The sequence below is a fragment of the Streptococcus sp. SS-4456 genome (genome assembly GCF_036680365.1).
Taxonomy (GTDB): Bacteria; Bacillota; Bacilli; order Lactobacillales; family Streptococcaceae; genus Streptococcus.
In genome coordinates this window covers 1-45,876 of the sequence record NZ_JAVIHI010000013.1, presented here as the reverse complement: position 1 = coordinate 45,876, position 45,876 = coordinate 1, and the positions used below count along the sequence as shown (strand labels likewise).

The window sequence follows — 45,876 nt, the reverse complement described above, 5'->3', positions numbered from 1 at the left end:
TTAAAGAAAAACTAAAAGGACTTAGTCCTGTTCAGTACAGAACTAAATCCTTTCAATAATATTTTTTGTCTAACTTTTTGGGGTCAGTACAAAGGTGTCTGGAGATAGCTGATTATCTTAGTAAGCCAAAAACTCTTCCAAGTCTTTGAGGGAACGCTCTGCTATTGCCTCATAACGCTCCTTCTTATCGCGGATCCGCGGTCCGTCCAGCTCCTTGATGATGCCAAAGTTGACATTCATAGGCTGGAAGTGCTTGCTTTCGGTGTGGGTGATGTAGAATGGCAGAGCACCGATGGCTGTGGTCTGTGGGAAGATGACCGGCTCTTCGCCACGGAAACGGCGAACAGCGTTGATACCGGCCACTAAGCCAGAGGCGGCAGACTCGACATAGCCTTCGACTCCTGTCATTTGACCTGCAAAGAAAAGATTTGGATTTTTCTTGGTCGCAAAGGTCTGTTCCAATAAGTTTGGCGAATCCATGTAGGAATTGCGGTGCATAACGCCGTAGCGGACAAACTCCGCATTTTCAAGCCCTGGAATCATCTGGAAAACCCGCTTCTGCTCACCCCACTTAAGGTGAGTCTGGAAGCCAACAATATTGTAAAGGCTACCTGCTGCGTTGTCCTGACGGAGTTGGACAACGGCGTAAGGTGTCTTGTATTCGCCGTCACGAGGTCCCTTGTAATCTTCTGGATATTCCAGACCAACTGGCTTCATCGGGCCATATAACATGGTTTTGATCCCACGTTTGGCCATGACCTCAATCGGCATACAGCCTTCAAAGTATTTTTCTTTTTCAAAGGAGTTGAGCGGTGCTTCCTCGGCTGAAATCAAGGCCTCATAGAAAGCGGTAAACTGTTCCTTGTTCATCGGAGCATTGAGATAGGCAGCCTCTCCCTTGTCATAACGGGACTTGAGATAGACCAAATCCATGTTAATGGTCGAGCTATCGACAATCGGTGCTGCCGCATCGTAGAAGTAAAAACCGTCGCCACCATTCAGTGCGTGAATCTTCTCCGCCAAGGCGTCTGACGTCAAAGGCCCTGTCGCAATAACTGTGATAGCATCTTCAGGGATTTCTGTAATCTCACCGCGAATGACCTCAATCAGTGGATGATTGTGAATCTCATCTGTGACCGCTTGGGAGAAATTCTCACGGTCCATAGCCATTGCACCGCCAGCAGGCACCCGGTGAGCCTCTCCGGCACGCATGATAATGGAATCCAAGCGACGCATTTCTTCCTTGAGCAGACCGACAGCGTTGGTCAAACTATCGCCACGGAAAGAGTTGGAACAAACCAACTCCGCAAACTTGTCGGTCTTGTGCTGTGGCGTCGGCTTGACACCACGCATCTCGTAGAGTTTGACAGGAATGCCACGCTTGGCAATTTGATAAGCAGCTTCTGAGCCAGCCAAGCCAGCTCCGATAACGTTAATGTGGGTTTGAGACATGAAACTAATACCTCTAGCCAGACTATCTGACTACTGTTTGGGAATGACCCAAAACAGAACCTTTCTAAATTTTTTAACCTATCTAGTATATCAAAAAATGACCGGAAAAGACAAAAACGACTCTCATAGTATGAAAGTAGTTCTATCATTTTACACAATATAATTTACGTAAATTATCAATGACTGATTTTTAATGGATGACTAGCATGCTGGTGCTTGATTTTCCAGCCTTGGTCGTAAATAAGCCCCAGCGTGAAACGGTCTGTGACAGACTGCTCAAAGCCGATTTTTGAAAATCGAGCATCAAAATAGGCAAAGGCACAGGTTGGGGATTCATGGATTGCTAGGTTTGAAAACTCCACTGCTACCCTATCCGTCGCAATTTCTTGAAACCCAAAAGTCACCATATCTGCCAAGTCCTTCTTACCAGACAAAGACCACTGCCCAGCCACATCGTAAATCAAAACATCGTCACAATACAGGGACAACATGAGATCCAAATCCTTTTCCAAGACAGCTTGCTTATATAATTCTAATACTTTCTCAATCCTATTTGCCATTTCTCTCCAATCTTACACATCCAGGAAGTCTACATATTCTCTTAGCTTAGCTGCTAATTCTTTTCTATCTACAAGCAGATTATAGACACCATCTTCACTCAAGACACCACAGGGAAGATTTTTAAATTCCCCTCTATCAGCTATATCCACATCTTCTAAGAAGGTCGAACTTTGGTAATAGTCCAGCAATTCCAGATAAGCTGGTTGGCTTGTTTCGACCTGTTCTAGAAGGGATTGCAATGCTGAAACGAGCTGGATTTGGGAATTAAATATTTTTTCCATCTGTTCAACCCGCTGTCTGCTCTGCCATTTTCCATTCATCAATGCGTTGCCCCTCCAACAGTTTTGATGTCTTCCTTGTCCGCATAGGCTACAAGGGCTGAAATGGCCGCTTCGATCCCTTTGACTATCACCTCAAGGGACATGGACGGAAGACCTGGCTTGTCCAAGACCTGCTCAGGAAGATAGGGAATATGGAGGAAGCCTGCCTTGGTTTTTGGAAATTGTTTCTCCGCCAAGTATAGTGCCTGATACATGAGATGGTTGCAGACAAAGGTGCCAGCAGTGTTTGAAACAGAAGCTGGAATGCCAGCAGAATGAATGGCTTCTACCATGGCCTTGATAGGTAGGGTTGAAAAATATGCTGCTGGGCCATCTGGACGGATGGTTCTGTCAATGGGTTGTTGCCCCTCATTATCTGGAATGCGAGCGTCATCCTGGTTGATGGCCACGCGCTCAGGTGTCAAATCTACACGTCCCCCTGCTTGTCCAATGCAAAGCACTGCATCAGGTTGAAATTCTGCCATTTTTTCTTCTAAAACACGAGCAGCCTTGTCAAAAACAGTCGGAACTTCGACAATCATAATCTCTGCACCTGCTATGGTAGGGGGTAAGGACTTGATGGTTTCTAAAGCTGGATTGATAGCCTCACCGCCAAAGGGATCAAAACCTGTTACTAAAATTTTCATCGTTTTCCTCCAAAATGATTTCTCCATAATGAAATTTTTGATTGGGTCTGATATGGCGTCTAAAACCAAATTTTTCAAATGCCTGATCTCTAAAATGAGCCTTTAAAATCAATTTCTTCCGAGCCACGCGCCTGCATTCTTTCAAAAAATCTTCAGACAGGGCCGTATAGTTGGCAAAGGGTTTCAGACCATCAAGATTATCAGATTCCTTTATCTCCTGTGTAAACATGGGATCAACATAAATCACATCTACTGACTGGTCTGCTTGTGACTGTAAGTAAGTCAAACTGTCCGTCCAAATCGTCTGAATAGACCGCATGGCCTGATTAACCGCGTCATTGCCACTATCAAACTCTTTCAGACCTCGGCTCACCATAAAATGAATAAGCTGAGAACTCTCCAAGGCAGTCACCTGATGACCCGCACTAGCTAAGACAATACTATCAGACGCCAGTCCCATGGTACAGTCCAGGACGGTTTGTTTATCAGGTCCTAGTAATTCCAAGAGTGGATCTCTTCCAGATTTGATACGTAAGATAGCTGTGTCAGGGTGGAAAAAGAAGCGTTGTCCATTTTTTTCTTCCAAAACTAGCTGACCCTGATAAACCACAAGCACCGCGTCAGCTTCTGTTTCTGCTAGAATGGACTGGACTGACCTCTTACGACGGTCTTGATAGTCTAGATTGAGCTGCACTGCTATTTCCCTAGCCTGTAAGATTAGATTTTGGTTCATTCTAAGACTTGTTGTGACTATTATTTTCATAAGTCTATTGTACCAGAAATACTGAAAATGCAGTCTTCATTTTGTAGAAATGACTCTACTCTGGCACAATAAGCTTCAAGCGAATATCTGTCGACTGTAATGCTTTTTGAACTTGCACTAAGAAAGCAAGGCCATTGTCTGATGGGGCATACTGAAAAGTCAGGTTGATAACTTTTTCTGTAAAGTCATCACCGTAACCTTCCACATACTGTTTGCTTTCGATAAAGTGAATGTAGTTGTTCAGCTTTTCTTGGAGTTTGAGAAGGTGTTGTTTTTCTAGCGGTTTTCGCCATTTGTTGCTATCTAGCAATAACATTTCCAAATGATTTTCTATAACTCCTATAGAATCAATTTTGGTTGGATCAAGTTCAATCGGAAAAATTTCCTCAAGTGATGGAACTTCTTGAGGTCTGTTGGCTAATTCCTTAAGCTTATTCATAATCCTATCAATTGTTGTTTTGTCATACTCAAGAAATTCTGGTGTTTCACTCATCCAAGCACAAACCGCTCCATATCGAACTGATTCTGTTTCCAAAGGTATCTTGACAACTTTTTCAAAAAAAATCGGAACAAATTGTTCAAGTTCAATAATAAAAGGAAGGTTATTGTAGCTACTTAATAACCATTTCTGAATTTTAAAATACTGAGAGACCTAATACAATTTATTTATCTCACCACTTGCTACAAAATCTTTTAGAATATTTTCTGTGCGACGAACGATATCTCTATCTCCCTCTTCATACAAAGGAAACAAACAGTATCTTATCAAAACCTCCATATCTGTAATACCTTCAAAGAAAGATTCTCGATGACGAATCATAAATTCGCCATCACCAAGAAACAATTCATCCTCTTTACCTTCTTTTATGGCTTGCTTATATTTCTCAAGTTCCCAACCTGTTTTAACTGGCTGATAGTCTTTCATCAGTTATTTCCTCCTACCCATTGGTTTATTCTGACAATCCCCTCTGTTGGATAAGTCTGATTCGTTGTAACATTAGGAATAAAAACATTAGGATTTTTTATTTCATAATATCCCTTTTCTGCAATTGAAGCTTGGAAGTCTTCATACTGAATGCCCTCGCATATCAATAGTAGGCATAAGTAGCTCACTCTCAGAATTTGTCATATCAGCCCCTGACCAAGTTTTAGCCCCTGGAATATTAAGTGGATTCGAACCTGGCGTATCACCATTGACAAATGATACCGAGTCATTATCTATAACATTTTGAACCCATTCGTGTGTATACTCAACTTGTTTCAAAATGGATGCGAGAGATAACAACTCCAACCTCATTCCCACTCCTAGGCTCCGCTTTAGACCAAGTCTAGCCAAACCGTTTATGCACAATGAAGAATATTTCTACCCTCCCATTATACCAAAAAATCCAGACAAGTTGACCCTGTCTGGATTTACAAGTTAATAACTTAGAACCTCAAAAAAATGTAACTTGGAATTTGGGAATCCATTGCTTAGCCATAAACCAAAAGTAAATTAAGACGATCTAAACAAAACCTACTTTCCCAAACTTTCCTTATATCGCTTGGACTTTTTACCATACCAGTCTTCTACGGAATAACCAGATAGTTGACGGTAATCTTCGGAATATTTCTCCAAGTAATATCCCTCTATACAACTAGTAGCAATAGCTACAGAGAAATAAAACGGGAGGATAGAAAAAAAACACTAAATGTCATCGCCAGGGAGCGTAAAAAATCATTATGGTAAATGTCTTCTCCACTTGCACTTTGAAAGCTATTTTTAAATACAAAACGACTAACAATGAGAAGAACAACTAAACCACCACCATATCTTTTTGAAAAAGCAACAAATTTTTCCAGGAATTTGTACAAGATGTTATTTGATGGTTGTCCTTGATACAATACTCCTTCTGTTTTCTTTACAAACGAAATAAGACGTTCTGATACCACTATACTAAAAATACCGACATTGACGATAATTGACAGAACTGAACCCCATAGAATCGCAAATCCTACAGCACATATCAGCCAAAATTGTAAAATAAAACAACTCATCACCAAAAACATATACCTATTAAAAATATAGTAGAATAGAACTCTATACTCCTTGACTTTTCTCAATTCCATCAGATAACAGAATAAAAACAGCAAACTTAGTACTAATGGGATTCGAAATAATAGTTCAGCTTTTAAAAATAACAATACTCCAGATTCCTTATCAATATAGCTTCCAATTAAACTGAGTAGCCCGATGAAAAGAACCATCGTAAAAAAACCTAAAATTTTCTTCTTATATCCATGTTGATTAACATCATCCATAGAAGTTTTGATGTATTTATCTGTTACAAGATTCATACTCTCTTCTACAGAGGCATTCCATATTGTTTTTTTCATGTTTTCTCCTTAACCAAACCAAGATAATTCAGGGATTTGGCCTAAATTCACCGTTCTCAGAATCTACTTTAATGGTGACGATGTCGTCTATTATTGACTGCTCTAAATTAGGATCCGGAAAACTCTGACGTAGCTTTTCCCACTCTGGTGAGAAACTATCTCCCCCAATCATCACATTCCCAGTCTTCTGCGACACGACATCAATCCGTGTGCCCTTAGGTATCTCAACACCGCCGAAAAAGTCGCCCTTGCCTGCCTCGTCAAAACCAATCGCATCCACTCGGATTTTCTGCTCCACGCCATCAACCGTCATCTTGATCGTGATGTTATTCTCGACCTTCTGGCGATTTTACCAAACTCGACCGTTTGCAAGTCCACAAAGTCCTGATCCTAACGAGCGTTGAGCTGAATTTGGCTTGGGCTTGAGACTTCAATGTGAGAAAGTTGGCTTTGAAGTCCCTAAACAGAGGCCCCTATAATTTCGATAGAGTCGATAGATTCCGTATTAGTATAAATAGATGGAGCAGTTAAATTAAAACGAAAAACTATTTTTTGATATAGTCTATCTATTGCTTCAGATTCCGTATTAAATTCAGCCCTTATTTTAAAATCTTGACGCTCACTTACTTCATAAAATTTATACTTTTGTGACTCCTCATCAAAATAGTAGCCGAGAGTAAATTGCCCACCAAATTTTCTTCCTGGCATAATAGTAAATGCCCCTATTTCAGATTGGTGAGCTTCCACAAAATTCAGTAATTCTTGCTTTGTCATTGATCTTCCTCAAGCTCTAATTCAATAATAGATTTCTGTTCCAGACTTGGTAAGGTATCATCGGGAAGGATGGTCTCAACCCGAGTTGCGTAGGCAGAAGCAAAACCGAATACAACCACAATAATCGCAACCGAATAAACTAGAAAAACCCTTTTTAGAAAGGCACTAGAAACTGAGTAGCCCTCTGTCGAATACTGTTTCAGCTCAGGTTGTTTTTTCTCTAAGATATTTTTGGAAAAAACATAGGGTCTGACTGCACTCATCAATACAGATAGAAACACCATCGTCACAAGTGAATTGTACATTTGTGTTCTCGCACCAATCACTGTGATATAAAACATGCTGGAAAACAAGACAAGTCCAAAAATAATCAGTAAAATCAAGGAAACCTGAGCATCCTTCTTCAATTGTACAAACTCTTCTACTGTCATTTTTTCTATTTTCATTTTATTCCCTTATTTACCTTGCCGATCCTACTAGTTATAATTACAACTCTATTATATCAAAAAGACGACCTCTTGCGAAGTCGTCTATGCTGCAAATTTGCATTATCTTCTATATAGCCTGTGTCATAAAGCTACGGCTTTCCAACACCTTAATCATAGCTTCTGCTGTATCAAGGGCTGTAAAGAGTGGAATTCCTCCTTCAATAGCAGAGCTTCGAATGACCTGACCGTCGTCATCGGCTACACGTTTTTTACCAACCGTATTGATAATAGCCTGGACCTTACCTGCTCGAACAAGACTTGGAATATCTTGATAAGCTGCATCGCCCAATTTGCCAACAGTTGTTACAGCAAGTCCATTTTCTGTTAGAAAGGCGGCTGTTCCTGCCGTAGCCAGTAGGCCATAACCTAGTTCATGGAAGCGTTGAGCAAGACCTAGTGCTTCCTCCTTGTCTTCATCCGCAATGGTAAAGACTACATTACCAAATTCAGACAGGTGTTGATAGCTTGCTTCAAAAGCCTTATACAGTGCTTTTTCAAGTGTCAAGTCTGAGCCCATAATTTCACCAGTAGATTTCATCTCAGGTCCCAGCAAACTATCTACTTTGGCGAGTTTTGTAAAGGAGAATACAGGTGCCTTGACGTGCACTTGGTTGCTCTCAGGATAAAGACCGTCTTGGTACCCCAGTTCCGCAAGGCTTTGTCCCAAAATCAATTTGGTTGCAACCTGAGCCATTGGAATGTCTGTGACTTTGGACAAGAATGGCACCGTACGACTGGCACGAGGATTGACCTCAATGACATAGACCGTTTCATCCTTGATGACAAACTGGATATTCATCATACCGATACAGTTGAGACCGATTGCCAAGCGTTTGGTGTAATCTGAAATGGTCGCCTGCACTTCTTTAGACAAGGTTTGTGGCGGATAAACGGCCATTGAGTCCCCTGAGTGAACCCCTGCACGTTCGATATGCTCCATAATCCCTGGAATCAAGACATCCTTACCATCTGAAATCGCATCGACTTCGCACTCACGACCGACGATGTAAGAATCCACCAAAATAGGATGTTCTGGCGAAGCCTTGACCGCCGTTCTCATATAAGAACGCAAATCCGCTTCATTTTCGACAATCTCCATAGCACGACCGCCCAAGACATAAGAGGGACGAACAAGTACCGGGAAACCAATTTTGCGGGCCGTTTCTAGGGCTTCCTCTTCATTGGTTGCGGTTTGGCCTGGTGGCTGTGGAATCCCAAGGTCTTTCAGGGCTTTTTCAAATAAATCCCTGTCTTCAGCTCTATCCAAATCCGCTACTTGCGTACCCAAGATTGGAATACCTGCTTTGGCCAATGGCTCTGCCAAATTGATAGCCGTCTGGCCACCGAACTGAACGATAACCCCTTTTGGCTGTTCCAAATCAATGACATTCAAGACATCTTCCAAGGTCAATGGCTCAAAATAAAGCTTGTCCGAAACCGAAAAGTCAGTTGACACAGTTTCAGGGTTTGAATTCATAATGATGGCTTCGTAGCCCGCTGCCTGAATGGCCTTGACAGAATGCACTGTCGCATAGTCAAACTCCACACCCTGACCGATACGAATTGGTCCAGACCCCAGCACCAAAACGGATTCTTTTTCCGAACGGATGGACTCATTTTCCCACTCATAAGTTGAATAGAAATACGGCGTTGAACTTTCGAATTCAGCCGCACAAGTATCCACCATCTTGTAGACTGGGATAATCTTGTGTTCTGTTCTCAGTTGATGGATGTAGGATTCTGTCCGTCCCCAGAGTTCCGCAATCTTGCGGTCTGCAAAACCGTATTTCTTGGCTTTTTTCAATAGGTCAATGTTATCAAAATTCGTTGCCAATTCCTGTTCGATTTCCAAGATATGCAATAGCTTGTCAAGGAAGAAGACATCAATCTTGGTCAACTGAGCCAATTCTTCTACTGTATAGCCACGTCGAAGGGCTTCTGAAAGATAGAATAAACGATCATCCTGTGCCTTGACAATCTTTTCAACCAATTGGTCATCTGTCACTTGGCTGAGTTCAGGCATTTCATTGTGATAGACTCCGATTTCCAAAGAACGACAGGCCTTGAGTAGGCTTTCTTCGATGTTACGACCAATAGCCATGACCTCACCAGTTGCCTTCATCTGCGTTCCAAGGCGACGTTCCCCTTTCTCAAACTTATCAAATGGGAAACGTGGAATCTTAGCCACAACGTAGTCAAGAGCAGGCTCGAACATGGCATAGGTTGTTCCCGTAACAGGGTTGACCATTTCATCCAAGGTCAAACCAACCGCAATTTTTGCGGCCAATTTGGCGATAGGATAGCCCGTTGCTTTTGATGCCAAGGCAGACGAACGGGACACACGTGGGTTTACTTCAATGACATAATATTTGAAACTATGTGGATCTAGTGCCAACTGCACATTACAGCCACCTTCGATTTTGAGGGCACGAATAATACTCAGACTGGCATCACGCAACATCTGGTTTTCAATATCCGAAAGCGTCTGCGTTGGGGCAAATACGATAGAATCCCCTGTATGAATTCCCACAGGGTCAAAGTTTTCCATGTTACATACGACCAAGGCATTGTCAGCCGCATCGCGCATCACTTCGTATTCAATTTCTTTGAAACCAGCAATGGAACGTTCAATCAAACACTGGGTTACTGGCGACAGTTTCAGACCATTTTCTGCAATTTCACACAGTTCTTCTTCATTGGCACACATACCACCGCCAGTTCCACCCAGCGTGAAGGCTGGGCGAACAATGACAGGATAGCCAATTTCAGCAGCAAATTCCAAAGCCTCATCAACTGTTGTCACAATCGTTGACTCAGGAATAGGCTGATTGAGGTCTTCCATGAGTTGTTTGAAGAGGTCGCGGTCCTCTGCCTGATCGATTGCAGACAATTTTGTCCCTAACAACTCAACTCCAAGCTCATCTAAAATACCAGCCTTAGACAATTCCATGGCCATGTTGAGACCAGTCTGACCACCCAGGGTTGGCAAGAGAGCATCTGGACGCTCCTTCCGTAAAATCCGTGTGACAAATTCAAGCGTGATCGGCTCAATATAAACCTTGTCTGCTATTTCCTTGTCTGTCATAATGGTCGCAGGGTTTGAATTGACTAAGACAACACTATAGCCTTCTTCCTTCAAAGCCAAACAAGCCTGAGTCCCAGCATAATCAAACTCCGCAGCCTGACCAATAATAATCGGACCAGACCCGATCACCATAATTTTCTTAATATCCGTACGTTTTGGCATAATTTTAAGATATTAAGGGCGTTAAGCGGACACAGTCAAAATAGGAGTTTGACCAAGAACGCTTGCGTTCGAGGAAAAACTATCTTTTTGACCCAGTCCGTAGCCCGAATTCAATTAGAAAATCCGAGCAACAGAACACCCCTTCTCCTTTCTATTCGTCAACTCTCAGGTTGACATTAAATAAGATAAGTCCGACGCCGTAAGGTTTAGCTCGATATTAGTTAAACCTTACGGCTAGTGCAAGGAATTGCCTGACCTCCATAGAGGTAGGCGTAGGGAAATGAGTTGCTCGCAACCATTGATCTGTCCCTTGCCTTTCTATTCGTCAACTCACAGGTTAACATTAAATAACTGACATTCGGCAATAAAGTGTTTTCGAAATTGTAAACAATAGATTTATTATCTTGCCTGGAAACCATCCATCAAATCCATAAATTCATCAAAGAGATAGCTAGCATCGTGTGGACCAGGTGCTGCATCCGGATGGAATTGAACAGAGAAACCTGGATGGTACTTATGGCGTACCCCTTCAACTGATTTGTCGTTGATTTCCTCATGTGTAATCATCAAACACTCTGGCAAATCTTCACGAGCAACAGCATAACCGTGGTTCTGACTGGTAAAATCTACTCGACCAGTCGCAATTTCACGAACCGCATGGTTAAATCCTCGATGTCCGAACTTCATCTTGTAAGTTGTAGCACCATTGGCCTTGGCGAAGAGTTGGTGCCCCATACAGATACCAAAAATTGGAATTTTGCCAAGAATGCCCCGAATCATGTCCAAGGCTTCTAGAACATCATCTGGGTTACCAGGACCGTTTGACAGCATGACACCGTCTGGATTAAGAGCCAATATTTCTTCTGCTGTCGTATCGTAAGGAACAACCGTCACATTGCAGTCGCGTTTTGCTAATTCACGAAGAATAGAATGCTTCAAGCCAAAATCAACCAGCACAACACTACGGCCAATTCCAGGCGCAGGATAGGCTGTTTTGGTAGATACTTGCTGGATGTTGTTGGTTGGCAAAACGGTCGCCCTCAGCTGATCCGTCAAATGCTCAACGGAATCACCAACATTTGCAAGAGTCGCCTTCATGGTCCCGTGCTGACGAATAATTTTTGTCAAGGCGCGTGTGTCAATTCCAGAAATAGCTGGAATTTTCTTAGCCTTTAAAAATTCATCCAAAGTCATCTGGTTACGCCAGTTACTTACCCTACGAGCCCATTCACTAACCACAACCCCCTTACAGGTCGGATTGATGGATTCATAATCATCTCGATTGATCCCGTAATTTCCAACTAAAGGATAGGTAAAGGTTAAAATCTGACCATTATAGGACTGGTCTGTGATTGATTCCTGGTAACCCGTCATCCCCGTTGAGAAAACTAACTCACCAGTCACATCAATATCAGCACCAAAGGCCTCACCTTCAAAAATAGTACCATCTTCCAAAATTAAACGTCTTTTTGACATAAACTATGATACAAAGCCCGTTAAAAGGACAAAGTGAAAATAGGAAATTCGACGCCGACGCTATGAGCGTCAAGACGATATTTATCTTTTTCACACAGTCCTTAGGGCGTGTTCGAATAGAAAACTAGATCATACTCGAACCTGTATCTTCTCCTTTCTATTTTCTATCTCTCCGGATAGAATTAAATAATAGTCCGACGCCGTAAGGTTTAGCTCGATATTAGGTAAACCTTACGGCTAGTGTCAGAGCTAGCAAAGGTCCGATAGGACTTTGCGTAGAAGGAAACATGCCTTGCATGTAGTCCGACTTGCTCTGACCGACATTTGTACAGTCAATTCGATAATAATTGACTGTACAAACTAGTGCAAGGGATAGCCTTAAAGTATATCACCATTTCCAAGAGCAGGTGTCAACATCTCAGCGCAGTGGTTGATTGGTAAATTTGTTCGTATTCTATACTCCAAATTTAACCTAATCAACTGTGCGGGGGGTGGGAAGACGAGCTCTTTTTTACTTTTCGAGTTCTTTCCCACTCCCAGGCCTAGGGAAATGAGTTGCTCGTAACCATTGACCTGTCCCTTGCCTTTCTATTCGTCACCTACCTGAGTGACATTAAGTAAGATAAGTCTAATAAATTCTTAAGCCTTACCATTAACAATAGCTTCCAAAATCGCCATCCGGACAAATACTCCATTCTGCATTTGTCTGACGATGCGTGATTTTGATGCCTCTACTAAATGGTCATCAATTTCTACATCACGATTGACAGGGGCAGGATGCATGACAATAGCTCTGTCTTTCAAGCGCTTGTAGCGTTCTTCAGTCAAGCCATGCAAGCGATTGTAGGTTTCTTTCGAAAAGCCTCCATCACCATCATGGCGCTCGTGTTGCACACGAAGCAACATCAAGACATCTACTTTCTCAACAATATCATCAATATTCACATGTTGACCATAAACATCAAATTCCTCTGCATACCACTCTTCTGGTCCAGCAAAGTAAATTTCCGCACCCAAACGCTTCAAAATTTGCATATTTGACTTGGCAACCCGTGAGTGTGTAATATCACCTGCAATGGCAATCTTCAAGCCTTCAAAAGTTCCAAATTCTTCATATATGGTCATCAAATCTAGCAAGGACTGGCTTGGGTGTTGCCCAGAACCATCACCGCCATTGACAATTGATGTCTGAATGGTCGGGCTATCAATCAACTGCTTGTAGTAATCTACTTCAGAATGACGAATGACACAGATGTCGACCCCCAAGGCTGACATAGTCAAAATCGTATCATACAAGGTTTCACCCTTATTGACCGAACTGGTACGCGCATCAAAGTCAATCATCCCCATATCCAAACGAAGCTCTGCCATTTCAAAAGACTTGTGGGTCCTAGTCGAATCCTCAAAGAATAGGTTGGAAGCATAATACTTCCTATCCAACTCTACCCGCTCCCCACCTTTGAAAGCAATTCCTCTCTGAATAAGCCCGAGCACTTCCTCGTTTGAAAGAGTTTCCATAGTAACCAAGTGTTTGAGTGAAACTTTACCATTTGTAATTGTCATGACGATACCTGCCTTTAGGATATAAGATGTAGAATATTGAGTTGAAAAATAAACGACTAAGCTCCCTCGACTAGGAGGACAGAATCCTGACCATCGATTTCAGCCATGTGAACGATGATTTCTTCCGAACGACTAGTCGGAATGTTCTTCCCAACATAGTCCGCTCGAATAGGTAGTTCTCTGTGACCACGGTCAACTAGAACAGCCAGACTTACGCGAGCTGGTCGCCCCAAGGAAACCACATTGTCAATAGCCGCACGAATGGTCCGACCCGTATAGAGCACATCGTCCACTAAAATAACATCACGCTCATTCACATCAGCAGTCATGCTTGTCGTATCTTCTTCGACTTTTACATCATCACGGAAAGGCTTGGTATCCAGTTCCCCCAGTGGAACATCAATCCCCTCTAACTGTTTCAGCCTTTCCTGAATACGTTTAGCAATGAACACCCCGCGGGTTTTTATACCTGCCAGAACAATATTATCCAAATTTTTGTTCCCCTCGATAATTTCATAGGTGATACGGGTGATGGCCCGTTTCATGGTCATATCGTCAACGATTTCTTTTGTCTTCATAAAGACCTCCAAAAAATATAGAAAAAAGTCCCCTTTTACAAGGAGACTATGAAAATATAGGCTAGTATAGTCATTTGAATTAGCTTTGATACATCGTCACTTTCGGCTTGCCATACTCCAGTATTGCCTGCACCTCAGTTCCTTGTCTGAAAGCTAATTCATTCGACTATATTATCTACTAACCTGATTAACACGTTGCTCCTTGTCTGCCTCTCTGGACAGGATTTAAAGGATTGATTAAGCAAAGTATAGCACAATTTTTCTACCTAGACAAATTCTTACTGTAAAAAATTTGAAAATCTTCGGATTTTGCTGAGAATCTTACCTGTTTAGCAGACCACGACCAACATTGAGGGATTTTACACCTGCCAAAATAAACCCACTAAACAGATAAGCTACAAATATTGTACCTGCATAGGTCAAGACAAAGTTCCAACCATATTTGGGAACATTGAGGAAGAAATAAGCAAAGGGGCTATCCTTGGCATCAGGAATTGGAATTTTGATAAAAAGACCATTAACAAGCCCAAAAATCATGTAAAGAATTGGTAAAAGCGTCCACCAAATCGGGTCAAACCACTTGTACTGTTGCTGACGATCCACCAACAAGGTATCTGATAAGAAATAAAGTGGAACTATATAGTGACAAAGCAAATTTTCCACTCGCCAAAAATCATCTACAAGAGGCGCCAACATAAAATGATAGACCACACAGGTAATCATGATAGACATGGTTACCGCTGCCTTGATTCGCAAGAATTTTGATGATTGCAAGTCATGCCCTTTGTGCATAGCATAGACCATATAGACCGCAAAAACAGATACCAACAAGTTGGACTGAACCGTGTAATACATGAGCATGCCAATACCATACTTGATGATTTCTAGAGCAGTTCCCGTAATCGCTAAAGCCGCCAACAAACACCTGCTATAAAATAATAAACTTTGATTCTTCATACTATCCTTTCAAAAACGACAAAAGACTGGATGGACCAGCCTTCTCTCTTAGATTTTTTTAACAAATTCTGATTTCAACTTCATGGCACCAAAACCATCGATCTTACAGTCGATATTGTGGTCACCCTCAACGATACGGATGCCTTTAACACGTGTACCTTGTTTAAGGTCCTTAGGCGCACCTTTCACTTTCAAATCTTTGATAAGCGTCACAGTATCGCCGTCCGCCAAACGATTACCGTTTGCGTCGATAGCAACTGGACCACTCTCCTCCTCAGCTACATCCGCTGGGTTCCACTCATAAGCACACTCAGGACAGACCAAGAGGGCGCCGTCTTCATAAACATATTCAGAATTACATTTTGGACAATTTGGTAAATTTTCCATATTTTTTCACACTCCTTACATTTTCATCGTCTTCTAGTATAGCATTTGTTGGGAAAATGGGCAAGATGAACAGGTTTTCATCAGCCATTTAACTGACGAAGTTTTTCAAGTGTTTCTTGGAAAATAGCTGGCGCTTCTGCCGTAAACTCCACCACTTCCCCAGTTCTTGGATGGGTAAATCCAAGCGTTCTGGCATGAAGAAATTGGCCATGTCCCTTGAGTGTCTTTTTAGGACCGTAGGCCTCATCACCAGCCACAGGATGACCGATATAAGCCATGTGAACACGAATTTGATGAGTTCGTCCGGTTTCCAAGGTCAATTCTAGCAAGGTATAATCTCCGAAACGTTCCAAAACCTGAAAACGTGTCACAGCTTCTTTCCCTTTGGCTGTCACAGCCTGTTTCTTGCGGTCTTTCTCAGAACGGCCAATCGGCGCTTCAATCATCCCACGGTCATTTGGCAGATTGCCATGAACAATCGCCCAATATTTACGAAGCGACTTTTTGTCTTTTAATTCAGCAGCCAACTTTGTATGTGCTTCATCATTTTTAGCAATCATGAGCAAACCAGATGTGTCCTTGTCAATCCGATGGACAATACCTGGTCGCAGAACACCATTGATACCTGACAAATCCTTGACATGATACAAAAGCGCATTGACCAGCGTTCCAGATGTGTGACCAGCTGAAGGATGAACCACCATACCTTGAGGTTTATTCACTACTGCAACATCCTCATCCTGATAGACAATTTCTAAAGGAATGTCCTCAGCTACATAGTCGATCTCTTCTATTTCTGGCACCTGATAGGTTAGAATGTCACCAACTTGCACACTGTATTTGGCTTTTTTAGGCTGCCCATTAACCAAAACCTGACCATTTTTAATCTGTTCATTGGCAACTGAACGGGACAAGTCTGTCAAATCCGCCAAGGCCTTGTCCAACCGAACGCCACCAATCTCAACTCTTACTTCCATTACTATCTTCTTTCATAATACTAATAAACAAAATTCCTACACCAACAGACAAACACATATCCGCCACATTAAATACTGGGAAACTGATAAAATCCAAGTGGAACATATCCACTACATAACCTAGTCGAATTCGATCAATAAAATTCCCCAGAGCTCCAGCAATCATCAAAGCCAGGCTAAACAAGGTCCACAGGTTACCCTTGATTTGCTTCACATAATACCAAATCAAAGTTGTTACAACAACAAGAGTAACAATCATGAAAAACCATTGTTGATTTTGTAAAATAGACCAGGCTGCACCATAATTTCGCAAATAAGCCAGACTCATAAATCCTGGAAGAAACGGCTCAACCGTATCTAATTCAATATTGGCAACTGTCCAAGCCTTGACAATCTGATCAAGACCTATCAAAACAACTGCCAGAATTGGAAATCCAAACTTTCTCATACTAACCTTTCTTCGCATCAAAATATCGATGCATCATTTCAATAAAATCTAAAGCACACTGGCTTAATTCTCCATCAGCTCGTTTGACGTAGACCATGCGATTATCAATTTGATCTTTAATTGGAATGACCGTAATCCCATTGACACTCTCGCTATCCAAAAATCCAGAACCAGTCGCGTAGGCATCCGTTCTTTCCAAAATTCCATTCAAGGTTGCACGGTCCGTCACATCAAAGGTAACGGAAGAATCTGACGTATCAACCAAATTTTCAGAATAGTACAGATAGGCTTCTTTTTCCTGAGTAAATCGAACAGTCGGCAGACCAACTAAATCACTTAAGTCAACCTCATCCTTACTGGTCAAAGGATGATCTTTGCGAAGATAGATGTGGGTTTGAAAATCAATTAAATCTTCTACTTCCAGCTTGAGCTTTTCCAGTTTTTGCATAATCCCCTTGGTATTGCGGCTGTTTAAATAAATAATCCCAAGCTCACTATACCCCTGGGCCACTTCATCTAAAATCTGTACGGTAGTGGATTCAAAAATACGAAGATTTTGGTACTGAGGATGGGCAGTAGAAAACTCCGTTATTAAAGGTGGTAAGAAATCGTAATGCTGGCTGGAAATGGAAAAGATTTTTTCGCTCTCTTCAGCTTGTAAATAACGATTTTCAAACTGATCAAAGCCCTTTACCAAGGCTTGCGCCTTCTCATAAAACTCCATGCCTTCCTTGGTTAGAACCGTTCCTGAACTGGTCCGATTAAAAATCTGAAAACCAACCTCTTTTTCCAAATCTCGAATAGAAATGGACAAACTTGGCTGTGAAACGTACATTTTTTCCGCTGCCTCACGAAAGGTACCACTGTTGGCAATGGCAACAACATAGCGTAATTGTTGAATGTTCATACTTGAAACCTCTTAAAACTGCTTTTTCCATTATATCAAAAAAAGGAGGAAATTGCTGAAAAAGTCAGTCCCATCACAGTATTTTTGAATTCTCGATTTAAACTTATGGACTAATTTTTACTCTTTAAATAGACAATTTGAGTCTGTTCCTCAAATCCTAATTTCCTATATAACTTCCAAGCACCCTCGTTTTCCTCTTCAACGGCAATTTGAAAATCTTTAGAATTTCTTTCAATCAGATCATTGATGACCAATTTGACCAAGTTCGTACCAATACCTCTTCCTCTGGCATCTTCGTCCACTGCTAAACCATAGAGGTAGTTGTAGCTTGTAGAAAGGTCTACAGTGCAGGAGCCAAGGATCTTCTCATTATTTTTGATAATATATAAGTTACTATTCTCATCTTGAATCGCTTCTTTGGCATACTGCTCACTAACTTCCAAAGAGGTGTCAAAAGCCTTAGACTGAAAGTTAGCAATAGCAGGGATATCACTTTCTACAGCCAATGCAAAGGTTAAGTCACTCAGGTTTACATCTTCGAATGGATGACGATTTCTGCATAACCAGGTTTCCCTCTCTTCTTCTGCTACTAGATTCATATTTTCTAGTAAATTAGGATGATGCTCTAAGAAAACTTGCTCTGTCACAAAAAGCGGACCAAGAAGTTGATGCTCTTTCTGAATCCTTTCAAAGCGTGCTAACAGTTGGCTACTAATTCCTCTTCTTCGGACATCTGGTCTGACAAGGAGGCTCACCTCAGCAAAATCTTCCTTATCATCTGCATAAATCGCTAACAAACCAAGTAAGGTATCTTCCTGAAAGGCAAGCAAAAAAGCTGGCATACTTTTATCGAAATTAAGCATATTTGATAAGTAAGGCTGCCGATGACTACCATCTGCAATTTGACATTCTCTATTTAACTGTTGACAAGCTACCAACTCACTTTCAGACAATAGCTTTCTACTAACAATTTTAAGATTTTTCATTTTCAAAAAACTCCCTTGTTTTTATATTATTCAAAAAATAAAAAGGCCCGATGGACCTTTTTATATGATTATTTTGCGATTGGGTAAACAGATACTTGTTTCTTATCGCGACCTTTACGTTCGAAGCGTACAACGCCTTCTACTTTAGCGTAAAGAGTGTCATCTCCACCACGACCTACGTTAGCTCCTGGGTAGATTTTTGTACCACGTTGGCGGTAAAGGATTGAACCACCTGATACAGTTTGGCCGTCAGCAGCTTTCGCACCAAGGCGTTTCGCTTGTGAATCACGACCGTTTGACGTTGAACCTCCACCTTTTTTGTGGGCCATAAATTGCAAGTTAGCAAGATTCAAGTTTAACATATGTTATTCCTCCGAATTTCTGTAATGATTGCTTCAAGCTACGCCTTAAGCGTTGATAGCGTTGATAACAACTTTTGTGTAAGGTTGACGGTGACCTTGTTTGCGGTGGCTACCTTTTTTAGGTTTGTACTTGAAGGTAACAACTTTTTTCTGTTTACCTTGTTTTTCAACAGTACCAACAACAGTAGCGCCTGCTACAAGTGGAGTACCCACAACAGTTTTCTCACCACCAACAAGAACTACTTCTTCGAAAGTAACTTCTTGACCTGCTTCAACGTTCAATTTTTCAACGTAGATAGCTTGACCGACTTCAACTTTAACTTGTTTGCCGCCAGTTTTAATGATTGCGTATGTGCTCATTATGCACCTCCTATGAATTTTGGGCCTTGCCCGAATTTAATGTGAAGACTCGCCTAGTACCGTGGGACGAACCACTTAAACGGTAGTCGTGCGGTTGCACAGGGTGTGCATAGTCAACACTCCTATTATAACAAAAACACCTGCAAATGCAAGTGTTTTGTATCATTTTTTTACATTTCAAAAACTTCGCTCTCCTGCTTGTTTGGCAAGAAAAGTGAAAGAACGATTCCGACAAGAGCAGGCAATAACCATGCTAATGATTGTCCGGCCAATGGCAGAGCTGAAATGATTGTTGAAATAGCTGTCCAACCAAATTGGCCTGCCAAAACTTCTACCAATGACAAAGCTGTTACTAAGCCAACTGTCAACTGCATACCGTAAGTAGAAAGTGGTACAAATTTATTGACAATGGTAATTAAAACAATACAGATCGTAATTGGATAAAGAATCAAAAGAACTGGAATAGAGAAGGCAATAATCTTACTCAAACCAAGATTGGCAATCCCAAAACCAATCAAGGTAAAGACAGTCGCATATACTTTGTAGCTAAAACGTGGAAAACGCTCAGCGAAAAATTCACCAGAAGACACAATCAAACCAGCTGTTGTAGTGAAGCAGGTTACGATAACCATCGCTGCCAAGAAAATCTGTGCACTTGGTCCAAAGATGGCTTGGGTTGCTTGAGATAAAACATAGACACCCTTGTTCGTATCGGACGCCAAAACATCTGCTGGCACTGGGAAATGATTTCCAAGGAAAGCCAAACCAACATAAAGCGCTGAGAAAGCCAAGGCTACAATAAGGCCTACTGACCAAATGGTAGATACATATTCCTTCTTGCTGGAGAAACCAAGTTGTTTCAAGGTATTGACAGCTACCACACTAAAAGCAACCGCCGCAAGAGCATCCAAAGTGTTATATCCTTCAATAAATCCTGTACCAAAAGCCTGTCCAGCTGAGTAAGCTTCTGCTGCCGGCAGAGGACTGGTCGAACCATCCTTGATAGCTCCTAGAACAACCAAAATAACAATCAAAATAGCGAATACTGGAGTTAAAATTCGTCCAATACTATTCAAAATCTGAGATGGATTGAGGGCAATCAGGTAGGCTGCCACAAAGTAGAGAGCTGTAAAACCGAACAACCAAATTCCAAGGTTTGCTTCACCCAACAATGGCGCAATACCAATTTCAAAGGACGTTGTAGCCGTACGCGGAATGGCAAAGAAAGGACCAATGGACAAATATAAGGCAACAAGATAAACCGTTGCAAAGGCCGGTGAAATCTTGCGAGAAATTTCATGTACATAGCCTTTTGGGTTTAATGTACCGACAATCAAGGCAATGACTGCAATTCCGACACCCGATACGACAAATCCTAAAATTGCTGGCCAGAAATTCTCACCAGATAAGACACCAAGTGCAGGTGGGAAAATCAAGTTTCCTGCACCAAAAAACATACCAAACAGGAGTAATCCTGTTAGTGCTCCTTTTTTCATAATAACTCCTTTGTATTTTTCTGAAGTCTTATTATATCATACAAATTCATTTTTTCCGAACGATTCGAACTAAAAAATCCAGCAATAGCTGGATTTAAATGTATACCAAAATAATTGTATACTACAGTAAGTCTTCAATCAAACTATCCACTTCGTCTCTCACTTCCTCTTTCGGAGTGATTTCAGTTAGGATAATCCCTGCTACAGCTCGTTCCACCAAGCCTTCCACATCCATGCGGGCTTCGTACTGCTCCACATTTTTAATCTTAGGATTAGTCTTTGGACGGTCAGGGGCAAAGATGGTACAGCAATCCTCAAATGGCTGGATGGAAATATCAAAGGTATCAATTTCTTGTGCAATATCAATGATTTCCAACTTGTCCATGGTAACGACTGGACGGATAACAGGTGTATTTGTCACCGCATTGATAGCCTGCATGGATTCCAAGGTTTGACTGGCCACTTGTCCTAGACTTTCACCATTGATAATAACCATGGCACCACGCTCTTCCCGTACTCGGTCTGTAATCCGCATCATGAAACGTCGGGTCAAGGTCATCAAATAAGCTTCAGGTGCCTTTTCCTTGATTTCTTCCTGAATTTCTGTAAACGGCACTTCGATGAAGGTGATATTACCACCAAAGGCAGTCAATTTACGAGTCAAATCATGGGCCTTTTTAAGTGCACCTGGGCTAGTATATGGAGGGCTAGCAAAGTGCAGGGCTTCGATTTCAACCCCACGTTTGAGCGCCAAATAACCCGCAACTGGCGAATCAATACCACCTGATAACATCAGTGTACCCTTGCCAGATGTACCAACTGGCAGTCCACCTGCACCCTTGATATCTTCATGGGAAATATAAGCAGCGTCAGGACGAATTTCCACTCGCAATGTAATGTCTGGCGACTTCATCTGGACCTGTACATTTGGAATAGCTGTGAAAACCGCATCCCCAAGAACTTGGTTGAGGTCACGGCTATCCAATTCAAAACTGTGGTCGCTACGACGCGCAGCAATCTTGAAGGTCATCCCTTCCTTGTATATGGACTGCATTATTTCAACAACCGCTTCTTTCAAGGCTGGAACAGACTTCTCAACCTTATATGACGGTGCAAAATTTTGGATCCCAAAAATCTTCTTTAAAGAAGCTGAAACTTCCTGATAATCCGCCCCATTCAAATAGACATGACCACGGTCACGGTCAAAATAAACGGTCACTTCTGGGTAAACAGAAAGGACATGCTTGATATTATTGCGGAGTTTGTTGACAAACCGCATCTTGTTTTTTCCTTTAGTTGACAATTCGCCATAGCGAATCATAATTTCTGAATAGTTCATACTACCTAACTTTCTGTGTATTGTGATAAATTTGTTTGAAAATGGTGAGGAATTGTTCGATTTGCCCCATGTCGTTATCATCGTCTAAACTGATACGGACGGCAGTTTGAGCCAGCTTCTGCGGTACTCCCATGGCAATCAGGGTTCCAGCCGGTTTTCCAGCCTTGGACGAGCAGGCTGAGGTGGTCGAAATATAAATCTGGTGGTCTTCAAAGGCATGGACAATTACCTCGCCACGGATGTTCTTTATTCCGAAAGTCACAATGTTGGGCACAAAATCATTCACCCCGGAAAAGACTGCCACATCATCGTATTTACCCAATTCATCTACCAGAATCTGCTTCATGGCTACAAGGCGTTTCTGGCTGTCTGTCGCCTTGTCTAATGTCAAGCGGAGCGCCTTAGCCGTTGCAGCGATACCAGCCACATTTTCCGTTGTTGAGCGTTTGTCGCTTTCCTGTCCTCCTCCTGTCAATAGCGGAGCGATTTTCTTGCCTGCTTTTACATAGACGAAGCCTACTCCTCTGACAGAGTGGAATTTGTGACCTGAAAAACTAGCAAAATCAACTCGGTCTGTTAGATACCCTTCCGTTGGCACCTTGCCGATTGCCTGCACCGCATCCACATGGAAGGAGATAGTCGGTTTATCAGCTAAGAGCTGGGAGATTTCCTGAATAGGCTGAATAGCACCAATTTCATTGTTGACAACCATGATAGAAACCAGTGTGGTATCTGGACGAATCAAGCTTTCTAAGGCTGAAACATCAACAAAACCTTGGGCATTGACCGGAGCCAAATCCACCTCAAAACCTTGTGTTTTGAGCCAAAGTGCTGATTCTTTTACCGCTGGATGCTCAATAGCTGACACGATGATGTGCTTGCCCAGATGTGCCTTTTCAAATGCCACTCCCTTGATGACCCAGTTGTCACCTTCCGTACCACCTGAGGTGAAAAAGATTTCTTTGCTATTCTGGCCAAGCAATTCTGCGATTTGCTTGCGAGATGCTTCCAAAATACGGGTTGCCTGACTACCCAGGTTGTGGAGGCTGGAGGGGTTGCCCCAGATTTTTGTCGCCACTTCCGTATAGGTCTTCAACACTTCTGGATAGACCTGTGTCGTTGCCGCATTATCAAAATAGATCATTTTATATATTCCTTTGTTTGCAATAGTCCTATTTTATCACGTTTTTATGCCTTTCGCCAATCTTTAAGATAGTTTTAAACTTGGTTTTTTATGATGAACTTGGAGGATAGCACATGAAATCAACAAATAGAAAAGAACATGGTTCTGCCTTAACAAAACTACAAAAGTTTTTGACCTTAATAGGTTCGATTCTAGGTATTATTACTGCATGTATTACCATTTATACTTTCTCAGTACCTTCTAATGCAGCCACTACTACTCCCAGCAGCTCAGTGACCACAGTATCTTCAACCAACCGAGGCCAGTCTTCTTCAATCAATCAAATAGGAGAAAACAAAAGTGTGACAATCCTAAACTCTGAAACAACATCTCCAAATGAAGAATACAGTAGTTCTACTACTGAGAAGAGCAGTTCTTCTAGCATCACAGAAACTTCGTCTAGTCAAGAAATCCAAACTAGTACAGCAGAAATAACGAGTAGTACAGAAAATTCTACTGAAGCATCCACAAGTTCTTCCCAAGAATAACCAGATAAATATTTGCACAACTGCTCTTGGTTTGATATACTAAATCTAGGAGGTGCGGTATGAAATATTTTATTCTTAGAATACCTATTTTAGTTTGGTTATTGTTATTTTCATTCATTGAAATCTTCTTGCTAGCATCATTTTTACCAGAACCGTTTAACACCAATTCTCTTCTTCCCATAGTTATCTTATCTAGCTGTGCAGTTAGAGTATCTAATGAAGTCAAGAAAGACATGGACAATATACTCCGTTTAAAGAGCTTTGGTGGGCAGTACTAGTTTGGGTAATCTTAGGAATACTTTTTGGATTGACTGTCCAGGCACCCCTATCAAAACACCTTGTCTTTATCATCAAAGCTATTTTGGGTGGAATATGCTACCGCCTTATTGAAGGCTATACCATTTATCGTTATCATTATTTACAGATGAAAAGAGAGTGGGACAAAAATCGGTAACCCGAAGGGTTCGATGAGCCGTTAGCCCAGCTCCGCACAGTTGAGTAGGACTATAAAAGCTGATAACATCAGCGAATGATAGCCCACTCAACCAATGCGTCAAGTTTAACTATTTAGAAAAAACTAGTGAGGCTAGGACTCTTGTCCCAGCCTCTTTTTTTGCTTGCTATAATCTATTTCTCAATTCATCAATATCTTCTTGACTAGTTGACCAGCTAGTCGCAAAGCGGATGATACTGTGGCTACCGTCATATTTTTCCCAGAATCCATAGGCAATTCCAGCTTCTGTCAATCTAGTCAATTCTTCATTCTTAACAATAACGAATTGCTGATTGGTTGGTGATTTGAGGTAGAATTGAAATCCTTTATCTTCCAAAATCTGTGTGAGTTGCTCTGCCATTGCGATAGCATGACGTCCCAATTCAAGATACAAGTCATCAGTGAACAATCGATCAAACTGGACACCAATCAATCGTCCCTTAGCTAACAAGGCACCGTGATGTTTGACAATAGATACAAAATTCTTTGGCTGATTATTCTTTGTAAATACAAGAGCTTCTCCCAACAAGGCACCAAGTTTTGTCCCGCCAATGTAGAAAATATCTGTCAGCTCTGCTATGGTCTGCAAATCAAGATCAGTATCGCGTGCAGCAAGCCCATAACCCAAGCGAGCACCGTCTAAAAAGAGAGGAATATTGTGCTGTTGGCAAACTTTGGACAAGTCTTCTAGCTCTGTTTTGCTATAAAGCGTACCATATTCAGTCGGGTGGGAAATATAAACCATTCCTGGATGAACCATATGAGCATGGTTAGCATCAGCATAGAAATCTTTGATGAAGTTATCAACCTCACTTGCAGTTATTTTCCCTTCATGATGCGGCAGTGTCAAAACCTTGTGTCCAGAAAATTCAATAGCACCAGCCTCATGTGTAGAAATATGCCCAGTATCCGCAGCAATCACACCCTCATAAGAAGCCAGCATGGAATTGATGGCAATCTGATTGGTCTGCGTACCACCTGCTAAAAACGTAACTTGTGCATTAGGACAGTCCGTAGCAAGTCTGATTTTTTCGATAGCAGATTCAGTATATTTATCAGTGCCATATCCAGATAAACCTTCTTGGTTGCTTGCAACTAAGGCTTCAAGCAAGGCAGGGTGGGCACCTTTGTTATAATCATTTTCAAAATGTAACATGATTTTCTCCATAAATGATATGAAAAAAGCCTGAATGTACAGGCTTTTATATTTTAATCCACCCTGAGGGAATCGAACCCCCATCTCAAGAACCGGAATCTTACGTGATATCCATTACACTAAGGGTGGAAAGGAAAAACTTGCACTAGGCAAGTTTTTATATGAATTACAATTCAATGTCACCGAAAAGGTCAGCCATTGAGAATCCAGATTGAGTTTCTGGCAATTCGTAATCACGTTTTTCTTCACGTTTTTGACGACGTGGACGTGGAGCACGTTTCTCTGCTTTTTCTTCGCCTTCAGCAGCAGCTGGACGCTCTTCCAAAGCTTTGATAGAAAGTGATACACGCTCATCAGCAGCGTTTACTTCAAGAACTTTAACAGTAACTTCTTGACCTACTGACAAAGCATCTTTTGGATTTTCAACACGTTTGTGTGAAATTTGTGAGATGTGTACCAAACCATCGATACCTGGCAATACTTCAACGAAAGCACCAAAGTCAGTCAAACGTTTAACTTTACCTTCGATTACATCGCCAGCTGCCAATTTTTGCTCAACGCCATCCCAAGGACCAGGCTGTGTAGCTTTCAATGACAATGATACGCGACCTTCAACTTCGTCAATTGCAAGAACTTTAACTTCAACTTCTTCACCAACTGTTACAGCTGATTTAGGAGATACGTTACGCTCATGTGACAATTCAGTCAAGTGTACCAATCCATCTACACCACCAAGGTCGATGAAAGCACCGAAGCTTGTGATACGTGCAACTTTACCAGTTACAACTTCACCAACTGACAATTTACCAAATACTTCTGCACGTGCTGCTGCAGCTTCTGCTTCTACAACTTCACGACGTGACAAGATGAAACGGTTCTCAGCAGGATCAACTTCTTTGATTTTAGCATCAAATTCTTGACCTACGAAACGCTCAGTGTTACGAGTGAAACGGCTGTCGATCATTGAAGCTGGGATGAAACCACGAAGACCTTCAAATTCAACTGCAAGACCACCTTTAACGGCACGAGTTACTTTAACTGTAACAACTTCTTCTTCACGACCAACAAGCTTGTCCCATGCTTTACGCGCTTCCAAACGTTTTTTAGATACAAGATAAGTAACAGTGTCTGTATCTTTACCAACAACTTGGCGAAGTACAAGCAATTCAAGTGTTTCACCAACTTTAACAAGGTCGTTGATATCAGCATCACGGTCGTTTGTCAACTCACGAAGAGTCAATACGCCTTCAACACCAGTACCTGAGATAGCTACGTTTGCTTGACCAGCATCAACTGTCAATACTTCTGCAGTTACCACATCACCAGGTGTAACTTCGCTTACACTGTTCAACAAATCTTCAAATTCGTTCATTATAAAAAAACCTCCGACAATCAGGTCTCTCGACCCAACATAAAATATATTTTATTTAAGGCACACGCAAGGACAACAACAAATAGACATCTTTGACGAACTAGACTTAATCTAGTACCTTGACTGGGGTAGCTGGATTCGAACCAACGCATGAGGGAGTCAAAGTCCCTTGCCTTACCGCTTGGCGATACCCCAAAACATTTTCTAAGATAATATTCTGAAAAGACACAGGCTAAACTCTAAGTAAAAAAGATAAGTTTCCTAGCAAATCAGGAATTGCTGTCAACTTCCTATCTTTACTGTGCGTTTGATGCCTTAGTATCTTAGACATGGAAAGAGAGGGATTCGAACCCCCGAACCCGAAGGAGCGGATTTACAGTCCGCCGCGTTTAGCCTCTTCGCTATCTTTCCATACACCAACAGTCACTATTCTAACATAAAATAGTGACTATTACAAGCCTTTTAGTGACTTAAATTATAATTTTCTATGATATTTCCGACTGCTTTTTCTAGTTTTTTATAAAAGCTTTCGGTATTGCCATTTTTGACAACAGCAAAATTATTTTCTGCCAATTCTGCAATTTCACCGATAACTTTTTTACCAATTACTAAGCGGTAACCAGCAAACTCTTCCTTATTAACCAAGACTTTACTATCTTCAATTTGAATTTCAATTTTTTTATCTTTTTTACTCATTTTCAAACCTCACTTTTACTATTCTACAAAAAAATAGAAGAGCTTGCAAGTGCAAGCCTTCTATTTTATTCCAACACTACAATCCATCCATCTGGTGCTTCTATGTCACCAAACTGGATGCCTGTTAATTCTTCATACAATTTACGAGTGACAGGTCCTACTTCTGTTTCGCTATGGAAAACATGGAGTTTGTCTGCAATTTGAACACCACCAATTGGCGAGATGACTGCAGCCGTTCCGCAAGCACCTGCTTCGACAAACTGGTCTAATTCTTCGACAAGGACTTCTCGCTCCACTGCCTTCATCCCCAGACGATGCTCTGCTAGATACAAGAGAGAATACTTGGTAATAGACGGCAAGATTGACGGTGAAATTGGTGTAACAAACTCGTTATTGGCTGTAATCCCAAAAAAGTTTGCTGAGCCCACTTCTTCAATCTTGGTGTGGGTAGCTGGGTCCAGGTAAATCACGTCTGAGAAGCCTTGCTTCTTGGCATATTGACCCGGTAAGAGCGACGCCGCGTAGTTACCGCCGACCTTGGCTGCCCCTGTTCCATTTGGTGCTGCACGATCGTACTTGTCTTGGATGAGGAAGTTGGTTGGAGCCAAACCGCCTTTGAAATAGTTACCAACTGGCATGGCAAAAACGGTGAAAATGTACTCTTCCGCTGGTTTTACGCCGATGATGTCGCCGACGCCGATGAGTAGCGGGCGGAGATAGAGCGTGCCACCAGTTCCATAAGGAGGAACGTAGTCCGCATTGGCTTTGACCACTTCTTTGCAGGCCTTGATGAAGAGCTCCGTCGGAACAGGCTCCATGAGCAAGCGGTCAGCTGTTCGTTGTAGGCGCTCAGCGTTTTGGTCTGGACGAAAGAGCTGGAGTTTTCCCTCCTTGGTACGATAGGCTTTTAGTCCTTCAAATGCCTGTTGGCCGTAGTGGAGGGCTGGTGAGCTTTCTGAAATGTGAAGTTCCGCATCTTCGGTCAGCTGTCCCTCAGACCACTGGCCGTTCTTGAAGTGAGCGATGAAGCGGTAAGGCAATTTCATGTAGGCAAAACCAAGGTTTTCCCAGTCGATATTCACTGTCATAAGTTTCTCCAAATTCATTTTATATTATTTTACTACTTTTGAAAGTGATTTTCAAGAAAAATTCAGAATATTTTGGAATATAACAAGTAATCCAATCCAGCCTATCATTCTCCTCATCTACCACTATCAGTAAATTTTCTAGCAACAGTAGTCCAATCTATATCCATTCCGGATCCAAATCCTTTATTTGTCTGAAGATATCCTTCCTCATCAACTCGAAACGACCATACAATCTGCCCCTTCTCATCTATAATATCAGCATAAACTAAACCATCATCTTGATTTTTGTAACTCCTTACATTCCAACCTTGTTCGATATAGAAGTGATAATCAGGAGTTCCCATGCCAATACTAAAATTACGCCAAACCCAATCTTCTACCTCTTCACTCGTTAAATTTTTAGTATCGGTATTCAGAAAATCACCATCAGTTTTAAGATGTTCTCCCTCCTTGAGTCGCAATGTCTCCAAATCTCTATACATGCGCATTGATTGTTCTGAAGGAACAATATCATTTGGGTAGTCAAATTCTTCTCCTTCTTCAGTTGAAAATAATACTGGCTCTATATAGCTTCCATCTGAATTTATATAGACACCATATTCATACTTGATACCGACTCCGCCAATATTGCCCTGAAAAACACCGCTACTATCTTGTGATTTTAATTCATATCTATATAAGTTTTCACCCACTTCTATCAAATTACTTACTGTTGAAGCTTCCAGTTTTCCGCTTGGCAACTGTTCCTCAACTAAGCCTGAAGAATGAAAGGTACGACTATAAATTGCAATATTATTATATAAGTCATATCCATACCACGTCCCAAGCACAATCTCTGGAAAAACTGAAGTTGATGTTTTCGCAACCTCATTGGAGGCTATGAAAACTTGCAAATCCTCACCAGTCTTACCATTTGTCAGTACAAAAATTCCGTCGCTTGTCTGATAGGCATAAAAAGTAACTTTCTCATCTCCTTCACGGTTAGGCTCTGCTTTTTGCAATTCTGCTTCAGAAACATCAATTTGCACAATTAAGTCTGGTAAAACTTTTATCCTCTCCGGTTCCGTATCTGTAGCCGTTTTCGCATCCAAAATCAAATACGTTTCAACACTTTCTTTTTTATCATAGTATTTCAACCTATAGGTTCCGCGCACAGTTTTTCCTTGATTCCAAGCCAACAATTCACTGCCTGAACGATAGAGTTCAACCTCTTGATTAACCCTTAAAGAAAAACCCGCCGTCATCAAAGTGGAGGTATCCGATGCCACAAATGCATATCTGAAATTCTTCTGCCATTTTTCATATAGTTCGTCCGAGTTGTCAATATATGAAGTAGTAACAGCTGTATCATCTATATTATCTTCCTTTTTGGTTTGACAAGCTGAAAGACAGATTAGTAGCAAAATCAATAACGGAACAAATCTTTTCATATTCTCACCTCTATAAAATTTTAAAAATTATATAAATCAAACGATGATAACTCAACGATATATTCTAATTATATCATTTTACAGAAAATGCTCAAATAATTTATGTAATAGAAAAACCCGCCTGAGCGGGTTGATTTCTTCATTTGTTAGTACCAACCAGTCAGCTGGTGAAGCCAGTCCTCAAAGGTAGGAAAGACTTTCATGGCAAGGACTATCAGTACTAAGATAGTGAACAAAATAAGGAATTTCTTTTTCATTCTAAATACCTAATCAATCCAGGCTCTGAAGACTTCTTCATCGGAAATGGTATCCGAAATGAAGCTACCATTGCTAGTGCGTTCAGACAGGCTAAGCTGGGTCACATCAACCTCATAGAGTTTGCCTGTTTTGGACTGCACGTGAAGGATTTGACTTGTCGTTTCATCTTCGTTTGCCGTGCTAAAGAGGTCAAAATCACCCTGGTCCGTCAAGGCTGGACCTGCCGCAAAGACACGGTGAGGCTTAGCCTTGAGTTCACGAAGAACCTGCAAACCACGCTTGGCACGGCTGGTCACAGGGATTTCCTCCGTCGCCATCCGCTTGAGGCTACCACGCTGGGTCAGGAGATAGACGGAGCTGGTGTTGCTGATAAAGGCCGCAGCCACCACATCCTCGTCCTTGAGGTTGACCGCCTTGACACCGGCCGCCTTGGCACCGATGATTGGCACTTCTTCGATGTTAAATCGCAGAGCGTAGCCCTTTTCTGTCATGAGCATAATGTCGTCCAAGACCACAGGTGATACGGTAATGACCACATCATTCGCATCTTTAAGTTTGGCATACTTGGTTGACTTGGACTTGTAAGTCCGCCAAGGAGTAAACTCCTTCCGCTCCACACGCTTGATTTGACCGTATTTGGTCACCGCGAAATAAGTTCCCTCATCAAAATTCTCCACTAATTCAGCAAAGATAATTTCCTCATTGGTGTCAAAGTTCATGAGAGTCTGGCTCAGGTGTTCTCCAATGTCCTTCCAACGAATATCTGTCAACTCATGTACAGGTCGGTAGATGACATTTCCAAGATTGGTAAAGAGCAAGAGGTGCTGGGTTGTCTTGGTATTCTGCAAGAAAATCAGCTGGTCATCGTCCCGCTTGCCCATTTCTTCAAGCGTTGAGGCATTGAAAGAACGCGGACTAGTCCGCTTGATATAGCCTGCCTTGGTCACGCTGACAAAAGTTTCTTCTTCGACAATCAAGCTGGCGGTGTCGATTTCAATCGTTTCTGCCTGATCTTGTAACTCACTCAAACGAGGATTGCCAAATTGCTTCTTGACCTCACGCAGTTCCTTCTTCATGAGATTGAACATGGTCCGCTCATCGCCGATAATGGCTGCCAAGGTCTGAATCTGCTCGCGTAGAGCTGCTTCTTCATTCTCCAAGGTCACAATGTCGGTATTGGTCAAGCGGTAGAGTTGCAAGGTTACGATTGCTTCTGCCTGTTCCTCGCTGAAATCATAGCTGATTTTCAAGTTTTCCTTAGCATCCGCCTTGTTTTCAGAAGCACGGATAAGGGCAATAACCTCGTCCAAGATGGAAATGACACGAATCAAACCTTCTACGATATGGAGGCGTTTTTCTGCCTTTTCCTTGTCAAACTTAGACCGGGCAATGATAATCTCACGACGGTGGGCAATGTAGCTAGACAAAATCTTCTGCAAGCCAACCTGACGCGGTGTGAAGTTATCAATCGCCACCATGTTGAAGTTATAATTGATTTGCAGGTCGGTGTATTTGTAAAGGTAGTTGAGAATGGTCTGCTCATCGCTGTCTTTTTTCAGCTCAATGGCAATCCGAAGACCAGTACGGTCTGACTCATCACGCACCTCGGCAATACCAGGCACCTTGTTATTGACACGGACATCATCAATCTTCTTGACCAAAACAGCCTTGTTGACCTCGTAAGGAATCTCAGTAATGACAATCTGTTTCTTACCTGCCTTGAGTTGTTCAATTTCACAACGGCTACGAACAACGACACGGCCCTTACCAGTTTCATAGGCCTTCTTGATTTCGTCAGCCCCTTGGATAATGGCACCTGTTGGGAAGTCTGGTCCAGGCAAGAACTCCATTAGCTTTTCTAACTTAGCTGTCGGATGATCAATCATGTAGACAACGGCATCAATGACCTCCGCCAGATTATGCGGCGGGATGTCAGTCGCGTACCCAGCTGAAATTCCTGTCGCTCCATTGACCAAGAGATTAGGGAAGGCAGCTGGTAGCACAGTGGGTTCTTTTTCCGTATCGTCAAAGTTCCAGGCAAATGGCACGGTCTTTTTCTCGATGTCAGCCAGCAGATAACCAGCCATTTCCGACAGGCGAGCCTCGGTGTAACGCATAGCCGCAGGCGGATCGCCGTCCATGGAACCGTTGTTTCCGTGCATCTCCACCAAAATCTCACGGTTCTTCCAGTCCTGACTCATGCGGACCATGGCATCATAAATAGAGGAATCACCGTGCGGGTGGAAATTCCCCATGATATTTCCGACTGACTTGGCGGACTTACGGTAGCCCTTGTCAAAGGTGTTGCCGTCCTTATTCATAGAGTAGAGGATACGGCGCTGAACAGGTTTCAGACCATCCCGAATGTCTGGTAGAGCCCGCTCCTGAATAATGTATTTGGAGTAGCGACCAAAACGCTCTCCCATGATGTCCTCAAGGGACATGTTTTGAATGTTAGACATAAATTAAGATACAAAGGGACGATTCGGTCCCGTGTTCAGTTAGACAGACTAGCTGAACATTCCTTTCTTTGTTTCTTGTCGAAAAAATTTTTTTACTTTTTTGATAATCGCCTGTGGCTGGCACTGAAATTATAAAGCCATTCTATACGATTTCAATCAACTATATCAGAATAGACCTTCAATATTATCTAGAGACAACTGCTGTGGTTCCTTGTTTTTAGGAATATATAAGTATTCATTACCAAATTTTTCTATTTCAAATAAATCTCTCAAGAATCGGCAAAATTTAAAATAGTTCTCTTCATCAGAAATATAAATTCCATCTTGAAAATTATTTATTGTGTGTAAAACTTCTTTTGTCGGAGGTTTCATCTGAAACAATTCGATTGTTTTAGTAGTAGTGTTTGGAAATATTGTCCAAGAATACCCGTTCGAGATAATCTTTGAAATTTTTGAAACTTCAAGTTTCAAATTTATTGTTGTAAAGCCTGGATATTTCAACAAATTGAATACACCAAATTTGTCAGTATCTGCAAGTTCATCTGAATTCCATTCATATTTTGGATTAAGCCATTGCTCGACATCAAATGTACTTTCTTCTTTTTTAGAGAGCAGTAATCGTAACTCCGAAATAAGCTGTGAGAACAAATCAAAATAGTATTGTTTGATATGCAACGATAAATCTTCGTCACCCTCAATCAATTTCTCAATTTCATCAATCTTGCTACTAGATAATTCAAAAGATTTCAGTTTTTTTCCCTCAGTAAATGTAGCTTTCGAAACTAAAAAAAATTGACTCCAACTGCTGTCATTAAAATAAAATTTAAAACTAATACCGTTAAGTTCTCTAAATTCATCTATTGTCATTTTATAATTCGAATTTGGATTCTCATTTATTACAGTTGTTACTATGAATCTATGTCCCTTTGAAGAACTAGACTTTATATCTCTTACAACCCAATCTCCTGGGTGTTCGTTGATAGTGTGGATAAACTCAATTAGATTATTCAATTTAAGTCTGTTAACCTCAATTTGTTCTTTAATTATTTTTTCATTTTTGATTTTTATATTGGACTTTTTGGCAACCACCTTGTCTTTAGGAGCATAAATCCCCTTATGCAATTGAATGCCCATTCTATCACATAAATCTCTAACTTCATCCAGAGCTTTTATTTCAAAAAGTTCGGTAGACCCTTCTAACTTTTTAGGAAAATCAACTTTGTATTTTCTTGTAAAAGTGTGAAGTAACTTTTCAATTTGTAAAATAGCAGTTTCTTTTTCCTCAAACCAGTATGAATTCTCTAAGTCGGCTTCTCCAAATCCCTTTTTTAATTGCTGATACCTATTCCAGATATTATTAGCTTTTCCAATTTTTATACATCCATGTACTTCAGTCCAGTTTAGTATGTAGATGTAAGATTTTTTTGCCATTCATTTCCCCTTTCATTACAAACCCTTTGAATGAAATTGATTTTACTCTCCATAATATTAAGAAGAATAGGTTGCGTTGGCACCTTGGCAAATGTATACTTGAGATTGACTTTTTCAACCTTTCCGGTTTCAAAATAATCCTTTGAATACTCCAGATGAATACGGTTAATTTCACTTATTAAGCGTTCAACTTTCTCTAACATCTTCTTTCTCCTTTTGTCATAGCAGAGCTACTCTTCCACCTTCCGCTGACTTGCCTGCCAGTTTCTGAAATCATCCACATCTGACTTAACTAATTTGAGGCAGGCATTGAGCACAAAGGCATCATCCAGCAAACCTGGTCCGAATAGGAAATCAGGCAGAGCATCCAGTGGGCTGAAAAAGTAGATTAAGGCACCAATTGTAGCCAAAATAGCTCCTTTTGGTAAGGTTGTATATTCTCGGTTAACATAGCTTCTAACCATGGAAATCATTCCTGGAATGGCCGAAAACTTGTCCCCTCCAAAAGGTAGTCGCGCCAATTTCTTCTCGATATCTTGCAGAAAATGTTCCAATTTCCCTTGATCAGACAACAAGGCCTCTGCCCGTTCTCTAGTCTTGGACGATTTCCAAGTTTCAAGCGCCTGGTCAAAATTTTCTTCTAATTCCTGTTTGTTTTTAAATGGCTTGCGCTTTCGAGCCCATTCAGTCAGCTGTTTTTGAAAACGGTCAGTTAATTTTACTCTTAGTGGCATAAAACACCTCACATAGTTTGCTTGTGCTAGATTTACAAATCCTCAGTACGATAAAGGTTATAACCCTCATAGTAATAGGAATGGTCGATGCCTTTCATGTAGAGTTCCCTACTATCAACCTCATCAGTCAAGGCATTTTTTAAGATATATTTGATTTCAATATCACGAATTGGACTACGCTCCATCGCCAAAAGATAATCTTCTTTATCCACGAGAGACCAGTCAATAACCTGTCCTAATTCATCCTTTAACAAATGGTCTAACCATAGCCTCATGCTACGACCGTTTCCCTCACGAAAGGGATGAGCCTCATTCATCTCTACATATTTTTCGATGATTTGTTCAAATGTACGCTGGGGCATGTTTTCAATTGTTGCTAAGGACGTGTGGAGATACATGAGGGGAGCAAAACGAAAGCCACCTTTGGCGATATTGACATCTCTTACCTTACCTGTAAAATCATAGATAGCTTCGAATAGAAAACGGTGAATAAAAGCAAGTGTTTCAAAAGTACCAGCTTGTTTATCGGCTAGCAATTTTTCCTCAAAAAGCCGTTTAGCCTTCTCTTTACTGACTTTTCCTTCCGTTTTTGCCAACTCTAAAGAATCACTTATCCCCAATTTATTTTCTAAAACCATACTGCACCTCAATTTCTCTGAGATTATTTGGTGAAAGCTGTCGCTTCCTCCAAGGTAAACTTCACATTATCCTCAATCCACTTGCGGCGTGGCTCGACCTTGTCGCCCATGAGGACGGATACGCGGCGTTCAGCACGGGCTAGGTCTTCAATGGTAACACGTATAAGGGTACGGGTTTCAGGGTTCATGGTTGTTTCCCAGAGCTGATCGGCATTCATTTCACCAAGACCCTTGTAGCGTTGGAGGATAAAGCCCTTGCCAAAATCCTTACGGAGATCTTCTAATTCCCCATCAGACCAAGCATAAGCTATCTTTTCAGTCTTGCCCTTGCCTTTGGACATCTTGTAGAGGGGCGGAAGGGCAATGTAAACCCGACCTGCTTCTACTAGCGGTCGCATATAGCGATAGAAGAAAGTCAGCAAGAGAGTCTGAATGTGGGCACCGTCCGTATCCGCATCGGTCATGATAATAATCTTGTCATAGTTGACATCTTCGATAGTGAAATCCGACCCCACACCTGCACCGATGGTGTAAATCATGGTGTTGATTTCTTCGTTTTTGAGGATGTCCGCCATTTTTGCCTTGGCGGTATTGATAACCTTACCACGCAAAGGTAGAATGGCTTGGAACTTGCGGTCACGACCCTGTTTGGCAGAGCCTCCGGCCGAATCTCCCTCGACCAGATAGAGTTCGTTTTTGGCTGGATTTTTGGACTGGGCTGGGGTTAACTTACCTGACAGAAGCCCCTTGTCCTTCTTGTTTTTCTTACCATTTCGGGATTCGTCACGCGCCTTACGCGCAGCCTCGCGGGCGTCACGCGCCTTAATGGCTTTACGAACTAGATTAGATGCTAGCTCGCCATTTTCCAAAAGGAAGAAGGTCAGCTTGTCCGATACAATGCCATCCACCACAGGACGAGCAAGCGGGCTTCCCAGCTTGTCCTTGGTTTGCCCTTCAAACTGCAAATGCTCTTCTGGCACAAGGATAGAGAGGACCGCGGACAAACCTTCACGGTAGTCAGAACCTTCCAAGTTCTTGTCCTTTTCCTTGAGCAAGTTGGTCTTGCGGGCGTAGTCGTTCATAGCCTTGGTAATGGCTAGTTTGAGACCTGTTTCGTGGGTACCGCCGTCCTTAGTCCGAACGTTGTTAACGAAGGACAGGATGTTGTCTGAATAACCGTCATTGTACTGCATAGCAACTTGAACTTGGAAACCAGCATCTTCTCCTTCAAAATAGAGGACTGGTGTCAGGGTTTCCTTGTCTTCGTTGAGGTAGGAAACAAAGTCCTGAACGCCATTTTCGTAGTGGTACTCCTCCTGCTCGCCTGTCCGCTCATCTGTCAAGGTCATGGTAACTTGTTTGAGCAAGAAGGCTGATTCTTTCAGGCGTTCGGCAATGGTATTGAACTTGAAGTCTGTCGTTGAGAAGATGGTATCGTCAGGCATAAAGGTCACCTTTGTACCTGTTTTTGATTTTGGAGCGGTGCCAATCTTCTCTAAGGTCGTGACTGGCTTTCCACCCTGCTCAAATCGTTGCTTATAAACAGCACCGTCACGGGTAATCTCAACTTCCAACCAGCTGGACAGGGCATTGACCACTGAAGAACCAACCCCGTGGAGACCACCAGAGGTCTTGTACCCCCCTTGACCGAACTTCCCACCTGCATGGAGAACGGTAAAAATGACTTCAACGGTTGGCTTACCTGTTGCATGCATACCGACAGGCATCCCGCGTCCACGGTCGGAAACGGACAGACTACCGTCCTTGTTAAGGGTCACGTCAATCCGATCACCAAATCCTGACAGGGCCTCATCGACAGCGTTATCGACAATCTCCCAGACCATGTGGTGCAAGCCATTTCCGTCTGTGGAGCCGATGTACATACCAGGGCGTTTGCGAACGGCATCTAGCCCTTCCAGTACCTGAATGGCATCGTCATTATAGTTATTTATGTTAATCTCTTTCTTAGCCAAAACTGACCTCCATACTTGTCATCCTTACTATATTACAAGTTTTTGGACATTTTTGCAAAATTTTTCTGTCGCCTATCGGCTGAGACAACTCACAAAATAAGATTTTGGACTAAATGAGATGAAAATATGCTATAATGAAAACATGTTAGTCAATCTTATTTTACTATTTATTGCATATTTATTGGGATCTATCCCGTCAGGACTTTGGATTGGTCAGGCCTTTTTCAAAATCAATATCCGCGAACATGGTTCAGGCAATACAGGAACCACCAATACCTTCCGTATTCTTGGCAAAAAAGCGGGTACCGTGGTCTTCCTGATTGATTTCCTCAAGGGAACCTTGGCAGCCTTGCTTCCCATCATCTTTCATGCCCAAGGAATTTCTCCGATTGTCTTTGGATTGATGGCTGTCTTAGGGCATACCTTCCCTATCTTTGCCGAATTCAAAGGCGGTAAGGCGGTTGCAACATCTGCTGGCATGTTGTTGGGTGTCGCACCTGCTTTCTGCCTCTATCTCGTTCTAATCTTTGCCAGTTCACTCTACTTGACGTCCATGGTTTCCTTCTCAAGTGTCTTGGCAGCAGCCTTAGCCATCTTAGGAGCTCTGCTATTTCCAGCAATAGGAATCATCCTGCCAAGCTATGACTGGCTCTTTACCATTATCATCATCTTTTTGGGGCTCTTTGTCATCGTTCGACACAAGGAAAATATCCAACGGATTTTGAAAAAAGAAGAAAATTTAGTTCCATTCGGCCTCAATCTAACCAAACAGAAAAAGCGAGTTTAATCACTCGCTTTTAGTTTACATCAACTTGAACTACTTCTATTCTCTCTCCGCCTAGCAAAATTAAATGGCAGTCTACACGATCTATCTTGTAGGCTTTTTTCAATGCCTCCGCATAGAGTTGCATTTGAGTCTGGTAACGTTGGCTAAGTTGGCTAGCTTGGTCATACTTGTCGGTCTTGTAATCAAAGAGAACAATATGGTCATCATATAGTAGGTAGCCATCAATAATCCCACGAAGGACAAATTGTTCCTGTGATACAGGATCCGTCTGCAGACTGGCAAATGGAGCTTCTCGGTGGAGTTTGTCCGTATTGGCTAGAATTTCTCTTCCTAAGTCTGTATCAAAGAAATCTAAAATCATCTGAATATTGATTTTGTCTTTAATCGCTTGCTCAGCATGAACAGCTTCTAGGGCTGCTCTTACCGTATCTTCTGTCAGCAACCAAGACAAGTCCAAGCGTTGCATGAGTTCATGGACTGCTGAACCGACTTTGGCTCCAGTAATTTTTGGTTTCTTGGAGAAATCTGGCAAATTGAAGGTCCGTTTTGGCTGGTATTTTTCCATAACTTCCATGCCTTCTTGTTCCAAAATAGGCTCATAGAGTTTCTTGATCTGACTTGGAGTCCGTAAACTTGGTAATTCTATAGCAGCCTTATAGCTGGCATTCAGTTCTTGGACAGAAGACAATAATTTCAAACCAATCTCAATGTCTTTTAACTGGATTTTTTCTATTCGATCTGACTTCACCTCTTTGGCTTGATCAGTTTGGTCAGCTTGCTCTAGTGGTAACTGTTCAGACACAGTAACCTCTACGGTTTCAGTTGCTTCTTTCGCACTTGCTTCCACAGTTTCTTGCTCTGTCTGTTCTTGGTGGCCTCCCCCCTGTTCACTGTCTTCTTCCATGTCCTCATCCGTCACAAATCTTTTCTTGAAGTGAAGGTCTTGACCAGCAAAGGCAGCGTCAATGGCTAGTATCCAATCTTGAAAGCTGACCATATTTTCTCTTGTTGATTTAGCCAAGACACCATTTTCTTGTTTGCCGTCGTACCGATCTGCTAGTTTTTCCTCAGACCCTTTTCCAACCAAGTAGAGTTTTATCTCAGCTCGGGTCAGGGCTACATAGAGCAAGCGCATTTGTTCAGATAGATTGGCAATTTTCAGCTCTTGCAAGTTACGACGATAGGGAAGAGTATTCATCAGCACGCGCACCTGGGGTAATGAACTCCTTACCCGATTTTTCATGTCTGCCAGATACTGAACCCCAAGCCCATTTTTTCGACTGATAATAACAGACTGGTAATGGTCCTCTAAGTTAAATTTCTTATCAATATTCATAAGAAATACATACTTGAACTCCAACCCCTTTGACTTATGAATAGTCATGAGTTGCACTGCGTTTTCCGGAACAAATTCTTGAACATCTGCCAAGTCTTTGTCGTTGGCTAAGGCACGATCAATCATGGCAATAAAGCGAGATAATCCCTTGTAACCAGTCTTTTCAAATTGATGAGCACGCAAACCAAGGGCATAAAGATTAGCCTGTCGCTTGCTGGCATTTGGTAGAGTAGCTACATAGTCGTAGTAGAATTTTTCATTGAAAATCTTCCAAATCAAATCATGGATAGAATGTAGCTTGGCAAAAGAACGCCAGCTATCCAATACTGACAAGAAATGACTAATCTTAGTTTGCAAACCTTTTGTAATCAAGCTTTTCCTAGCACAATTCTCTTGGTCCGCATCATCTTTGATACCTTCTATTTGTTTTGCTTCTTCCATCTTTTGATAGAAAAATCCTGTATTAGCCTGTAGGGAAATGCGGGTCAATTCATCCTCATCAAATCGAAACATAGGAGATTTGAGAAGGGCTACTAGGGCATAATCATTGAGCGGATTGTTAATTACCCGCAAGGTATCTAGCATGACCATGACTTCCAAGGATTTCAGATAGGATGTTAACCCACCATCAGCCACTAAGGGAATACCATACCGGTCAAAAATGCTTGTAATCAGATGATTGTGGGTTCGTTTTTGGACTAATAGCGAAATGTCTTCAAATTTTACGTTCTTCTCCTTATGCAGACGTAAGATTTCCTTAGCCACTATTTCAACTTCGCCAGCTGATATGGCCACCTCCTCTTCCCTATCCTCTGTATCAGACTTATCTTCCTTCTGACTATAGAGCCAGTACTCCATCTGATTTTCTGGCTTATATGTAGGTTTTTCACTATTACCAAAGACTAGGCGGTGGCTGCCATCATAGTTAATTTCACCCACCTGTTTATCCATAAGGCGAGTAAAAATCGCATTAGTAGCTTCTACAACCTCGATACTGCTACGGAAATTCTCCTTGAGTAATATCAATTTTCCTGCCTCTGGATTAGACTGATAAAGTTCAAATTTCTCTTGGAAAATCATCGGATCAGCCTGACGGAAGCGATAGATTGATTGTTTGATATCCCCTACCATGAATCGATTGTGCCCATTAGACAACAAATCCAACATTCGCTCTTGACTGTGGTTATTGTCTTGGTACTCGTCCACCATTACCTCATGGTACTTGTCTTGGAAATACTGGCGAATGTCCTCGTTTTCCTCTAAAATCCGAATGGCAAAATGCCCAATATCCGAAAATTCAAAGGCAGCTTCCCTGATTTTCAACTCCAAATAGGCTTGTGAAAAATCCAAAACAAAATCACGCAGAAGCTCCAACAAAGGCAGAGCTTGAAGCTGGTAGTCTTTAAGCAAGTTCAATTCATAGACTTCCTGCCCTAACTCCCGCAAGCCTTCAATAATTTGTTTTTTACCAGCATTATATTCTTCCTTAAAAGCTAGTAAATGCTCATCCTTAGGACGCTTAGCATTTGTCAACCCCCTGCCATTGGACTGGCTATTGATGAGAAGAATTTTTTCAACCCGTTCCGTCAAGTCCTTTAGACCCAAGCCATCTAAATCTGTCAAAAGACCCACAACCTCTTCAACATTAGCAAAATATGGAGCAGAGCCAAAATCTTTTTTCCCCCACTCCACATGGTAATGGAAAAAATCCGCAGCATCATAAAGCTGGTCCAAAACAGTTTGCTTATAGTCTTGCTCAAGCATCTGGTCAATTTTTTCCTGGCTATAAAGTTCTGACTGAACAGCCTTTTCTTTTAGCCATTGGGTCGGATTGCTAGTTGATTGGCTAAAATCATAAATCTGATTGACGACTGCACGAAAACCGCTATTGTCTTTCCGACTACCTGAAAAATTGCCGACCAGCTTACGAAAGTCCCCTGATTTGTCATTTTCTAAATAGGTTGCAAAAATCTGACTAAAAATTTCTTTTTTGAAACTAGATTTTTCAACCTCATCTTGTAGGATACGAAACTGAGGCGAAATACCCAGACTATAGCCATAGGTCGTGACTAATTTCTGCGTGAAAGAGTCCATGGTCCCGATATCAGCCTTGGTCAAATCAGCCAACTGAGCTGATAGGTGCCGCCTCAAGTCCATATCGCTAGTCGCAGCAATGGTTTTATTAAGATTTTCCTCAATCCGATCCTTTAGCTGACCTGCTGCCTTAACTGTAAAAGTAGAGATAAAAAGCTCTTCAATCCCCACACCACGTTGTAGCTTGTCCAGTATCCTCTCCACCATGACAAAGGTCTTACCAGAACCAGCTGATGCTGAAACAAGTATGTTCTGACTATGACTATAAATGGCTTCAATCTGCTCAGGTGTCCGCTTGGGCTTCTTTGCAGAAGCAGCCTCCTCCAACTGAATAGCACGAATTTCTTCTGCATTTAAAAATGGTTCAAAAGCCATTAGTCCTCTTCTCCTTTCATTCTCTTTAGCCAATTCTCTCGTTTTGTTTCCTTGACCAAACGACGAGCCATTCCCATATGTCGATCGGCCTCAAAACCAGTAATGGCCTTCAGTTGCTCACCAGCAACCGAACGTCCATCTTTTGTATAAGGGTTAATAGCAAAGCGACCATTGAGAATTTCCTCAGCAGCCTTCTGATAGAGATGTCGATTATGCTCCAGTAGAATATCACATTCCTCTTTCTCATAGGTCTGCTTCTCTGTCTTATAAAGGGATGAAAGACCTTGACTTTCCCCTTTAATAAATAGACCCTTGTAGACAAAACTGGTGTTGGCAAGCTGCTCTAGGTCTTCCATATTCTTCGTATCCTTTAATCGGATAAGAGGATTTTGTAAATGTAGATACATAGCTCCAAAAGCAGCCTTGTCTTTTGTTTCTTTCAGATGGCGCACAGCTTCCAAATAAGTGACCAATTGGGGTTTCAAACCATTGTAAAAATCAGCCAATGAGAAGGTCTGATCACTGGACTTGTAATCTACGATACCTACAGCACTATTTATCAATAAAGTATCCAAGCGGTCAATGGTACCATGGATATGAATTGGCCGATTGCCCTGAGTATCTAGGATTTTAATAGCTTGTTCCTCACGGAAACTCTTTTCCTGACCATCAATAGCAACCAAATCATTATCCCTTAGAACAGTCGCTGTAGAGCGAGCAATCGTATCTAAAACTTGCCCCGTGAACTCCGCTTCTGCATCCTGACTATAAAACATCTTAAACTCCGCTTCATTGTGAGTCTCAGAAATAGCCTTATCCAACTTCTGCTCAAAACTATCACTAGATTTGTCCATAGCAAAGCGTTCCATGACACGATGCAGAAATAGTCCATGCTGGGTCACTGTCGGATGAATGGTTTCCTGCTCCCGCAAGCGTAGGATGTTGCGAATAAAGTAGAGATACTGGTTATTGTAAAAATTGGTCAAACTAGAGGCCGATAGTTTTAAAGGCTTATCTGCTGGATATAAAACTGCTCGAGTATCTTCACTTAAGGCGACTGGACTGATATCATCCTTGATTTCAGGAATAGAAAGATCTTTTGCTGCAAATTTTTCTTTTAGCTCGGATACCAGAGTAGTCCAAAAAGCTGATTGACCTTTCCAATCTTGTTCAAGGCTTGAAAGGGCTGGCTCTTTTAGCTGAGAGAGCAAGCCTTTATAGTAACCGACATCTTGAGGATTTGGACTGAGTGTTCGACCATGCGGTATCACTTGAAACTTCATCAGCTCGACGAGAAGGCCTATATAAGGGGATTGAGGCTCTTCACCTTCATTGTATATCTGAGGTGCAGAAAAAACCAAGTGTGCCGTAGCCGCATTTAGTAAGGACATCATGGTAGCGTGGTTTTTCTTAATATTATCACGACTGACCAAGTCAAAACGAGAGGAGCTAGCTGATACCAGATTGACCTTGGCCATCTCTTCTTCGGTCAACAGACTGGTATTCTTAGCAACTTTTGGGAAATTAGCCTGTCCCATACCGATAGCAAAAACGTACTTGGCAGTATGAGGCATTATCAAATCATAGGATTTTACATTGACCACATCGACTGTTGCTGGAACAGTCCTATACTGACTGGCCTGCATTCCAGCCTGTAAAATAGCCAGAAAATCATCCAACTTCATTTTTTCATGACCAAAAATCTGACGAAGAGAATGAAGAGTATGGATAAAGCTATTCCAGACTTGTTCCGCCTTATCTTGCTCTGCTTCACTTAGCTCTTTAGTGAGCACTTCCATATTTTGAGTTAGCTGAACAGCCTCTAAAAAGACCATAAATTTCTCTAGTAGACTACTAGCCTTTTGCGGACCAGCCTTAAACAAGGTCAGCAAAGGCTCCATAATCTTGGCCCGCAGAGGTTCTAAGACATTCAAATCATAGATAAGGCCCTTCTCCTTAATTACCTCCTCATCATAGTCTGCTCTGCTATTGACCGAAAAGGACCGTGAAAAAGCAGCCTGGCCCTTCATATCTGCAAATTGCACATAAGATTCAAAAAGATCCAGTTCCTTTGTAGAAATACTGGCGTACAAGCCTGATTTGAGAAGGTTGAGCAGGTCCTCTGGTCTGAAACGGTTGCGACGCAAGCGCTGAAGTGACTCAACAAAATGCACGAGGGGATGGTGACTCATCTCTTCTGCCTTACCCAAATAGTAGGGGATGTCAAATCTATCAAAGACCTTGCCAATTTGTAAATGATAGCTATCAACATCGCCAACCAACAAAAGAATATCCTTGTAACGAACACCCTTGCTAAGTAGATGACGAATGGCGATTGCAACCTGCTCCACTTCAGCTTTTTGATTGATAGCTTTCCAAATCTCAATCTTGCTTTGATCTGCCTCCGTTAGGGCGATCTGAGAACCACTATAATCGTAATGACATTCCATATTCTTGGAAATTTTACCTAGACTATCCAAAACAGGCTCCTGACCAATGTAGTCAATTTTGCTGCTAAAGCGGGCAGATAACTGACGCAAAAAATCAACGTTGGCCTGGTAAACATTTCCTTCAATATAAGCAGCCTTTACAGCCTTTTTACTAGCATAAACACCTATCAAAATCTCCGATACCCGTTCATTTAAGGCGCTTACCAAGGCCTCCTCTTCTGCTGAGAAACGAGAAAAGCCATCTATAACAAGGACCATTTCTTTTAACTGCTGATCTAACTGACCTGTTTCAATCATACTAATCAGCTGTGCTAACTTGGACCGGTGCTCAAAGCCTTCTTTGACCAAAACATCAGTTAATGCCAGAATTATCTTGGTCAAATCAGCCTGTTTGTCAGGAGAATCCATGGCTTCCAAGTCTAAAACAGACATATTGGCCCCTTGCAACTCTTTATATAATGCTACTAGTTGATTGATAAAACCAAAATCTGTCTTTAAACGCCCGTAGACTTTCAAATCACCATCTTTAAACTGTGATAAGACACGGAAAAAAACCATGGCCAAGCCTACATCATCAAGCGACAGCCCTTTCTCTACCTTATCAATCAACAAATAGCGTCCTAATTGACCGAAACGTGTCACGATAATGTCAAAAGTAGCTTGCTCTGGCAAGTATTCCAAAACCTTGCGTTCCATTTCAAATGATAGGGAGTTAGGAGCAATATAAAAAACACGCTTTCCCTGTTTAGCAAATGTCGCCGCCTGCTCTGTCAGGTACTGTGTCAGAGGATTCCGAATATCTGTATAGACTAATTTCATCCGGCCACCACGCTTTCTTAAAATATTCTATGTCTAGTATAGCAAAATTTAGGATAATAAGTCATAACCACCCGTGAAAACGGGTGGCTTGTACACCGGCTGTAAGCCGTTTCTCTCCAGCGACGTCTAAAGACGTTCGCTGAACTTCG

Annotated in this window: 43 protein-coding genes, 3 tRNA genes, 1 pseudogene and 1 other annotated feature; of the genes and pseudogenes, 4 read left to right on the top strand and 43 right to left on the bottom strand. The window is 41.8% G+C overall.

Annotated features, from left to right (window positions below; translation table 11 throughout):
- A partial coding sequence (locus RFK25_RS11750; RefSeq protein WP_443035555.1) for an IS3 family transposase occupies positions 1-59 on the top strand: 59 nt, incomplete at its 5' end.
- 58 nt (positions 60-117) lie between these two features.
- Here RFK25_RS11750 and trmFO read toward each other — a convergent pair.
- The 27 genes from trmFO to RFK25_RS05390 form a co-directional block, all read right to left on the bottom strand.
- Positions 118-1,452 carry a methylenetetrahydrofolate--tRNA-(uracil(54)-C(5))-methyltransferase (FADH(2)-oxidizing) TrmFO gene (gene trmFO / locus RFK25_RS05520; RefSeq protein ID WP_029173094.1) on the bottom strand — a complete coding sequence of 445 codons (1,335 nt, stop codon included), beginning with the start codon at positions 1,450-1,452 and terminating at the stop codon, positions 118-120.
- Between the two features lie 176 nt (positions 1,453-1,628).
- Positions 1,629-2,012: a YybH family protein gene (locus tag RFK25_RS05515; RefSeq protein ID WP_332412114.1), complete on the bottom strand. Its 384-nt coding sequence runs from the start codon at positions 2,010-2,012 to the stop codon at positions 1,629-1,631.
- A gap of 12 nt (positions 2,013-2,024) precedes the next feature.
- On the bottom strand, positions 2,025-2,333 hold the full coding sequence (locus tag RFK25_RS05510) for a DUF4298 domain-containing protein (protein WP_332412113.1): 309 nt from the start codon (positions 2,331-2,333) through the stop codon (positions 2,025-2,027).
- Positions 2,333-2,980, bottom strand: coding sequence for a pyroglutamyl-peptidase I (gene pcp, locus RFK25_RS05505; RefSeq protein WP_332412112.1), 648 nt, complete (start codon positions 2,978-2,980; stop codon positions 2,333-2,335). Before pcp ends, RFK25_RS05510 begins: the two co-directional genes overlap by 1 nt.
- Entirely contained in the window at positions 2,955-3,743 is a 789-nt protein-coding gene (locus RFK25_RS05500; protein ID WP_332412110.1) for a class I SAM-dependent methyltransferase, read from the bottom strand. Before RFK25_RS05500 ends, pcp begins: the two co-directional genes overlap by 26 nt.
- 55 nt (positions 3,744-3,798) lie before the next feature.
- Complete coding sequence (locus tag RFK25_RS05495) at positions 3,799-4,278, bottom strand: DUF6572 domain-containing protein (RefSeq protein WP_332412109.1); 480 nt, start codon at positions 4,276-4,278, stop codon at positions 3,799-3,801.
- A gap of 117 nt (positions 4,279-4,395) precedes the next feature.
- Positions 4,396-4,668 carry an NAD glycohydrolase toxin immunity factor gene (gene ifs, locus RFK25_RS05490; protein WP_332412107.1) on the bottom strand — a complete coding sequence of 91 codons (273 nt, stop codon included), beginning with the start codon at positions 4,666-4,668 and terminating at the stop codon, positions 4,396-4,398.
- A gap of 141 nt (positions 4,669-4,809) precedes the next feature.
- Positions 4,810-5,040 carry a hypothetical protein gene (locus RFK25_RS05485; protein ID WP_332412105.1) on the bottom strand — a complete coding sequence of 77 codons (231 nt, stop codon included), beginning with the start codon at positions 5,038-5,040 and terminating at the stop codon, positions 4,810-4,812.
- 353 nt (positions 5,041-5,393) lie between these two features.
- On the bottom strand, positions 5,394-6,119 hold the full coding sequence (locus RFK25_RS05480; protein ID WP_332412104.1) for a hypothetical protein: 726 nt from the start codon (positions 6,117-6,119) through the stop codon (positions 5,394-5,396).
- Between the two features lie 28 nt (positions 6,120-6,147).
- Positions 6,148-6,432, bottom strand: a complete 285-nt coding sequence (locus RFK25_RS05475; RefSeq protein ID WP_332412103.1) for a hypothetical protein — start codon at positions 6,430-6,432, stop codon at positions 6,148-6,150.
- A 146-nt stretch (positions 6,433-6,578) separates the two neighbouring features.
- Complete coding sequence (locus tag RFK25_RS05470; protein ID WP_332412100.1) at positions 6,579-6,893, bottom strand: hypothetical protein; 315 nt, start codon at positions 6,891-6,893, stop codon at positions 6,579-6,581.
- On the bottom strand, positions 6,890-7,339 hold the full coding sequence (locus RFK25_RS05465) for a hypothetical protein (protein WP_332412098.1): 450 nt from the start codon (positions 7,337-7,339) through the stop codon (positions 6,890-6,892). Before RFK25_RS05465 ends, RFK25_RS05470 begins: the two co-directional genes overlap by 4 nt.
- 109 nt (positions 7,340-7,448) lie before the next feature.
- A complete protein-coding gene (gene carB, locus RFK25_RS05460) occupies positions 7,449-10,628 on the bottom strand; it encodes a carbamoyl-phosphate synthase large subunit (RefSeq protein WP_332412097.1) in 3,180 nt (1,059 codons plus the stop codon).
- A gap of 399 nt (positions 10,629-11,027) precedes the next feature.
- Positions 11,028-12,104: a carbamoyl phosphate synthase small subunit gene (locus RFK25_RS05455; protein WP_332412096.1), complete on the bottom strand. Its 1,077-nt coding sequence runs from the start codon at positions 12,102-12,104 to the stop codon at positions 11,028-11,030.
- Positions 12,105-12,743: 639 nt separating this feature from the next.
- Positions 12,744-13,667 carry an aspartate carbamoyltransferase catalytic subunit gene (locus RFK25_RS05450; RefSeq protein WP_332412094.1) on the bottom strand — a complete coding sequence of 308 codons (924 nt, stop codon included), beginning with the start codon at positions 13,665-13,667 and terminating at the stop codon, positions 12,744-12,746.
- Between the two features lie 56 nt (positions 13,668-13,723).
- Entirely contained in the window at positions 13,724-14,245 is a 522-nt protein-coding gene (gene pyrR / locus RFK25_RS05445) for a bifunctional pyr operon transcriptional regulator/uracil phosphoribosyltransferase PyrR (RefSeq protein ID WP_332412091.1), read from the bottom strand.
- 321 nt (positions 14,246-14,566) lie between these two features.
- Positions 14,567-15,202, bottom strand: a complete 636-nt coding sequence (locus RFK25_RS05440) for a Pr6Pr family membrane protein (protein ID WP_332412089.1) — start codon at positions 15,200-15,202, stop codon at positions 14,567-14,569.
- Between the two features lie 48 nt (positions 15,203-15,250).
- Positions 15,251-15,589, bottom strand: coding sequence for a zinc ribbon domain-containing protein YjdM (locus RFK25_RS05435; RefSeq protein ID WP_277941246.1), 339 nt, complete (start codon positions 15,587-15,589; stop codon positions 15,251-15,253).
- Positions 15,590-15,669: 80 nt separating this feature from the next.
- On the bottom strand, positions 15,670-16,566 hold the full coding sequence (locus RFK25_RS05430) for an RluA family pseudouridine synthase (protein WP_172024852.1): 897 nt from the start codon (positions 16,564-16,566) through the stop codon (positions 15,670-15,672).
- Entirely contained in the window at positions 16,550-17,014 is a 465-nt protein-coding gene (gene lspA / locus RFK25_RS05425) for a signal peptidase II (protein WP_172024853.1), read from the bottom strand. Before lspA ends, RFK25_RS05430 begins: the two co-directional genes overlap by 17 nt.
- 1 nt (position 17,015) lies before the next feature.
- A complete protein-coding gene (locus RFK25_RS05420) occupies positions 17,016-17,921 on the bottom strand; it encodes a LysR family transcriptional regulator (protein ID WP_332412080.1) in 906 nt (301 codons plus the stop codon).
- Between the two features lie 110 nt (positions 17,922-18,031).
- A complete protein-coding gene (locus RFK25_RS05415; protein WP_332412078.1) occupies positions 18,032-18,907 on the bottom strand; it encodes a GNAT family N-acetyltransferase in 876 nt (291 codons plus the stop codon).
- Positions 18,908-18,975: 68 nt separating this feature from the next.
- On the bottom strand, positions 18,976-19,269 hold the full coding sequence (gene rpmA, locus RFK25_RS05410) for a 50S ribosomal protein L27 (RefSeq protein WP_009909754.1): 294 nt from the start codon (positions 19,267-19,269) through the stop codon (positions 18,976-18,978).
- Positions 19,270-19,314: 45 nt separating this feature from the next.
- Positions 19,315-19,629, bottom strand: coding sequence for a 50S ribosomal protein L21 (rplU, locus tag RFK25_RS05405; RefSeq protein WP_002941330.1), 315 nt, complete (start codon positions 19,627-19,629; stop codon positions 19,315-19,317).
- 35 nt (positions 19,630-19,664) lie between these two features.
- Positions 19,665-19,735 (bottom strand) — a sequence feature (ribosomal protein L21 leader region).
- Positions 19,736-19,799: 64 nt separating this feature from the next.
- Positions 19,800-21,128 (bottom strand): branched-chain amino acid transport system II carrier protein, encoded by a 1,329-nt coding sequence (brnQ, locus tag RFK25_RS05400; RefSeq protein WP_443035554.1) that lies wholly within the window; start codon positions 21,126-21,128, stop codon positions 19,800-19,802.
- Positions 21,129-21,246: 118 nt separating this feature from the next.
- The gene (gene thiI, locus RFK25_RS05395) at positions 21,247-22,464 is read right to left on the bottom strand and encodes a tRNA uracil 4-sulfurtransferase ThiI (RefSeq protein ID WP_332412076.1); all 1,218 of its coding nucleotides are present in this window, start codon (positions 22,462-22,464) and stop codon (positions 21,247-21,249) included.
- 1 nt (position 22,465) lies between these two features.
- On the bottom strand, positions 22,466-23,608 hold the full coding sequence (locus RFK25_RS05390; RefSeq protein ID WP_332412075.1) for a cysteine desulfurase family protein: 1,143 nt from the start codon (positions 23,606-23,608) through the stop codon (positions 22,466-22,468).
- A gap of 113 nt (positions 23,609-23,721) precedes the next feature.
- Between RFK25_RS05390 and RFK25_RS05385 the strand changes: the two genes are divergently transcribed.
- Together RFK25_RS05385 and RFK25_RS05380 are read left to right on the top strand one after the other, a co-directional pair.
- Positions 23,722-24,135, top strand: a complete 414-nt coding sequence (locus RFK25_RS05385) for a DUF6556 family protein (RefSeq protein WP_332412074.1) — start codon at positions 23,722-23,724, stop codon at positions 24,133-24,135.
- 59 nt (positions 24,136-24,194) lie between these two features.
- The gene (locus RFK25_RS05380; protein WP_332412073.1) at positions 24,195-24,413 is read left to right on the top strand and encodes a hypothetical protein; all 219 of its coding nucleotides are present in this window, start codon (positions 24,195-24,197) and stop codon (positions 24,411-24,413) included.
- A gap of 342 nt (positions 24,414-24,755) precedes the next feature.
- On the opposite strand, the gene RFK25_RS05375 is transcribed toward RFK25_RS05380, so the two are convergent.
- From RFK25_RS05375 to parE, 14 genes and pseudogenes are all read right to left on the bottom strand, one after another.
- On the bottom strand, positions 24,756-25,784 hold the full coding sequence (locus RFK25_RS05375; protein WP_332412072.1) for a threonine aldolase family protein: 1,029 nt from the start codon (positions 25,782-25,784) through the stop codon (positions 24,756-24,758).
- A 57-nt stretch (positions 25,785-25,841) separates the two neighbouring features.
- A tRNA-Arg gene (locus RFK25_RS05370) sits at positions 25,842-25,913 on the bottom strand.
- 37 nt (positions 25,914-25,950) lie between these two features.
- Entirely contained in the window at positions 25,951-27,156 is a 1,206-nt protein-coding gene (gene rpsA / locus RFK25_RS05365) for a 30S ribosomal protein S1 (RefSeq protein ID WP_099832371.1), read from the bottom strand.
- Between the two features lie 123 nt (positions 27,157-27,279).
- Positions 27,280-27,351: transfer RNA gene (locus RFK25_RS05360), tRNA-Gln, on the bottom strand.
- A 135-nt stretch (positions 27,352-27,486) separates the two neighbouring features.
- A tRNA-Tyr gene (locus tag RFK25_RS05355) sits at positions 27,487-27,567 on the bottom strand.
- 51 nt (positions 27,568-27,618) lie between these two features.
- Entirely contained in the window at positions 27,619-27,852 is a 234-nt protein-coding gene (locus RFK25_RS05350) for a DUF2969 domain-containing protein (protein WP_099806657.1), read from the bottom strand.
- Between the two features lie 65 nt (positions 27,853-27,917).
- Entirely contained in the window at positions 27,918-28,940 is a 1,023-nt protein-coding gene (locus tag RFK25_RS05345; RefSeq protein WP_332412068.1) for a branched-chain amino acid aminotransferase, read from the bottom strand.
- Positions 28,941-29,053: 113 nt separating this feature from the next.
- Positions 29,054-30,370, bottom strand: a complete 1,317-nt coding sequence (locus RFK25_RS05340; RefSeq protein WP_332412067.1) for a hypothetical protein — start codon at positions 30,368-30,370, stop codon at positions 29,054-29,056.
- A 266-nt stretch (positions 30,371-30,636) separates the two neighbouring features.
- The gene (gene parC, locus RFK25_RS05335) at positions 30,637-33,090 is read right to left on the bottom strand and encodes a DNA topoisomerase IV subunit A (RefSeq protein WP_332412065.1); all 2,454 of its coding nucleotides are present in this window, start codon (positions 33,088-33,090) and stop codon (positions 30,637-30,639) included.
- Positions 33,091-33,255: 165 nt separating this feature from the next.
- Positions 33,256-34,521: a GIY-YIG nuclease family protein gene (locus tag RFK25_RS05330; protein WP_332412063.1), complete on the bottom strand. Its 1,266-nt coding sequence runs from the start codon at positions 34,519-34,521 to the stop codon at positions 33,256-33,258.
- Positions 34,522-34,544: 23 nt separating this feature from the next.
- Positions 34,545-34,724 (bottom strand): annotated as a pseudogene (locus RFK25_RS05325) (GTP pyrophosphokinase); the annotation flags it as partial.
- A gap of 27 nt (positions 34,725-34,751) precedes the next feature.
- Positions 34,752-35,255, bottom strand: a complete 504-nt coding sequence (locus tag RFK25_RS05320; RefSeq protein ID WP_332412062.1) for a YkvA family protein — start codon at positions 35,253-35,255, stop codon at positions 34,752-34,754.
- 32 nt (positions 35,256-35,287) lie between these two features.
- Positions 35,288-35,893 (bottom strand): protein adenylyltransferase Fic, encoded by a 606-nt coding sequence (gene fic / locus RFK25_RS05315; protein ID WP_332412061.1) that lies wholly within the window; start codon positions 35,891-35,893, stop codon positions 35,288-35,290.
- A 23-nt stretch (positions 35,894-35,916) separates the two neighbouring features.
- Positions 35,917-37,866 carry a DNA topoisomerase IV subunit B gene (gene parE, locus RFK25_RS05310; protein WP_332412060.1) on the bottom strand — a complete coding sequence of 650 codons (1,950 nt, stop codon included), beginning with the start codon at positions 37,864-37,866 and terminating at the stop codon, positions 35,917-35,919.
- 142 nt (positions 37,867-38,008) lie between these two features.
- On the opposite strand from parE, the gene plsY reads away from it, so the two are divergent.
- Entirely contained in the window at positions 38,009-38,653 is a 645-nt protein-coding gene (gene plsY, locus RFK25_RS05305) for a glycerol-3-phosphate 1-O-acyltransferase PlsY (RefSeq protein WP_332412059.1), read from the top strand.
- Positions 38,654-38,663: 10 nt separating this feature from the next.
- Here plsY and addA read toward each other — a convergent pair whose 3' ends face one another.
- Positions 38,664-42,458, bottom strand: coding sequence for a helicase-exonuclease AddAB subunit AddA (gene addA / locus RFK25_RS05300; protein WP_332412057.1), 3,795 nt, complete (start codon positions 42,456-42,458; stop codon positions 38,664-38,666).
- Positions 42,458-45,727 (bottom strand): ATP-dependent nuclease subunit B, encoded by a 3,270-nt coding sequence (rexB, locus tag RFK25_RS05295; RefSeq protein WP_332412055.1) that lies wholly within the window; start codon positions 45,725-45,727, stop codon positions 42,458-42,460. The genes addA and rexB overlap by 1 nt, the downstream gene beginning before the upstream one ends.
- Between the last annotated feature and the right edge of the window lie 149 nt (positions 45,728-45,876).

Bases quoted from the DNA above. Each gene is read 5' to 3' on its own strand.
- carB (WP_332412097.1), bottom strand. From the start codon at position 10,628: ATGCCAAAACGTACGGATATTAAGAAAATTATGGTGATCGGGTCTGGT.
- RFK25_RS05415 (WP_332412078.1), bottom strand. From the start codon at position 18,907: ATGAAAAATCTTAAAATTGTTAGTAGAAAGCTATTGTCTGAAAGTGAG.
- RFK25_RS05440 (WP_332412089.1), bottom strand. From the start codon at position 15,202: ATGAAGAATCAAAGTTTATTATTTTATAGCAGGTGTTTGTTGGCGGCT.
- pyrR (WP_332412091.1), bottom strand. From the start codon at position 14,245: ATGAAGACAAAAGAAATCGTTGACGATATGACCATGAAACGGGCCATC.
- RFK25_RS05450 (WP_332412094.1), bottom strand. From the start codon at position 13,667: ATGACAATTACAAATGGTAAAGTTTCACTCAAACACTTGGTTACTATG.
- RFK25_RS05465 (WP_332412098.1), bottom strand. From the start codon at position 7,339: ATGAAAATAGAAAAAATGACAGTAGAAGAGTTTGTACAATTGAAGAAG.
- RFK25_RS05380 (WP_332412073.1), top strand. From the start codon at position 24,195: ATGAAATATTTTATTCTTAGAATACCTATTTTAGTTTGGTTATTGTTA.
- ifs (WP_332412107.1), bottom strand. From the start codon at position 4,668: ATGAAAGACTATCAGCCAGTTAAAACAGGTTGGGAACTTGAGAAATAT.
- RFK25_RS05385 (WP_332412074.1), top strand. From the start codon at position 23,722: ATGAAATCAACAAATAGAAAAGAACATGGTTCTGCCTTAACAAAACTA.
- RFK25_RS05500 (WP_332412110.1), bottom strand. From the start codon at position 3,743: ATGAAAATAATAGTCACAACAAGTCTTAGAATGAACCAAAATCTAATC.
- RFK25_RS05515 (WP_332412114.1), bottom strand. From the start codon at position 2,012: ATGGCAAATAGGATTGAGAAAGTATTAGAATTATATAAGCAAGCTGTC.
- RFK25_RS05470 (WP_332412100.1), bottom strand. From the start codon at position 6,893: ATGACAAAGCAAGAATTACTGAATTTTGTGGAAGCTCACCAATCTGAA.
- lspA (WP_172024853.1), bottom strand. From the start codon at position 17,014: ATGAGAAAGTTTGGATTTCCAATTCTGGCAGTTGTTTTGATAGGTCTT.
- RFK25_RS05435 (WP_277941246.1), bottom strand. From the start codon at position 15,589: ATGGAAAATTTACCAAATTGTCCAAAATGTAATTCTGAATATGTTTAT.
- RFK25_RS05390 (WP_332412075.1), bottom strand. From the start codon at position 23,608: ATGATCTATTTTGATAATGCGGCAACGACACAGGTCTATCCAGAAGTG.
- RFK25_RS05480 (WP_332412104.1), bottom strand. From the start codon at position 6,119: ATGAAAAAAACAATATGGAATGCCTCTGTAGAAGAGAGTATGAATCTT.
- addA (WP_332412057.1), bottom strand. From the start codon at position 42,458: ATGGCTTTTGAACCATTTTTAAATGCAGAAGAAATTCGTGCTATTCAG.
- thiI (WP_332412076.1), bottom strand. From the start codon at position 22,464: ATGAACTATTCAGAAATTATGATTCGCTATGGCGAATTGTCAACTAAA.
- RFK25_RS05345 (WP_332412068.1), bottom strand. From the start codon at position 28,940: ATGACAGTGAATATCGACTGGGAAAACCTTGGTTTTGCCTACATGAAA.
- rplU (WP_002941330.1), bottom strand. From the start codon at position 19,629: ATGAGCACATACGCAATCATTAAAACTGGCGGCAAACAAGTTAAAGTT.
- parC (WP_332412065.1), bottom strand. From the start codon at position 33,090: ATGTCTAACATTCAAAACATGTCCCTTGAGGACATCATGGGAGAGCGT.
- RFK25_RS05455 (WP_332412096.1), bottom strand. From the start codon at position 12,104: ATGTCAAAAAGACGTTTAATTTTGGAAGATGGTACTATTTTTGAAGGT.
- RFK25_RS05320 (WP_332412062.1), bottom strand. From the start codon at position 35,255: ATGCCACTAAGAGTAAAATTAACTGACCGTTTTCAAAAACAGCTGACT.
- RFK25_RS05350 (WP_099806657.1), bottom strand. From the start codon at position 27,852: ATGAGTAAAAAAGATAAAAAAATTGAAATTCAAATTGAAGATAGTAAA.
- RFK25_RS05430 (WP_172024852.1), bottom strand. From the start codon at position 16,566: ATGGAAGTAAGAGTTGAGATTGGTGGCGTTCGGTTGGACAAGGCCTTG.
- RFK25_RS05420 (WP_332412080.1), bottom strand. From the start codon at position 17,921: ATGAACATTCAACAATTACGCTATGTTGTTGCCATTGCCAACAGTGGT.
- rexB (WP_332412055.1), bottom strand. From the start codon at position 45,727: ATGAAATTAGTCTATACAGATATTCGGAATCCTCTGACACAGTACCTG.
- RFK25_RS05340 (WP_332412067.1), bottom strand. From the start codon at position 30,370: ATGAAAAGATTTGTTCCGTTATTGATTTTGCTACTAATCTGTCTTTCA.
- RFK25_RS05375 (WP_332412072.1), bottom strand. From the start codon at position 25,784: ATGTTACATTTTGAAAATGATTATAACAAAGGTGCCCACCCTGCCTTG.
- RFK25_RS05330 (WP_332412063.1), bottom strand. From the start codon at position 34,521: ATGGCAAAAAAATCTTACATCTACATACTAAACTGGACTGAAGTACAT.
- RFK25_RS05485 (WP_332412105.1), bottom strand. From the start codon at position 5,040: ATGAGGTTGGAGTTGTTATCTCTCGCATCCATTTTGAAACAAGTTGAG.
- fic (WP_332412061.1), bottom strand. From the start codon at position 35,893: ATGGTTTTAGAAAATAAATTGGGGATAAGTGATTCTTTAGAGTTGGCA.
- RFK25_RS05510 (WP_332412113.1), bottom strand. From the start codon at position 2,333: ATGAATGGAAAATGGCAGAGCAGACAGCGGGTTGAACAGATGGAAAAA.
- rpsA (WP_099832371.1), bottom strand. From the start codon at position 27,156: ATGAACGAATTTGAAGATTTGTTGAACAGTGTAAGCGAAGTTACACCT.
- rpmA (WP_009909754.1), bottom strand. From the start codon at position 19,269: ATGTTAAACTTGAATCTTGCTAACTTGCAATTTATGGCCCACAAAAAA.
- plsY (WP_332412059.1), top strand. From the start codon at position 38,009: ATGTTAGTCAATCTTATTTTACTATTTATTGCATATTTATTGGGATCT.
- pcp (WP_332412112.1), bottom strand. From the start codon at position 2,980: ATGAAAATTTTAGTAACAGGTTTTGATCCCTTTGGCGGTGAGGCTATC.
- trmFO (WP_029173094.1), bottom strand. From the start codon at position 1,452: ATGTCTCAAACCCACATTAACGTTATCGGAGCTGGCTTGGCTGGCTCA.
- RFK25_RS05475 (WP_332412103.1), bottom strand. From the start codon at position 6,432: ATGACGGTTGATGGCGTGGAGCAGAAAATCCGAGTGGATGCGATTGGT.